50 protein-coding genes and 5 pseudogenes (1 of these 55 running past the window's edge) are annotated in these 57,671 nt (G+C 33.2%); 18 read left to right on the forward strand and 37 right to left on the reverse strand.

Annotated elements, in window-relative coordinates; all coding sequences use genetic code 11:
• Positions 1–32: 32 nt before the first annotated feature.
• From AC0L0O_RS21315 to AC0L0O_RS21445, 27 genes and pseudogenes are all read right to left on the reverse strand, one after another.
• Positions 33–216 (reverse strand): annotated as a pseudogene (locus AC0L0O_RS21315) (hypothetical protein).
• A gap of 165 nt (positions 217–381) precedes the next feature.
• Positions 382–1,317 (reverse strand): Rpn family recombination-promoting nuclease/putative transposase, encoded by a 936-nt coding sequence (locus AC0L0O_RS21320; protein ID WP_473786087.1) that lies wholly within the window; start codon positions 1,315–1,317, stop codon positions 382–384.
• Positions 1,318–1,447: 130 nt separating this feature from the next.
• A complete protein-coding gene (locus AC0L0O_RS21325; protein ID WP_473786088.1) occupies positions 1,448–2,761 on the reverse strand; it encodes a DUF3854 domain-containing protein in 1,314 nt (437 codons plus the stop codon).
• A 192-nt stretch (positions 2,762–2,953) separates the two neighbouring features.
• Positions 2,954–3,505 (reverse strand): hypothetical protein, encoded by a 552-nt coding sequence (locus tag AC0L0O_RS21330; RefSeq protein WP_000784220.1) that lies wholly within the window; start codon positions 3,503–3,505, stop codon positions 2,954–2,956.
• Positions 3,506–3,532: 27 nt separating this feature from the next.
• Positions 3,533–4,264 carry a hypothetical protein gene (locus tag AC0L0O_RS21335; RefSeq protein WP_088120196.1) on the reverse strand — a complete coding sequence of 244 codons (732 nt, stop codon included), beginning with the start codon at positions 4,262–4,264 and terminating at the stop codon, positions 3,533–3,535.
• A 524-nt stretch (positions 4,265–4,788) separates the two neighbouring features.
• Positions 4,789–4,950 carry a hypothetical protein gene (locus AC0L0O_RS21340; protein WP_473786131.1) on the reverse strand — a complete coding sequence of 54 codons (162 nt, stop codon included), beginning with the start codon at positions 4,948–4,950 and terminating at the stop codon, positions 4,789–4,791.
• Between the two features lie 114 nt (positions 4,951–5,064).
• Complete coding sequence (locus tag AC0L0O_RS21345; RefSeq protein WP_088120195.1) at positions 5,065–5,688, reverse strand: hypothetical protein; 624 nt, start codon at positions 5,686–5,688, stop codon at positions 5,065–5,067.
• A complete protein-coding gene (locus AC0L0O_RS21350; RefSeq protein ID WP_088120194.1) occupies positions 5,685–6,230 on the reverse strand; it encodes a hypothetical protein in 546 nt (181 codons plus the stop codon). Before AC0L0O_RS21350 ends, AC0L0O_RS21345 begins: the two co-directional genes overlap by 4 nt.
• 38 nt (positions 6,231–6,268) lie before the next feature.
• Positions 6,269–8,194: a WxL domain-containing protein gene (locus AC0L0O_RS21355; protein WP_176268563.1), complete on the reverse strand. Its 1,926-nt coding sequence runs from the start codon at positions 8,192–8,194 to the stop codon at positions 6,269–6,271.
• Between the two features lie 31 nt (positions 8,195–8,225).
• Positions 8,226–9,311, reverse strand: a complete 1,086-nt coding sequence (locus tag AC0L0O_RS21360; protein WP_473786089.1) for a DUF916 domain-containing protein — start codon at positions 9,309–9,311, stop codon at positions 8,226–8,228.
• 76 nt (positions 9,312–9,387) lie between these two features.
• Positions 9,388–9,993: a WxL domain-containing protein gene (locus AC0L0O_RS21365; protein ID WP_473786090.1), complete on the reverse strand. Its 606-nt coding sequence runs from the start codon at positions 9,991–9,993 to the stop codon at positions 9,388–9,390.
• 71 nt (positions 9,994–10,064) lie between these two features.
• A complete protein-coding gene (locus AC0L0O_RS21370) occupies positions 10,065–10,271 on the reverse strand; it encodes a hypothetical protein (RefSeq protein WP_000879954.1) in 207 nt (68 codons plus the stop codon).
• Between the two features lie 72 nt (positions 10,272–10,343).
• A complete protein-coding gene (locus AC0L0O_RS21375; protein ID WP_000879955.1) occupies positions 10,344–10,547 on the reverse strand; it encodes a hypothetical protein in 204 nt (67 codons plus the stop codon).
• Positions 10,548–10,613: 66 nt separating this feature from the next.
• Positions 10,614–10,817 carry a hypothetical protein gene (locus tag AC0L0O_RS21380; protein ID WP_000956355.1) on the reverse strand — a complete coding sequence of 68 codons (204 nt, stop codon included), beginning with the start codon at positions 10,815–10,817 and terminating at the stop codon, positions 10,614–10,616.
• Positions 10,818–10,859: 42 nt separating this feature from the next.
• A complete protein-coding gene (locus AC0L0O_RS21385; protein WP_016089795.1) occupies positions 10,860–11,726 on the reverse strand; it encodes a hypothetical protein in 867 nt (288 codons plus the stop codon).
• Position 11,727: 1 nt separating this feature from the next.
• On the reverse strand, positions 11,728–12,660 hold the full coding sequence (locus AC0L0O_RS21390; RefSeq protein WP_086415214.1) for a type II secretion system F family protein: 933 nt from the start codon (positions 12,658–12,660) through the stop codon (positions 11,728–11,730).
• Positions 12,653–14,086: a CpaF family protein gene (locus tag AC0L0O_RS21395; RefSeq protein WP_473786091.1), complete on the reverse strand. Its 1,434-nt coding sequence runs from the start codon at positions 14,084–14,086 to the stop codon at positions 12,653–12,655. The genes AC0L0O_RS21390 and AC0L0O_RS21395 overlap by 8 nt, the downstream gene beginning before the upstream one ends.
• Before the next feature lie 16 nt (positions 14,087–14,102).
• Positions 14,103–14,924 (reverse strand): CpaE/TadZ family protein, encoded by an 822-nt coding sequence (locus AC0L0O_RS21400; RefSeq protein ID WP_000375881.1) that lies wholly within the window; start codon positions 14,922–14,924, stop codon positions 14,103–14,105.
• A gap of 16 nt (positions 14,925–14,940) precedes the next feature.
• Positions 14,941–15,801, reverse strand: coding sequence for a Flp pilus assembly protein CpaB (gene cpaB, locus AC0L0O_RS21405; protein WP_000842543.1), 861 nt, complete (start codon positions 15,799–15,801; stop codon positions 14,941–14,943).
• A 579-nt stretch (positions 15,802–16,380) separates the two neighbouring features.
• Positions 16,381–17,841 (reverse strand): nuclease/transposase family protein, encoded by a 1,461-nt coding sequence (locus AC0L0O_RS21410; protein WP_473786092.1) that lies wholly within the window; start codon positions 17,839–17,841, stop codon positions 16,381–16,383.
• A 142-nt stretch (positions 17,842–17,983) separates the two neighbouring features.
• A complete protein-coding gene (locus tag AC0L0O_RS21415; RefSeq protein WP_000358415.1) occupies positions 17,984–18,145 on the reverse strand; it encodes a hypothetical protein in 162 nt (53 codons plus the stop codon).
• A gap of 133 nt (positions 18,146–18,278) precedes the next feature.
• On the reverse strand, positions 18,279–20,630 hold the full coding sequence (locus AC0L0O_RS21420) for a hypothetical protein (RefSeq protein WP_283730817.1): 2,352 nt from the start codon (positions 20,628–20,630) through the stop codon (positions 18,279–18,281).
• Between the two features lie 117 nt (positions 20,631–20,747).
• On the reverse strand, positions 20,748–21,980 hold the full coding sequence (locus AC0L0O_RS21425; protein ID WP_283730818.1) for an S-layer homology domain-containing protein: 1,233 nt from the start codon (positions 21,978–21,980) through the stop codon (positions 20,748–20,750).
• Positions 21,981–22,234: 254 nt separating this feature from the next.
• Positions 22,235–22,630 (reverse strand): DUF4320 family protein, encoded by a 396-nt coding sequence (locus AC0L0O_RS21430; protein WP_001181742.1) that lies wholly within the window; start codon positions 22,628–22,630, stop codon positions 22,235–22,237.
• 25 nt (positions 22,631–22,655) lie between these two features.
• The gene (locus tag AC0L0O_RS21435; protein ID WP_171856696.1) at positions 22,656–23,105 is read right to left on the reverse strand and encodes a hypothetical protein; all 450 of its coding nucleotides are present in this window, start codon (positions 23,103–23,105) and stop codon (positions 22,656–22,658) included.
• A 16-nt stretch (positions 23,106–23,121) separates the two neighbouring features.
• A complete protein-coding gene (locus tag AC0L0O_RS21440; protein WP_000239328.1) occupies positions 23,122–24,624 on the reverse strand; it encodes a hypothetical protein in 1,503 nt (500 codons plus the stop codon).
• A gap of 19 nt (positions 24,625–24,643) precedes the next feature.
• Positions 24,644–25,597, reverse strand: a complete 954-nt coding sequence (locus AC0L0O_RS21445) for a hypothetical protein (RefSeq protein WP_001002926.1) — start codon at positions 25,595–25,597, stop codon at positions 24,644–24,646.
• 3,326 nt (positions 25,598–28,923) lie between these two features.
• On the opposite strand from AC0L0O_RS21445, the gene AC0L0O_RS21450 reads away from it, so the two are divergent.
• Positions 28,924–29,664, forward strand: a complete 741-nt coding sequence (locus AC0L0O_RS21450; protein WP_283730821.1) for a MerR family transcriptional regulator — start codon at positions 28,924–28,926, stop codon at positions 29,662–29,664.
• A gap of 35 nt (positions 29,665–29,699) precedes the next feature.
• On the opposite strand, the gene AC0L0O_RS21455 is transcribed toward AC0L0O_RS21450, so the two are convergent.
• Together AC0L0O_RS21455 and AC0L0O_RS21460 are read right to left on the reverse strand one after the other, a co-directional pair.
• Positions 29,700–31,151, reverse strand: a complete 1,452-nt coding sequence (locus tag AC0L0O_RS21455) for an FtsZ/tubulin family protein (RefSeq protein ID WP_001097033.1) — start codon at positions 31,149–31,151, stop codon at positions 29,700–29,702.
• Positions 31,152–31,155: 4 nt separating this feature from the next.
• Positions 31,156–31,578, reverse strand: coding sequence for a hypothetical protein (locus AC0L0O_RS21460; protein WP_001006727.1), 423 nt, complete (start codon positions 31,576–31,578; stop codon positions 31,156–31,158).
• Positions 31,579–33,248: 1,670 nt separating this feature from the next.
• Here AC0L0O_RS21460 and AC0L0O_RS21465 point away from each other — a divergent pair.
• The 4 genes and pseudogenes from AC0L0O_RS21465 to AC0L0O_RS21480 all read left to right on the forward strand — a co-directional run bounded on the left by AC0L0O_RS21465 (position 33,249) and on the right by AC0L0O_RS21480 (position 39,805).
• Positions 33,249–34,532 (forward strand): replication-relaxation family protein, encoded by a 1,284-nt coding sequence (locus AC0L0O_RS21465; protein ID WP_000085845.1) that lies wholly within the window; start codon positions 33,249–33,251, stop codon positions 34,530–34,532.
• Between the two features lie 105 nt (positions 34,533–34,637).
• Positions 34,638–35,108: a hypothetical protein gene (locus AC0L0O_RS21470; RefSeq protein WP_003290860.1), complete on the forward strand. Its 471-nt coding sequence runs from the start codon at positions 34,638–34,640 to the stop codon at positions 35,106–35,108.
• Positions 35,109–35,125: 17 nt separating this feature from the next.
• Entirely contained in the window at positions 35,126–38,302 is a 3,177-nt protein-coding gene (locus AC0L0O_RS21475; protein ID WP_473786093.1) for a DNA translocase FtsK, read from the forward strand.
• A 136-nt stretch (positions 38,303–38,438) separates the two neighbouring features.
• Positions 38,439–39,805 (forward strand): annotated as a pseudogene (locus AC0L0O_RS21480) (IS3 family transposase).
• 44 nt (positions 39,806–39,849) lie between these two features.
• Here the strand turns inward: AC0L0O_RS21480 and AC0L0O_RS21485 are convergent.
• Entirely contained in the window at positions 39,850–40,191 is a 342-nt protein-coding gene (locus AC0L0O_RS21485; RefSeq protein WP_001057800.1) for a YolD-like family protein, read from the reverse strand.
• Positions 40,188–41,453 carry a Y-family DNA polymerase gene (locus tag AC0L0O_RS21490; RefSeq protein ID WP_473786094.1) on the reverse strand — a complete coding sequence of 422 codons (1,266 nt, stop codon included), beginning with the start codon at positions 41,451–41,453 and terminating at the stop codon, positions 40,188–40,190. The genes AC0L0O_RS21485 and AC0L0O_RS21490 overlap by 4 nt, the downstream gene beginning before the upstream one ends.
• An 86-nt stretch (positions 41,454–41,539) precedes the next feature.
• Between AC0L0O_RS21490 and AC0L0O_RS21495 the strand changes: the two are divergent.
• From AC0L0O_RS21495 to AC0L0O_RS21520, 6 genes and pseudogenes are all read left to right on the forward strand, one after another.
• Positions 41,540–41,800, forward strand: a pseudogene (locus AC0L0O_RS21495) (hypothetical protein); the annotation flags it as partial.
• 66 nt (positions 41,801–41,866) lie between these two features.
• On the forward strand, positions 41,867–42,547 hold the full coding sequence (locus AC0L0O_RS21500) for an S-layer homology domain-containing protein (RefSeq protein WP_000720261.1): 681 nt from the start codon (positions 41,867–41,869) through the stop codon (positions 42,545–42,547).
• Between the two features lie 102 nt (positions 42,548–42,649).
• Positions 42,650–42,772: a hypothetical protein gene (locus AC0L0O_RS21505; RefSeq protein WP_000989380.1), complete on the forward strand. Its 123-nt coding sequence runs from the start codon at positions 42,650–42,652 to the stop codon at positions 42,770–42,772.
• Positions 42,773–42,932: 160 nt separating this feature from the next.
• Complete coding sequence (locus AC0L0O_RS21510; RefSeq protein WP_033704364.1) at positions 42,933–43,196, forward strand: DUF3937 family protein; 264 nt, start codon at positions 42,933–42,935, stop codon at positions 43,194–43,196.
• 128 nt (positions 43,197–43,324) lie between these two features.
• Positions 43,325–43,891, forward strand: coding sequence for a MerR family transcriptional regulator (locus AC0L0O_RS21515; protein WP_000128649.1), 567 nt, complete (start codon positions 43,325–43,327; stop codon positions 43,889–43,891).
• A gap of 74 nt (positions 43,892–43,965) precedes the next feature.
• Positions 43,966–44,409, forward strand: coding sequence for a GNAT family N-acetyltransferase (locus tag AC0L0O_RS21520; protein ID WP_000517096.1), 444 nt, complete (start codon positions 43,966–43,968; stop codon positions 44,407–44,409).
• A gap of 403 nt (positions 44,410–44,812) precedes the next feature.
• On the opposite strand, the gene AC0L0O_RS21525 is transcribed toward AC0L0O_RS21520, so the two are convergent.
• Entirely contained in the window at positions 44,813–45,322 is a 510-nt protein-coding gene (locus tag AC0L0O_RS21525) for a DinB family protein (RefSeq protein ID WP_001076292.1), read from the reverse strand.
• Positions 45,323–46,177: 855 nt separating this feature from the next.
• Between AC0L0O_RS21525 and AC0L0O_RS21530 the strand changes: the two genes are divergently transcribed.
• The 7 genes and pseudogenes from AC0L0O_RS21530 to AC0L0O_RS21560 all read left to right on the forward strand — a co-directional run bounded on the left by AC0L0O_RS21530 (position 46,178) and on the right by AC0L0O_RS21560 (position 52,580).
• The gene (locus tag AC0L0O_RS21530; RefSeq protein WP_326042857.1) at positions 46,178–47,161 is read left to right on the forward strand and encodes an RNA-binding protein; all 984 of its coding nucleotides are present in this window, start codon (positions 46,178–46,180) and stop codon (positions 47,159–47,161) included.
• Positions 47,162–47,170: 9 nt separating this feature from the next.
• Entirely contained in the window at positions 47,171–48,097 is a 927-nt protein-coding gene (locus AC0L0O_RS21535; protein WP_473786095.1) for a hypothetical protein, read from the forward strand.
• Between the two features lie 223 nt (positions 48,098–48,320).
• Positions 48,321–48,608 (forward strand): hypothetical protein, encoded by a 288-nt coding sequence (locus AC0L0O_RS21540; RefSeq protein ID WP_071758069.1) that lies wholly within the window; start codon positions 48,321–48,323, stop codon positions 48,606–48,608.
• 1,345 nt (positions 48,609–49,953) lie between these two features.
• Positions 49,954–50,238 (forward strand): hypothetical protein, encoded by a 285-nt coding sequence (locus tag AC0L0O_RS21545; RefSeq protein WP_048530089.1) that lies wholly within the window; start codon positions 49,954–49,956, stop codon positions 50,236–50,238.
• A 229-nt stretch (positions 50,239–50,467) separates the two neighbouring features.
• Positions 50,468–51,589 carry an IS200/IS605 family element RNA-guided endonuclease TnpB gene (gene tnpB, locus AC0L0O_RS21550; protein ID WP_473786096.1) on the forward strand — a complete coding sequence of 374 codons (1,122 nt, stop codon included), beginning with the start codon at positions 50,468–50,470 and terminating at the stop codon, positions 51,587–51,589.
• A 259-nt stretch (positions 51,590–51,848) separates the two neighbouring features.
• Positions 51,849–51,980: pseudogene (locus AC0L0O_RS21555) on the forward strand (phosphoadenosine phosphosulfate reductase family protein); the annotation flags it as partial.
• A gap of 162 nt (positions 51,981–52,142) precedes the next feature.
• Positions 52,143–52,580 carry a GNAT family N-acetyltransferase gene (locus tag AC0L0O_RS21560; RefSeq protein ID WP_000407072.1) on the forward strand — a complete coding sequence of 146 codons (438 nt, stop codon included), beginning with the start codon at positions 52,143–52,145 and terminating at the stop codon, positions 52,578–52,580.
• Positions 52,581–52,846: 266 nt separating this feature from the next.
• Here AC0L0O_RS21560 and AC0L0O_RS21565 read toward each other — a convergent pair whose 3' ends face one another.
• The 5 genes and pseudogenes from AC0L0O_RS21565 to AC0L0O_RS21585 all read right to left on the reverse strand — a co-directional run.
• The gene (locus AC0L0O_RS21565; protein WP_000834561.1) at positions 52,847–54,070 is read right to left on the reverse strand and encodes an MFS transporter; all 1,224 of its coding nucleotides are present in this window, start codon (positions 54,068–54,070) and stop codon (positions 52,847–52,849) included.
• Positions 54,067–55,182 carry a SagB/ThcOx family dehydrogenase gene (locus AC0L0O_RS21570; RefSeq protein ID WP_001176155.1) on the reverse strand — a complete coding sequence of 372 codons (1,116 nt, stop codon included), beginning with the start codon at positions 55,180–55,182 and terminating at the stop codon, positions 54,067–54,069. Before AC0L0O_RS21570 ends, AC0L0O_RS21565 begins: the two co-directional genes overlap by 4 nt.
• A 535-nt stretch (positions 55,183–55,717) precedes the next feature.
• Positions 55,718–55,864: pseudogene (locus tag AC0L0O_RS21575) on the reverse strand (integrase); the annotation flags it as partial.
• 163 nt (positions 55,865–56,027) lie between these two features.
• On the reverse strand, positions 56,028–56,171 hold the full coding sequence (locus tag AC0L0O_RS21580; protein WP_000279673.1) for a hypothetical protein: 144 nt from the start codon (positions 56,169–56,171) through the stop codon (positions 56,028–56,030).
• Positions 56,172–57,114: 943 nt separating this feature from the next.
• Positions 57,115–57,671 carry the end of a hypothetical protein gene (locus AC0L0O_RS21585; protein WP_000520246.1) on the reverse strand. It continues 1,153 nt past the right edge of the window, so the window shows 557 of its 1,710 coding nt (coding positions 1,154–1,710); its start codon lies off the right edge, out of view — the gene reads right to left on this strand; it ends in the stop codon at positions 57,115–57,117.

Consider the following 57,671-nt stretch of genomic DNA (forward strand, 5'->3'; position numbering starts at 1 on the left):
GATTTTAAAAATACAACCCCTTATTTACACCTTTATTTCTTTTTTTCCTCTTTGTTTGGATCATACCATTTGAATTTGAAAAATATCACTGTCCTTCAGACCTAAAACATTCATTTCTTCTTTCAATGATCGCCATGGTTCTATTTTTATCGATTTTGTACTTTTGTCTCTAAGCGTATACACATGCACATAATAGGCTTCTTTTTTCTTTTGCATAATACAAATCACCCTCCCCTACATTCTTTATATTTTTTAATAACAGAATAAATAAGTATGTAAAAATTACACACTTCATATAGCTTTCCCTCTTGTCACTTTCATTAAATCAAAAAAACAGGTAATCGTCTGTAATCAAAATTACCTGTTTTATATCGTTTATATCTACTCTTTATTTTTTAAAATTTCATTAACCTCTTCCACACTTAATTCAGTGGCTTCCGCTATCTTCTCTATAGGTACACCTACTTTAATTAAATTGTGAATCATCTCTATCTTAGTTGCTATTCTAGCTTCTTTTGCTGCTTCTTTTGCTGCTTCTTTTGCTGCTTTTTCCGCGGCCTTTTCTTCTGCCGTCTCTATTTCTGATATTCTATCTTTGATTGCCTTCTCTCTCGCTTCATATAAGCGTAAAAAGTCCTTATCGCTACTTAAACGCTCCCAATCCTCTATTGCCTTTTTCAAAACTGGATCTTTTTCCATCGCGATTCCCTCCAGGATTGTAGTTAATTTCTCATCTTCATATGCAGGAAATAATAATAGCCAGCGTGCTAATATATCCTCCCATGGATCCATTCGATCTTCTTGCCATTCTCGAATTACTTTTGGAATCTCAAGAAAGTGCAATTGCATATTCTCTGAAATTATGTGCTCCGATTTTTTGTTCATGACTACACCGACATTATGAAAGTCTTCTTCTTCTGGAAACAGAATGAAATCCACTATATTAATGCATATAGTTGGTCTTAATTCTGTATACTTCATCCCCTGAGTCATTTGGGAATAATACATGCCAGCCCAGTAGAACAAAGATCGCTCAATCATGTCTTTTTTGTCGCGAATCTGTATCTCTATATTTAATTTTATACCATTATTCAGAGTAGCTCGCAAATCTAAAATAGACAATTTATCATCCTTTTGTTCCCTTGGAAGATGCGGATCATCTAAATGCAAAGAAATGATTTCCTCATCTAAAGAGGATTGTAATACCGCATTAAGAAAACCAATGAGTATCTCCTCGTTTCCTTCTACTCCAAACAAGCGCTTGAAAGCAAAATCAACTCGTAAATTTACTAGATTTTTTTTCATAGATGTATTCATATTCTCTTCTACCTCTCTTTTAGTGAATTTAAATCCTCTGTAGTAATTGGATATAAGAAAAAGATAGAATTACAAACTCTATCTTTTTAAACCTATCTATTTATTAAAATATCAACTTACTTTATGACTTTCACAATCTCTGAAATACAGGTTTAAATCCCGCTTGCATTGTATCATCCAGCCCCTTACCTTGCGTTGGGTTCCATGCAGCTATGATTACGTTATAGCCCACTCGCTTTAACTCTGTCGCAAAGTCTATAAGAGCTTTCCTTACTTTTTGATTCTCTACTAAATCCGCATCAAACGCCAAATAGACTTTTTCTACACCCATATCCTTTAATACAGGCATAGCAATACGCCAAGCATTTACACCTGGAATCGCAAGAACCGTTGTTCCTATTTCAGAAATCTCCTCTTGATTAAATCGCTCTGGAAGCAAATCAGCAATTAAATCCGCTTTCATGGGGCCTTCTGTGATCATTACTGATTTCGTTTGATGAAGTGTACCAGAATTCCAATGTTTCAAATGAGAACTCGGTACTGCTACATGTACAGGAAGTGGATTTTCACTACCGCCTGCCCCAGTCCCTTGATTTTTGTTTGCTGATGAGATCCACAGATATTTTTGTCCTTTATGAATCTTTACAACAATTTGTCCCTCTTGAAATGGAATTTCTACCTTTTTGCTCACTTCTAGTTGTCCTTCAAAGATACAATCACCATTTTTAGTTATCTTTACAACATTAGGTTGTTCGATTAATTCCGCTTGAACCCCAGTGGGTGCCGATTTCACATGAACGGAGTTTTTCACTTCATCCACACGAACCTGCCATCCAACAATTTGATTGTATTGATTTCGAAAAGGAATCAATATACCAGGAGATCCTGACATCAAACGAAGAGAAAGTTGGCCTTTCTTCATCTCATAAAATCCCGGAACGCCCTGCCAGCAATCTTTATTTCCAATCTGTTTAAATAGCTGCTCCCAAACAGTCGTATACGTATTATCCTCTTCTAATACAATTTGTTGTTTTAAGAAGGAACGATATTGACGTACTTGTATTTGTTCTTCAGTCATTTTTCTATCTCGTAATAAATGTGCATGATGATGCTCCTGTAATGGTATGAAATCCATTAACTTCCGATTAAAAACATCTAATTCTTCATTGCTTTTCTTATCATGAATCTGAACTTCATCCACCTCAGGCAATTGATACTTATCTTTTCCATTTATGTAGTGAATGTAGCTTGGATTGCCCGTGTTTTTTCCATAAATCCATTTACTTTCTACACGCGTACACGCTACTTTCTCTTGCGAAACATGCAGCATGCAATTACCTGTATCATGACAAATCGGACACGTAACACGGTAAAATTCCCACCAGCTACCTCTTGGATAAGCACTCGTTAAACGAAATTGACCTTTTTGAATGTTATAATTCATTATTCCCCACTCCTTGTATACTGTTTATTATATATGGAACAGATACTTCCATTAAACTTTTTATACTTCTATTTAGATATTCTTTTTGTTCATCAATAAAATAAAAAGACAGAAATTCATAGTCATTTTTCACTACGGATTTCTGTCATTCCCTCTGTCTGTAGACTTCCATATAATTATGTAAATCACTCATTATGATACACTCACACCCGTTAAAGAGAATAGATCTTCTTTTGACGGATTAAGTGCCTGTAACCAGCTATCTACATTTAGAAAGTTTACTTTTTTTAATTGCTCGCCTTTCTCCGCACGCTTAGCTACCTCTAAAGCTCCATGGTGATGTACAATCATTGTAAGATCATTTTTCTTGAAAATACAATCTACATCAGTAGAGTTTATATGATGACTACGTAAAATTGGCTTCCATTTCTTTAGGGAATACCCTTCTATTTCTAGGAAACCACGGATTGCAGTAAAGCGATAACTTGTCCCTCTAAAGCATCGCTCCAATAAAAAAAGGAAATCTCGTATACATCCATTGAAATAGACATGATACAAATAGATTTCCCCTGCTTGTTTGGCTGCTCGCTGTGACAAGTTTGATGGTTTAATGGAAAACTGATAACAATCTCGTTCCCAAAATGCTCCTTCCTTTGTAACCCTCATTCGTAATGCACGCAAATTTGGCATAAAATCATCTGGATGTGCAGAACAAAATATAGATACTTCATAACTCATTTTCATTTGAATTTCCCCCTGGTTATATATTTATTATTTTTCTACTTCACAACAATTAATTACACTTGGAATAGATAACTCAAAAATATGAAGAAAAAGTAATACTCGATAAAGCCACGGTAAATGTTTTTCTCCATAATACATGTAAAGTTCTTTCGTTTCCCTTCTATAAGCAAATTGAACACCTAAGTGTGTAGGAAGTTTTGATAAGTCCTCCATTTCAATGTTTTGAATGATCTCAATAACGGTATGGGTGGACTCCTTTAATAATTTCTTCAATGATTCAAGAGAAATATTAAATAATCTACTACACTCCTTAGTACGCTCTTTGTTATATTTAATAATTCTGGCCAATTCTTCTACAGTCGGATCAAATAAAGGATTTGTAACCTCTACATACTCAGACATTACTGTTTCTAATGTACAATCCATTTTATTAATAATATAAAAGCCCCATTCCTTAAACGCATCTTCTAACGTACATGGATAGCCATACACCTCTAAACAGTAATTCCTTTCAAATGGAAAATAACAATCTTCTTTACAATCATGGTTTAAAATTGGTAAAAAAATCGTATTGTAATACTCATCAGAGTTGATGTGTAAGGCTGTCATTTTATCTGCAATATAATCTTCTGTATCATAGCTAATGCTAGAATCACGCTTTCGAATTGGTTGAGTAACTTCATTCCTCTGAAAGATTTTTATTATCTCGTCTAATGATAGTAATGGTTTATCTAGTGTAATTGCATGTTCGTATTTCATTATAATGATCCCCTCCCAAAGCAAAAAAACACAAATCTTGTGTTTTTCTCACAGTGTTTTTTATTTGTATACCTAAATCTAAATACCTTTTTACAAGTGATTCCTAACTTGAAGACAACACAAAAAGGCCCCTTCAAGTCGATTAATAATGTGCATAGCAAAATAAGCTATATATACACTAATCGGCTCAAAGAAGCCCTTTCACAATTGAAACAAGACGCAACTTGCTTCTACAACTCAACCACAACACAATAAGGTGTGGGAATAAACGGAATCAATTAAACAATAAATATACATTTATATTAATCAATTTCCATCAAAATTTCAATAATGTTATGTTACTAAACTAGAATATACTTATTTATTTTTTCAGAAAATAATGTATAATAAAATTGTCCTACATGAGATATTGAGTCATATCTCATCGTCATTTTAAAAGGATCTCCATTTTTATATGGAGATCCTTTTTAACGAAATGAAACTACTAATTTAACATAATAGAAAATGAACTTAATCTCCCTCTATTAATATCCTCCCACCTTAATTAATAACATAGTCATAAACATACTAAAAAAGAAACTTTTTAAATACTTATTTTCATCGTTTGCTACAAAAAGAGCTAAACAGCAGAATAAAGCCCATCCTAAACAAAATAGCATTCCTAAAATTATTGGTAAATTTGTCAATCAAATCTCCTCCTTCAAATATTGTAGAAATTACCCATACAATATACACATCTTCCTAAAAAAACTTTAATAGGTAAATAAAAAAAGACAGAAGTTTTTTATTCTGCCTTTTTATTACCTTAAAGTAACCCATTCATAACTTGCCCACTCTTTTGGTTTTTTATCATACTTGATACGACCAGTCGTACAGAATGAAGCAATCATCCATTGTATAAGATTCATCTTGGCATATGGATCAATACAATCCTCTATTTTTTTTAACTGATAGCCTGTGCTATTTTTCTGCCAAATTGTGTATAAACGAAAATGAGTTGTCGTAACAAGTCTAGCTTTTGTTGTAACTTGCCATTTTGCAATTTTTGTTAAATCTTCTTTTACTTTTCTTTCATACTCTTGTTTTACTACCTTATAACTCTTCTCCTTATTAATTAGCCCATTTGAAAATTCAAAAGGCATTTGATGCACCTCATAGACTGTTCCTTCTTCATCTCCCAAAATATTTGACTCTACTAGAAATATATTTTTTAGTTTTAACTGTTCCGTTAATTCTTTTCCGTTCCGATAAAATGGCTTTTTTATCTTCTGCAGCAGAACAACCTGTACAATTAATCCGATAAGTATAGGATATGCTAATACAAACACCATATTAATAAACAGATTTAGAATAAGAACTCCTATAAGCGCAAAAATTGTAAAGTAAATATATGTTTCTCTTTGATGAATGATTCTACTATTCAAGCTAATATACCTCCGTTTTGATAAATAGTGAAAGCAATATACACAATTGCTCCTAATAAAATAGAACAAGCCCCTGGGAAGCTCTGTATCAGCTGTATTTCTTTCTTTGGTAGTTTTGCCCCAAATATAGACGCAGCATGCTCCAATTGGTCTTTAATCGCTCCTACAAACCCTAAAATTTTGATTAATCGATACACACTAGCAACCCAAAAGAATAGTAAATGGAACGCTGTTAGTGTAATTGCGGTAAGGATAGCTGTTTCTTCTACTACATTACTAATATATAAAGCTACAACAATAAGCATTTTTGTATCACCGGGTGAAGAAAATTTAAATGTCTCTAACAACAAACCACATGCTAAGGCCATGGCTATTACAATCACAATCTCTTTCCCTGTTCTTATTCCAGCAAAATACGTGATTCCTATACCTACAATTAAGAATAGCAAATGCCATATATTTTTCGTTTTTCTATATTTCAAATCAGTAAATACATTCAGGATCATATATCCTAGTAGTATTCCTATTACATATACACTCATAATTTTTTCTCCTTATTTTTTCCTGTTGTAATGAATTATTACGGTCCACTCACTAGAGACCAAGTAACCGTAGAAGTATAAGTAGCTTGCCGATTCTTCCCTACATAAGTTGTCCCTGGATCTAACTGCAGTTGCAATCCATTTTGACCAAAATCGAGTTGATATTCTCCAATTGCTACATCTTTTGAAGCTCGGATAATAGTGTGTGCTGCCCCATTATCAATAGGTGTATTTGGAATCTGTACAATAGGTTTCCCTGTCTCTGGGCCCTTTACTTTTGTTACACTCACTTGGTTTTTTAAGGATAGAGAACCCTTTGGCAATTGTTTTGCTATATTTGTATCTGTAAATGGTGAAATAGTCACATTCAATCTCCAGCCATCCGTTTGATTTCGACTATCATGTATCATGAGTTTCCCTAATGTGCCAAATGAATTTTGTTTTTCTCCATTCAATTGAATCGGGCTGAACTTCACACTTTTGGGTACAGTGAGCATGTCTACCTGTCCTTTTTGTGTGGTAGAAATATGCTTTGTCGTACTTTTATTCCCTGCTTTATCTACCGTTCGGATATGTACATATTGTGGTTTCACATAATCAGTCGGAAACTGAATGCTAGTCTGATTTGTAAACTGAACACCGCTTACTTTATCAAGTGATGTTTCGGATTTATCATTCACTACATATTCATATCCCTTTACGCCACTTGTTACAGTTGCAGGAACTTCCTTAGAAAAATCCGAAACGCCATTCCTGCCAACTCCACGAATTTTATAATGATAGGTACTCCCTTCATCTTTAGCAGGGGCAAACATTACTTTAGTTTCTTTCAGTTCTCTATTTTCAACTTGGAAGCTTTCAGGTGTTGTTGGCACTGCCTGATCTTTTGCTTCTTTATCTACATAGTCAGAGAGCCTGCCCTTATATATTTGCTGATTCCCTCTGTATACTTCCGCTTCCGATGCATATCCCACTTTTAACTCATCCACATAGGTAATTCCTTCTGAATACGCAAGCATATAAAAAGTTACGCCTCGTTGCTCGGTAATATAAAACGGATTATTTGCAACTTGAGTATTCATACTAAACGTAGACCATCCATTTATATCTTTATTAGAATCATTCTTTGTGACCGTACGATTATTTGGTAATTGGATAGGTGCTGCCCATTTTCTTGTTTTTAGGCGATCACCTTGTTTCATAGGAGTCACAATAGGACTATTTAATATTATCTTTCCCTTTCCAGAACCATCCTGATCCGGTATTACCTTTTCAATCATTGGGGAATCTTGATACACATCTTTGTTTATATCCGAAGTTATATGTCTTCTATCCCTTGGTATGTTGGTACCGGGTTCCCTCTCTGGAAACAAGGAGATATTACTAATTTCTAATTCTTTTGAACCGCCTGGAACATCCTTTAAAACAGTAGCGTTATAATAATCAAATTCTCTCCCTGTTTCCCAGCTTCCATCACCATAGAAACTAATTCTCCCTAATCCTTGTGACTTCGCTTTAAATGTTGCTGAAATATAAGCATTATTAGGTACATTTAATCGCTTAAAAACAGCAATGGAACTCTCTCTTACTGTATAAGGATATAAAACCCGATTCCCTCCTGATTTTGTATCAAATACTTTGTATCCGCTAGAATCTGTACCATTTGGATAAAAGACTTCAGATTGTAAACTTTGATTCCCGTTTCCGTAAAACTCTCCCCAACCACTCATTAAATTAACATCTTTTGGATTATTAAAATCAATTTTCCATAAGACGTCCTGCTCTAAGATATCAATCGCCCATTCTAGCTTCACTTCATTTTCTTTTCCATTCGCAGTGAGTGTTGGAATACCATTTTGCTGTTTTCCTATTTGATCAGCTAATACAGAGTTATCTTTTGATTCAATAATTAAGCACGATACACCTAAAAGTATGATTGAAGTAAGAACCTTCCCCCATTTCACTGTTTCCTCCCCCATTCCATTTTTATGCTATCTAAGCTGCCTTATTTTGCTCCTTCTGACTTGCATGTTTTTTTCTCCACCATACAAATACAAACATTGAAATAATTAATATAAAAACAACAGCGGCTATTATATATATTTGATTAGAATATCCAGGCAACACTTTTATTGCACCTGTTTGTTCCGCATACTCTGTCACATTAGAAGCAGTTATGCGTATCTGTTCTGTAAATGTTTTTGGTATACCATTCTCTTTTATAGTGACTTTCAGTGTATACTCTCCATCTTTGTATTCTTTCGCTTTCCATGGAATCGCTAAACCTACCTTGGATTTTGGCGCTACATTGAATGCTGGAATATTACCATGAAATAGAACGTTATCCTGGGATAAAACTTCATAGTAAACTGCTACATCCCTTACAATATTTGCATTTGTATTTTGAATAAGTGCATGGACTTGTGGCTGTGTTGGATAAGATTCAACAGCTGTGCCATTTAGTTTAAGAGGCGTTCTGTTGATTGAATTTTCAGTCTCTTCGTTATTCAATTGTATTGCTACCGCATATTCAATGCGATTATGTACAGAGAAGCTCAATCCGTCTTTTTCAAGATTCTGCGCTTTTGTATCGTGCGCTAACTCAAATAATAATCCGCCCAAAAATATTCCATTTTGATTTGGTGTCGTTAAATGTACCTCTATCGTTTTCGTTTGATTCTCCTCTAAGGTAACAGCTTCAGGAGCTTGTACATACTGATCCATATAAAAATCTGTATCTATTAATAAACTTTGTGAGACTTCACGAGTTGGTACATACATAATACCACCGTTTGTAGAGGTGAGAGCATTGGCAACTTTTACATTGACTTTGATTGGAGTATTAGCTTTATTGTGCACATCCATTTTTACTGTTTGATTCTGTTTCTTTTTCACCTGTAAATTAAAATAATTTTTTATATCACCTAGTTGATTATCCGGGACATGAATGCTTACATCAAATGGTAAACTTTCTTGTTTTTCTTCTGCATAAACTACTTTAAAAGGTTTTAAGCTTATACTTAAAATGAATATAATCACAACCAAAATACTAATTAAAATTTTATATACATAGCTTTTCATTCTGCCCCTGCCCCTTCTTTCTATGTACAGAAGAGAATCATACATACGTGATTCCCTTCTATATAATAAGTTTCTTTTAAGGTCCTGTTACAATGGAATACGTAAGTTTCGACTCATACGACGTAGCACCAGCCTTATTCTCGACATACGTACTATGCGGATTTAACGTTAAAGCTAGAGACTTATCATTGAAACTAACATTATATTTCCCCATACCCTCATCTTTTTTGGCACTTAAAATCGTAACTTGATTATCTGTATCAATTATAAAGTTAGTCGTTTTAAACTCCGGATTTGGTGAACTTGTCCCTCCTACTTTTGTAATAGTAGCACCACCACTATTCAAAACTAAGGAACCCTTTGGAAGTGTCCGATTTGACTTTGTATCTCCACTTACTTTAAATTGATCTGCTTTTACATTGATTCTCCAGCCATTCCCTGAACCAGTTGCATCTGTCACTGTTAGCACACCAGGATTTGCATTCGTAACTTGTGTCTCTCCACTTAGTTTAACGGCATTAAAGTTACTAATTGGTGTAACGGCAATATTATGTTCGCCACCTGTTATACTTTGATTTAGTTTTGTCTCAGCTGTTGTTGCTGCACTTGCAGGTGTACTCATTAGTGACATGCCGAGGGCTAATGTTGCTAATGCGGGAATCATCACTTTACTAAATCTCATCATAGTACCTCCTTATGTTTTAAAAGAAGGGAGCTATATAAAACACGCCCCCTCTTATTTTCAATCAAAATTTATTTTTTGTTCCAAGAATCTACATCCGCATTACTTGATGCTTTTGTGAATCGAGCTAGAATTGTATCATATCCACCTTGGATTGCTTTCCATACAAATGGCCCAATTACTAGCACAATAATTACCGCTAAAGCGATTAACATTCCGTTTTCTGATGACAACTGTGAATCCTCATTTTTTAACCAATTCTTCATTTTTGCTAACATTTTATTTTATCTCCTTTATATATCAATTTTAAGAATCTACTAAAATTAGAACTTATCTATTTAAACCTTAAATTACTTATTCCAAGAATTCACGTCTGCATTGCTTGATGCTTTTGTGAATCTTGCCAGGATCGTATCATAACCACCTTGGATTGCTTTCCATACAAACGGGCCAATGACTAATACGATAATGACCGCCAAGGCAATTAACATACCGTTTTCTGATGATAGTTGTGAATCCTCATTTTTTAACCAATTTTTCATTTTTGCTAACATGATTGAATCTCCCTTATCCATTTATTTGAGCTATACGTAATAAACATCATTATTTTAAAACTTCTATTATTTGTTCCAAGTATTCACATCTGCATTGCTTGATGCTTTTGTAAATCGAGCTAGAATTGTGTCATACCCGCCTTGAATTGCTTTCCATACAAACGGGCCAATCACTAATACAATAATTACTGCCAAGGCAATTAACATACCGTTTTCTGATGATAATTGTGAGTCTTCATTTTTTAACCAATTCTTCATTTTTGTTAACATGTGTATTGCTCCTCTTCTTATTCAATTTGGGATACTAGCTTCTTATATACTTGCAAATCCTTGCATTAAGGATTGAATAACAATAACCATTGGATAAATCACAATACATCCAATAACAGCTACGTTAAATTTATTCATTTCCATTGGCTTATTTTGAATGAGACGGTTATAGTTCTCATGTTTTAACTCACGCATCATTTTAATCTGTGCATCCATAATACGAAGACTCTGTACCTTGTCCGTTTTTTGTGCTTGTTGCAATGCAATCGTAAAGGTATTGACTTCTGGACTATTTAAAGCTGCTGCAAAGTTTCGAAACGGTTGATCCGAACCCGCATACATTTCTAATTCCGCTGTAAGTGTAGATACATACGGTCGAAGATGTCTCCCCGCATATATCTGCGCCTTTTTTACTGCTTCTAATGTTGTATGTGTTTTTAACAACTGCAGCATCGGAATTAGATACTCTGGTAATTCGAACTTCCTTGCTTCTATCGCCTGCTTGATTCTTTTCTTTAATAGATAATCAGGATAGAAATAAAGCAGTGGTGAAATCAAAACGCCTACTTTAAATAAGTAGTAATCATGAAACACCGTACATATCAAGAAAACGGACGTGAAAATGACGGGATACGCAACTTTCATTTTCAAATATTCTTCTGGTTTCGTATCCAAACCAGCTTCTTCTAATTTTTTCTGAATCTGCTCTTTCTTTTCTTCTGTCAGGTACTTATGTGATAACGACTGGAAGGGCGCGAGCATCATTTGATTTAAATTCTTTTTTTCAATTCGCTTTGCATTTTCTACATAGTTTGTAAGTAGGCTACCACTATCTTTTTTACTTTGTAGAAAGGTAGAGAATACCCAATACATGACAACGAATACCACTACAGCTAAAATCGCAGCCACTTTATTCCCCTCTTTCTGTTGGATTATAATTTGCAATCTTTTCTACACGGGTTGCTAAGAAAAAAACAATGAACATATTTACCGCTAATGCGATTTTCCCCATCATAGAACCTGCTAAAAATCCATATGCTTCTTTTGACATCAACATAATCACAATCGGCATAGCAATGACTATTAAGCAGTTCTGTACAAAGGCACGTTGTGCTTGCGATAAACTAGAACGTAATCTTGCAAGATATAGTTTTTGTTTTTCAAAATCTTCTGCAATATCTAGTAAGACTTGCACTGAATTTGCTCCGCCTTCTCGGCTACACACTTCCAACATTTCATGGAAAAATACCAATTCTCTAAAGTTAAAAGTTTCATTGAATCCTCTAAATGCACGGTGCATTGTGGTTCCACCTTCTAATAAGAGAGAAACTTTTTCTATTTCTTCTTGAATGCTTTCATGCATCATTGGTTTCACCTGAACTAACACCCGTTTTGCGTTATTACTAATTTGAAGTGCATTCGCTACAGCCTTCATATAGATAGAAAGACGATCAATGACAACCAAGTAGTAACGTTTTTTTCTTCGATAGAGAAGAAATCTCGGAACTAAAAATCCACATAAAACGGAAATCAGTGTAAAGGGATCTCTTCCAAAAGAAAAATAGAATACTGCTGCTATACTCATTCCGGAAAGAATGGTATATACCCAGTACATGCTTTTCGTCAATTTCCACTCGTACTTTTGGGCTTCTTGGATAACAGATTGTGGCAGATACATTCGTATGCCTTTAATATTTCTTAATTCCAAGCGCCTTTCTTCTTTCTCATTTTCTTGTACAAATTGCGAGAGAGCAGAACCTTTAGATTTCGCAAAAAGTAAAACAAGCAATACTATACTAATAAAGATTAATAATATACATCCATAAGCGAATAAACTATGCATACTGCACCTCCTGTTGTGAAAGGAATGGCGCATAAAGAGCTGGATTTACAGTAGAAGAACGGAATTTCTTCTCCATTTCGGCTGACATTTTCCCTGTAATAATGTGCTGTCCATGAATTTTCCCTATGCTTTGATTTATCTCATCCTGCTCCTCATATGTCGGGATAAACTGAGAAAGTTCATTAAACTGTATATCATCTCGATAATCTAATAATTCAATCATCTCTGTAATATAACGATTCCCATCATCTTTCTTTTCTAAAAAGACAATCACATCAAATGTCTGTGAAATTAATTCATATAAATACTGGGCATCAATATTCGCACCACTTTGCAGACACATGAGCATTAAGCGTCTAACTGCTTCTTTTGCACTTCTTGCATGGACAGAGGTAAAGCCAGGATGTCCTGTTTGGAAGAAGTTAATCATTTTTAATGCTTCTTTCCCCCTCGATTCCCCTACGATTAATCGTTTTGGTCCTTGACGTAGTGCATTTGTTAACAGCCTATCAAAATCGATTGCATTCTCTTCTACTTCCGATGCCCTACATTGCATCGGAACAAAATGATGTTCTGGAAAAATGCGATGCAAATATAATTCAGGGTTATCTTCTACTACCAGAGTACGTTCTTTTTTCTTTCCTTTCGGAATATGAGAGGCAAGATATTTCATAAACTCTGATTTCCCTGTACCCGTAGCTCCAGCAACTAGAATATTCATTTTAGATTTCACGGCTGCAGCCAAAAAGTCCAACATCACTTTTGACGCTTGATTAGTAGATAGCATACGCTCTTCAGAAGCACGGAGGTGATCCGCATTCTTACGAATCGTTATTGTTGTTCCGAGTCCCCCAAGTTCATCTAGCGCAATATTGATACGTATATACGGAAACACGCAGTCCACATATGGCTTTGCCGTATTTAATGACTCTGATGTACTGTTTACCATCTTATAGGCTAAAGCTTTCACTTCTTCTTCTGTCTCAAATCGGTAAGGGAAGGTACATTCTCCCTCTCCAATTTTTTCGTAAATAATTTCTTTTGTCCCATTGATATAAATATCGGTTACATCCTTATCTTCTTTTAAAGGTTCTATAATCCCAAATCCCACAATATCGTCACACACCATATTCAGTAACTGTTCAGAAGGTACATCTGAAATGACGACTTGATTGCTTAATAGAAAGCTTTTAATAATTTGTTCTACAGCTGCTCTCTTCTCTTTATTCATAAAGGATTCACTTAAAATATCACGATGGTCTTTTACTAAAAATGCACGAATTTCATCAGTTATATCTTTAATTTGTTGAGCTGTAGTTGTTCCTAACTTTCGAGCCGATTTGGAACGAATCATATAACCAAAGTGATATAAATCAACTCGATTTCGCTTCAAGGCGACTTGTTTTTCCTGTAAATAGCCCCACATACTACTTGCCTCCCTTTTAATTTCGTAAACCAAAGAGACCCTTTTTCATAGAGGATGTATGCTGGGATGGAATATCAAGACCAGCTGCTTCCATAATTTGATGGACCTTTGTATTAATTTGCGGGGAACCAAATTGCATCCCCCATTCGTAACTCGTACGATCTCGGTCATACGGAATTGTCACCGCAATTTTTTGAGAAGAAAGCTTTTCAATATCTGCTACATAATCCTCATCCCCCATATTCAAAACATGAATCATACGAGGCAATGTTAGTTTTGCTTCTTCTATTAGTTGTAATTCTCTTTTAATTGCTATTGCACCACGGGGGTTACCATTTAGCACATGAACAACAAGGTCTGCTTGGTATAGGATTGGGTAACTCAGCACCTCGGATAATTCAGTTGGTACCGATAGAATGATATAATCGTATTCTGTATCTACAAGTGATTCTATAAATGTCGTCACAAACAATTCTTTGTTTTGAATCTCTGGGAATTGAGCTAAGCTATAACCTGATGGAAATACCAGAAAATCCATCTTAGCGTGCAATTTTTGCATCAGCCTTGGATTCACTTTTTTCTCTAGCAAATCTTGCTTGGTACAAATATACTGCGAAAGATTGTATTCATTTTCTTTTCTTACAAGCTCTAATATGTTTTTACTATCGTGGCTAAGACCAGTTCCAACTGCAAAGCTTGGTCTTACTTGGTCTGCTTCTACATAAAGCACCTTTTTCCCCAAATGAGCTAACTCATTTGCCATCGCAATACTTAACGTACTTTTTCCAACGTTTTCGTTTGTCGCATAAAAGGCAATTACTCTTACTTGCCGATCCATCTTAATACCCCCTCTCTTACTTGGATTCGTTTAGATACTGCGCTACATACTCTTTTACGTTTTTAGAAATTGGATTCGTCGAATGCTTCTCTACATAGTCTAAAATGTTTTTCTGATCAGATATTTGCGAGAATCCTTCTGCTGGTTCTAATTCTTTCCCTGTTTGTTCCATCTTTTGTCCGACTGCAACAGGGATTACATCTCCAAGTGTTTTTGCACGATTTAAGTATTGAAGTTGTTCAGGTGAAACAGCCAGTGTATATAATCGCGTTACTTTGGGCTTCTGTTTTCCTTCTTGTTCCTCTTTTGATTCTTTCTTTTCTAGTACAAATGCATCTTCTGTATTGCTATCTTTTGCAGCAGTCACACGTACACGTTGGAAAAGACCACCGAATACAACCTTCTCATTGTCCCCTTCTTTCACAACCTGTTTGAAATACAAGTCCACATACGTGTTCGGGATAATACTATTCCCTGAACTAGTTTCCAAATCAACAAGTAACGGGAAGGCAACCTCTCCATCTTTCAAATTTAAAATAGCAGAGTCCGGTAACTCTTCTTTTTTTACTACTTTATTTTTGAAGAGATAACTATTTTCGGTAATGGGTTGTCCATCATTTGTCCATTTTCCTACAACATCTCTTTTGCTTACACGTAATGCATTGGGAGGAATTGCATCACCAGGTAATGTTCTTTCCACTAGCATGTCTTCTTTAATCTCTGTATGCGCAGGTATATCCTTTGCGGCTACAACAATCTTTGTTGGTTTTACTGCATTTTCTACTGCGAAATGATTGTATCCATAGATACCCGCTACTGTTGCAGCAGCTAAACCTACTGCAGCAATCTGCTTCTTTTGAAACTTAGATGACTTCAATGTTTTTATTCCTCCTTATGTAGCCTTTAAACGCAAAAAAGGACACACCTATGGCATAATGCGCCTTAGGTGTGTCCTTTTAGCTAATCTAAAGTCTATATGAAAATGTTGGATTCAGTTTCTTTAATATTACAATTTTAATATTATGATATATGGAGTTTTATGTCAATCATTTCTAAAAAAAATATTATTTTTACCATTTCAAACCTCTGATTTCAAGACTCAAAAACCCTTAAAAACATTGTCATATCAAGGTTTTTAAGCTATTAACCCACCTTCAAATATGGTATAATTAATATAACGTAACTGAATATTTCAGGGTGGTTGGTTGCTATTCTTTCTCTTTCATTTTATGGAGAAAGGAGCTGACTACTCCCACAGCTAAAGCGGTGGGGTTCTTATGTACTTGAAAGAAGCGTTACAAAGCTCTCCACAGATGGTATTGCTATGTTCTGTGTACAACATCTTTGATTTATCTTCTGTTCCATAAGACTTTCTTATCTACACAACTGATGTTGTGTTCACAATAAGTTTTAACGAAGGTAGGTAGCTCTACCTACGAAGGAATGATTCCTTATTTTATAGAATACCCATGCTGAGTGGGTATTTTTTCTTTGTTTGTTGCAAGGATTCTATATGTTGATGGTGTAGCTTTAAAAAGATATCAAACGTTTGTATACAACGGTTTTGATTGGTTTGTTTTAAATTTACATCACTATTCATTAATAAAAAGGCACTATATAAATCTCGTTGTACGAGATGATTTCCGATTTGACTCCATCGTTGATGGAGTTTTTTCTTTTCATAACTATTTGTAACATGATTATATTGACTGGCTCTAAAAGTTATGGTATTTACTTTTTGTATCTCTTGTTTCCCATACTTTAATTTTTGATTGATAATTTCCACTAACATGGCAGGCGCATGATTCCCAATGCTTTTACCAAAACGCTTTTTGGATTGGAACTTGCCTTGTTGATTTGTTTTTGTCTCTTTTGTACGTTTTGCTAATCCATTAAAGTGCATCGTTTCAATATACACTTCATCACCTAAGGATAAGATGCTATTTGCCAATGCACCATGTTTTTCTTTGATATAAGAAGCTTTTTTTCGATACAACTCATTTAATAGACTTTTTGTTTTTTGATAGTTTTGACTACATGTCCAATGAAGCTTGATGCCACGTTTTACAGTACCATCTTTGTTGAAGTTGTTTTGATTTGTACTTCTACGACTTCTATCCAACTTGCGTAATATACGTCTTTTTTCCCTCTCAAATAAAGGAACATCAGGAGCAAGTTGTTGGATAGAAACGGTTTCTTCTGAAACGATGGCAATCGTAGAAGGACCGATATCTATGCCTACTCGCTTTTTCTTTTGGTAGGAATGTCGAAAGGCTCCTGTTTTATTGATTCTCTTTGCAGGAGGAATGCCACGAATCATTTTTTTGACAAGACGACAATATTTTATCGTATGAAGAGCGAGTGATTCTTCTATAAATAAATCATTCTTACGAAAACGAACAGGAAGGAGTAATCCATTCCAATAGACCCTGTTTTCTTTGAATCGAATACCCGTTTTATTGGATTTTCCTTCTACAGAACGAAGCATTCCGTATGGTTTAAAATGTGCTTTCGTTCCTTTAAATATTACGTCTTGCATAGATTTCCAAACCGTAGAAGCAATTTTTTGGGAGGTATTGCTATCTATATGTTTTTTGTAATTGTGTTGGTGTTTTTTGATATAAGCATGAAGTTGATATTCACTTAATCCAAAGGATTGACGAATGCTATCTAATTCTTTTGCGATTTCTTTCGATTCTTTTGGATGATTTGCTTTTTTTGCCTTCTGATAGCAACGTAATTGTTTTCTATAGGATTTAGCTTCTTTCATAAGTGTATATTGCTTCGTTGCGTAAGATAACGTAGTGTTATAGAGTTTACGAGCAATTTCAAAACGTTTGAGTAAAATATCCTTTTGCCATGTATCCACAATTAATTTCAGTTCTATAATAAAACAATCTTTCTTTGGTTTTGTCATTGCCCGTCACTCCTTCCTTTTTTATTATTTATATTATAAAATATAAACGTATGTTCTATAAAGAAAAAAACACTTCATTCCTCCCACCTCTAAAGAAGTGGGCTTCCTGAAGCTTAGTTCTGTGAAATAACACAAAGTATTTTTAATACGAAATCAATTTCGTTCCTGTTTCAAAATACTTTGCAGGGGCATAGCTTTTCCCGTTCCGATCCTGAAATTCACTTCCAATATATAGCGAGATAATCATTGCGATAACTCCAATAAAAATCGTTCGTTTCATACGCTGTTTTTTCTTTTTATCCATTCGAAAATTCCCCTTTCTACGTAAAAAAGGCACACCCCATTAAGGGATGTGCCTTTGGTTTATCCATTCAGCTACTAGTTTAAGAAGGATTATATACTTTTATCGATTCAACTAATTATATAATACTATTTAACTAATTTTTATTCTTCATGTAGTACCAGTTTGATAAGTCTGTAATTATGTGTTCTTTTCCAACCCAGTTCCATCCAGGCGTTTGTACAGGGAATGGGAGGTCTGCAAGCACCCTTCTCTTCTTAAAATCATCATACGCGACACCTTTAATTTCTACGTCATTAGTCAAGCACAAGCTCATTTCATTCACACCGGCAGGATTTGTCTCAACATTGAAAGAATACTTTCCATCTTTCGTCTTTAATGGTGCATACCATTTTTGTCCACCATCAATAATTTTCTCTTGTCCATCCCAATATAAAGACTTAGTTGGTCTTTTACTATCAAAGACATGTCCCGTTATTTCAGACAAATACATATTTTTAGGTAAGAATTTTGATGTTAAACCATTATTAGAAACAATGTCTAATTCTTGTGTAGGTTTTAATTCTTCATCAGCAAAAGGATATTGTGCCGTTGCTTTTGTAAATACACCTGGATAATTAGCATTCCAATCATTTTTGTATTTTCCGTTTACTTCATAAGAAAAACCATACCCAGCATGGAGCTTAGATGGTACTAAACTATCAATACTTCCACTTAATGTTTCATAGAACATTTCTCCCACTGTATCCTCTTTTGACACACGTTCACTTACTGTTTCTACCACACCTTTTACACTCGTTACTCCGCACATCCCTTTTTCATGAGATGGTGCATAGATAGCTGTTTTAATAGGATTATTTTTGTATGTGGTTTCTTCTATATCTAGACGATTACCAGTAGGGTTAATTTCTGCCTGAATTGTTCCTTTCCCCTTATGTTGCCAGCCAAGGTTCAAGGTTTTCTTTTCTCCCTCAGTTAACCTTACCTGTTGTGACGCTACTTGTTGTCCGTTATGCTTGAGCACGACTACTGTTTCAGGATTTGCATATTTTGCTTCTAATGAATCTAACTTTTTAATTTTATTTTTCTCTTTTTCTAGTTTCTGCCTTGCTGTATCTAGCCTACTTGCTGCACTATCCAGTCTATTTTCTTCCCAAGAGCAGTCTCTATCGTAATAGTAATGGTTCCCTTCTGCATCTACCTCATGAATTGGATTACGACGGCAATAACTTAGACTAGACTGCGCACTATCTCTATCGGATTCGGAACTATTTACTTCTTGCTGGGACTTATTAATATTATTGTTTACCTTTGCTCTATATTGGTCACGTTCCGGTTTAAAATTATCACGTGATACATCTATTCTTGTTTTTATATTCTTTCCTTCTCTTGCTGTTTCCCCTTCAATTCGATCAGCAGAGAAATCAATTTTATATTTAAAATCATCTTCATCACCTGGATCTGGGTTAGGTGTTACTTCAGTACCACAGTTACCATCTATGGTAAAATCAACAGTTTTCTCATTTGATTCCCTCTGAACAGCATCAAGGACTTTAATTCTCGCAGTATATCGGCCACACATTTGTGGTTGCCACTTTAGTTCTTCTGACTTAAATTGCCCTGCATCACCTTCATTTGGTTTTTGATTATCTTTTTGCGGAGCTGAACGCAGATAATTTTCTTGATGATACACGGTTTCGCCATCTTTTGTAATATCTAACATCCATTTAACTCGGTTCCGTTCTCCAGCAGCTTTTTGATAAGGGTTTACTGTTGTTCCATTGGGATCTCGATCATTGTACCCCTTATTTTTACTTACATACTCAAAACCGTTAAATGTTAATTTAACAGGCACATCTTTTTTACTACTAGACGCTTTAAATTCTTTTATTTCAGGTTTACTAGTCCTTACATACCATAGGTTATATTTATTTACTCCATTAACACTGCCTGCTCCAGCATATCCTCCTGATAGATAAGCAACATCACGAATCCAATAAAATTTACCGTATGGTGCTTTCGTTTTAAAATTATCTATTAAATGTTGATTAATATTTTCTAGTACAAACTCTGGATTTCCCCAATATTTATCGGCAATAACAGTATTATTCATTCTTTCTACTTCTGTAACCATACGATCTCCAACAGTAACAGCGCTATTCCAATACCCTTCATTTGCAATTCGAATATAAGGTTCAGATAAGTCTTCGTCCTTAACCAAATTTTCATATGGATTACTAAAATTGAAAGAGCCATTATAAACAGCTGGATAGTGAAGATCTCCTTTGTATAATAAATCACTACCAGGTGGTGAAAAACCACTCCCTGGCCGAATGAACTTACCAGTCATTTGTAAGTCATCCGATGTTACAAAAGTATTATCATCCCCATTATAAAATGGTACATCAGCATTTTTCGCCTCAGCTACTGTAGGCAATGCTATCAAAACTGAAGTGCAAACAAACAATATTTTACTTTTTAGTTTCACTATTTCCCCTCCTAAAACATAAAAAAGGACAAACCTGTACCATTGGTTAGGTACGTAAGGTTTGTCCTTCACGTATTTCATTATGAAATCATATTATATTTATAAATTATTATATCGTTATTTTGGTTGAACGTCTATATACATTGTATGTTCAGTCATAGATTGTCCTATACGAATTTTATAGTTTCCTTTTTGGTAATTATTTATTGTTTTTGCATCAACCGTTTCTTGAATCTCTTTATCTAAATTCAAACCATTTAGTAAAGTAGTCCACTTTTTAGCCAATTCAACTGTTGCTTTATTGTTATCTAAAAATAAAATTTTAAAATCATCTGGGCTCCCTGCTACAGAAAATTGAGCTCCGATTGATCCTTCTGGAAGATACATGTTTTTATCTACAATATGTACAGGATCTTTATACTGAAGCTTTGTATTATATTTACTATTAATTCCCTTCAAAATGCCCTGTGCTTCTTGAGATAATTGTTTCTGTACTACCGGTGTATTTAACGATTCAGGATAATAAGAGAAATCCTCTGCCACAAGACTTGCATCTAATCCCTTTGGTAATTCAGGTTTCGTTTCAGGTTTTGGATCTGGCTTTACTTCTGGTTTTTCCTCTGGTTTTGTTTCAGGTTTTGGATCTGGCTTTACTTCTGGTTTTTCCTCTGGCTTTGTTTCAGGTTTTGGGTCTGGCTTTACTTCTGGTTTTGTTTCTTTTTCAACTGCATTAATAGAGTTATATAAGAACTGACTATATTGTTCACGTGTTACATGTGCATATGGTGAATACATTTTACCTCCTGTACCAATAGTAACGCCACTTTCTTCTAATGCACTAATTGCTTTTAATGCCCATGAGTTTTTATCAACGTCAGTAAAGGATGTTGTATTAGTGGCTTTGAACTTGAAAGCATTTGTAAGTACTTGCGCCATTTGTTCACGAGTTAAGACATCATCTGGACCAAATTTCCCTTCACCGTAACCATTTACAAGCCCTACTTTAGCAAGTGCTAAGATTTCTTTTTCAAACATATGTCCTTTAATATCAGTAAATGGATTTTTGAAACTAGTATCTGCATCTGCTGGTTTTACGTACATATAAATCATACGAGCAACTTGCCCACGAGTTACATTGTCACCAAAACCAAAGATATTATTTCCGTACCCTTGTACTATTTTACGATTTGTTAAATCATAAATTGCTTTTGTAGACCAGTGATTTGCTGGAACATCATTGAATTTTAAGGAGTCTGTGTTATCAGCCTTTGCAGTAAATGCTCCTGCTCCTAGTAATGATGTACCCATAATTGTTAATGCTGTTGCTGTTTTTAAAAATTTGTTAGCCATTGTTTGTCCCTCCAAGTATATTAGTTTTTTATAGATTCCTTTATTGTACCGAATTTAAATATAAAATCCAGATAATTTAACATATAAATTTATAAATTAATGTTTTTTATAACCGCTTTCCTACATGGAAAATATCACCATACAGAAATAGGCTTGTAAAGGATTTTTATATATTTACTTAAAAATATTTATTTCTAGTAAAAAACTACACTTTTCAGTATAGTTTTTACCTCTTTTTCTACATATTGATATTTTTAACGGAAATAGATTTGTCCCATTCCATCTTTGTTAGCCCATATTGGTGCTTTCACACTATCAATCCCTATCATTTTAAAAATAAAGAAGTGATGTTCAGCTTTTATCTTAAAATTTAATGGCTGATTATGGTCTACGCGCCCTTTAGTAAATTCATATTTCCATCCATCCATATTCTGCTCTTTCATTTTTTTCTCTATATCAGGAATTAGATTTACGTTTTTCCCCTCATATGTGTATTGAAAACCACCTGTTTGTTCAGCTATTTCTACTGTATTAGAAGCAAAATCATGTGCCTTTACTAACTGCATACCATACAGTACACCTTCTGGTATGAGAGTTATCAACAACAAAGAAAGCGTTAGAAAAAGCGCTGTTGTTACTGTATTTTGCATTGCTTACACACCTACTTATTCTTATTTATTTCACGTTTCCTCCAGCTTTTTTGTTATCAGAATCTGCTTCGTAAATATATATGTGTCTTGCGTTACTCTTAATATTGCCTTTTTTTTCATCAAATTGTTTAGTATAACTAGCAGCTTCTGCTTCACCTTCAATTGCAATCATTGCAGGTTGCTCTTGTACAGAATATACAGAAAAATTCCGTTTTGATGCCGAGTCCTTAAACGTTGAATTTTGTTTATAAGATTTCTCAAATTCATTCTTTGCAATTTCTGGATCAATAACAATTTCTTCTTGGGACCGTAAAACACCAACTTTTACGGCTTTGTCCATTGCTGTACTTCCCGCTCGTGCTAATGCAGACTTATTATCTGAGTGTGTTATATCTCCAATGCTTATATCTGTCATTAAGAATAAACAGCCAACAAATAATAATAATGAGGCGGCACCTAAAATCAATTTTTGCACCTTATTTCATCTCCTCTTAACTTTCAGTCTTCCGGAATCGAAATCCACTTAATATTGAGCTTTTCTTTTGTTTCAATAATTCATTTGGTAACAGTAACTCAGCTATTTCCTTCAATATGCCTTCTAACTCTTTATAATAGTTCCGACTAGATAGTAACGTACTGCTATTCAATTGAGATTCAAACACATCTTCAATTGAATATGGTGGCAGAGCGGTTAGTAACTTATCTCCAAAACATTCTTCTACTACTTCATGCTTTAAAAGTGCAGGAGAAAACTTATTTCCAATGATTCTTGTTTTCTCTAAAGCTAAGTAAGAAACGAGCTTTCTCTCTTTTTGTGTAAGAGGGTGTGCTATCTTTAGCAATTGATGCAAATCTGGTTCCGCTACAAAGAAGATATAATCTGCCATCTCACATATTTCATGGTATAAATCTTTATCCCAATTATACCCCGCATCAATAATAGATATAGGTGCTTCTTGGTTACCCAATAAAACCTTAATAAAATGGTCAAAGTCCTGTTCCGTTTCATTTTTTAACTCTTGATCTACAATAGGATTCTTTACGATATAATTTATCCTTCCTTGCTTCCATTTTGGAATTGATAATATATCAGATTCCTTCTGTAACATCTCTTTATACCGCTGCAACATAAATTCACTACGATAGTTTTCTGGTGCTTCTGTATATCCCTTTAATAACGGATACGTATAACCATCATCATATAGATTTTCTATATAATTCACATCAATCTGTATTTCATTTAAGTAAGCAGCTAAAAGATGTGAAACAAAAGTAGCACCACTTCTCCTGTTCATGCTGGCCACAACAATTATTCTTCTTGGAATAGCAATACCGATTTGTTTTTCATATACCGACTCAAAAGCAAATTTATACTGTTTTTTTATAATAGGTGCTTTTGGTATCTTCTCTGAAACAGACTTACGTTTTTGTTTGTTTTTTAATAGTTGGCTGGAATTAGAGGCAGGTTCACTGTTGCCGCCTTCCTCTAATTCACTTGATGCTTCCTCTTCTTCTTCATCATCAACAGGAACCTCGGGTAACTTTGTTTGTTGCGGTGCCTGACTTGCTCCTACAATTTCTGCTACATTTTTAATATCCGATTCCTGCAGCAGTTGCGGGATAACTTTATTATCAATATCAATTTTACGAGAGTTAAAAATGTCATAGATACCTAGATAAATCAGTTTCGCCAAAAACTCATCATCATTTTCACGCTCTGTAAATACCACAATACGAATATCTCGATTAAAGCGAATATCTCTTAATTTCTGTAAGATAATCAATTCACGATTCTCTTCATGTCCCGCATCAATATTTAATCGTTTGTCATTAATACATAGAATATTGGGCTGTTCTGTATCTAGAATTTCATCTAGATACTTGATATGCATCACATCACTATCAGCTACTTCAAATCCCGCACCAATAAAATCCTCACGTAAATATGCCGTATATACAGTATCGCTAATAGCTAAAACGATTTTTTTCACCATAGTTAACCTCCTACAAACTCTAACGTTGGATTAAAATCATGTTTTCAATTGGAATTTGTGCCTCAAGATGAATCTTCCCAATAATCTCATTCAGAATATACTCCATTTCAACTTGTTCCATTGGACGTGGAGCACCAAAATCAGAATTTAATTTTACTCGTATTTCTAATCGATCTTGTATCTCATGTAAAGGTGTATCAAGATAAAGAATACTGTAGTATAAAACACCATCATCAATATTTTTTTGAATCATATCCTTTGTTTGATGAATAAATGTAACCTCTGCAACCTCAATAAAAGAATCATCAATTGTAACTTTACTATTCCAATTTAGATTCCAGATCTCACAATGTTCTTCTGCGTGCACAACAACTCCATTTATTGAAGGCGTAATAGCAAAAAGACGATCTACAGGAGCTTTGGTTAACAAGGTAATATCACCTTTCTCTAATTCAAAACCTTTTTCCAATCGCTCATGTTCAAAAGCACATTCAGCACCAGCAAATGCAATTTCACAAAATACTTGTTCTAGTAATGGACGAATTCCCTCATATGTTCGTATGGCAAACACACAAAACTCCTGTGTTTCATCTGTTCGAATGATTTCGTATAATTCAAATTCAGATGCATTTGCCAAGGCAAAAGGAATATCTTTTATAAAGTTCGGATCCGTATATAAATTGTCTGGAATTTGTGTTTCAGGATGATGTATAAACTCTAGGCAAAGTTGATACCCTTTTAAAAACGCATTCTTAGCTGCTGCTGGGAATAAAGTTTCAAAACGTTTTACATTGTTTTTAAATTTTTGTTCTTCAACTTCGTTATTAAATTCTCTTTCTTGTAAGATATTCGTTCTATTACCTAACTGTAAAAAATAATGATTAATCATACGATTAATACTTTCCTCAAATGTTGTTTTATCTGCACAATACTTTGTAAATCTCTTTTTACTCAAGTTTACAATTTCATTCATAGTCCTTGATTCTCCCTCTCAAATGTTATATATACAAAAAAAGACACACCAATGGCAGGTTATGTGCCTTCGGTGTGTCCGTTTAGCTAGAAATTAAATCTATTAATTTGTATATTAATCTTGAATAATCACCATTCACACATAAGAATAAAGCTATATTTTTTAAAAGTCAATAGCTTTATTGCATCCTTTTGCATTTGTATTTATTCCCATTCCCCCATTTCCCATGCATTTTCTCTCAAAAATCTAGTTAATTAAACAAACTTCTTTCTCAATCAAATTATTTTCAAAATAATACAACACAAAGAAGATTACATGCGAAAAATTTGCAATTATTATACCTAAAACTTGTAATCTTTATTTACAATAAAATTTTTAAAATTACTTAATATATACTCGCCCACATATTAATATTATGTAAACAAAAATAGCCCATTTTATATAATACACTCAAATTCACATATAGATTGATATTAATATGTAAAGAAAAATTCAAGGGAAATTGTTAATTTTATATCAACAGTTTTATAGAATAAGTATATATTAGATATCATTAACATTTTATAAGATACACTTCTAAATAGAAAAAATTCTAAATAAGTATTCAATAATTACAATATACATTAAGATTTTTGTCACTTTCATTTAGAAAAACTATTAATTTCAATAAATTCTTTTAACCCACTACTATATTGAAGAAATTACTCCCACAGATCTGAAATTTTCGTACAAATAACTATAATCTTTATATACAATTGAACTTTTGAAACTACATTATTTCTATTATTGATGTCATATGAACAAGGAAAACGCACTGTGTATCACATGCTCACATTGACATATCAACTGACATTGATATGTCAATCAAAAACCGAAGATAACTGTTAATTTTATATCAACAGTTTTTACACAATAAATATATATACTCATTAACAATCTAAAAAAAGTTTTAATAGAAATATTATTAATTGCTATTGATTCTGTAATATAAACATATAATAAATAAACTACTTACTAACAAAATATAAAATTTCTAATCAAATACAAATTTCACCTTATTAATAAACTACCGTATTAACATTTTATCTATTTGATTAAAATGAAATTGACAACAGGATATAGTGAAAAATTTAAATTTAATCTTACGATAATGATAACGGTGTAGTTATTCGCAACAGATTAGACTATTAATTGTTTACATATTAATTATACATTTATATTTTGTCACTCTCATTTAAACTACCTTTTACATTTCATTCAAATCTTTTAGTTTACTACTGTATTTAAATGATTACATCAAACGACCTCGAACTTTTATACCAAATACCATAATCTTTATATGCAATTGAAATATTTAAACTACATTATCCCCGTTATTAATGTCATGTGGACAAGAAAAACCCTCTTCTTAATGTATACTCACATTGACATATCAACTGAAATTGACATGTAATCATTAAACCTAAGATAAATATCAATTTCATATCAACACTCTCGACCTATTAAGTATAGCTACTCATAACACCCCTATAGAAAAACACTTTTTAAATAGAAATATTGTTAATTGCTATTAATCATGTGACGTAAACATATGATAAATCACTTATATACTGCAAGATATAAAACTTCTGATCCTGTACAAAGTTCAATTTATCAATAACCTATATGTAACTATCATATTAACATTTTATTCTTTTAGTTAACACGAAGTTGACACTAGTACATAATAAGGTATTTAAATATCAATCTTATGTTAATGATAGTTGTACACACTAAATTAAGCAATTATACATTCATATTCTCGTCACTTTCATGTAAACTGCCTTTTACATGTTGATCATTTTTTTAGCTTACTACTATATTTAAATGGTTACTTTAAAAGACCTAGAGCTTTTAGAAAAAACTATAATCTGTATATACAATTAAACTCTCCGAACTACATTATCTCTGATATTAATGTCATATAAACAAGAAAAATCCTTCACAACATCCACTCAAATTGACATATCAAATGACATTAACATGTAATCACAAAACTTGGGGTAAATGTTAATGTCATATCAATAATACCGAAGAAGTAGGTATAAATAGCTATTAAAAATCTTATATAAAATAGTTTAAAATAGAGATTTTTTAATAGCTATTAATTCTGCAGCATGAACTTATAAATAATTACTTACTACCAAGATATAATGCATCTAATCCTGTACAAAGTTCAATTTATCAATAACCTATATAAAACTACCGTATAATATTTTTTCAGTTAACATGAGATTGACAATAAATGATTGTAATGCGTTTAAATATCAATCTCACGTTAATACCAGGAGTACAGATATTTGTAACGGAATCAGTCAGTAATTAACCGTATGTTAATTTATCCATTAAATTAAGCAATACTACAGAGGTATTAAAATACCTATTAAGTTACTTTGAATGGGTATTTCATATATTTGATCCCGTATAAATAAGACGCTTTAATAAGAACACCATCCATGCAGCGATAACTAATGCTAGTTCAGTTAACAAGACATTGATATTTACTTACCTGAAACTCTTTCTATGTCAATCTCATATCTCATGTTAATGTCAGTAGGGGGTAGAATTCCAACCAATTCGAATAATTTTTACCTTTAGCAAACGCTATCCTGTTGAAAATTAAACAAATGACCTCTTAAGATAGCTTGAAAATTTCAAGTGTTAATGCATTGACATAAATCTATCTCATATATTACATACACTGTTAAAATACTCCTAAATATCCTATTGATCATGATATTGATTGAAAATTAGACCTCAAAGTCGATTCACATTAATCCTATATCCCTAGCTATATTTGCCCTCATAAGAAACTACTAATTTGGTAATATTATTACCTTTTTTCTAGCTATTATACATTACAATTTAAATTCTCTAGCTTACGTCAGCTTATTTTTCCACACTATCATTGATTATCTCCTCATAACTTATTTACAAAATACCTATATTTCCTTATCATTAGTATTAAGTAACGTGTTTTGTTAATCTCATGGCAACTATCATTAGTCTTACTGACATAAAGGATAGAGATATCCATTGATAGAACATTGCCATTTATATAATTTGAGGTGACAATAGCATCAACAAATCAAGCGTAATCATTATCAATAGTTAATGTTCTGTTAACAAACATTCAATTACATGTTAATTTTAGATTTCATGTGAATTACTGAATTCATAGGGATTTGCATACATATTAGCGAAATAATAACTAACATGTTAATCTCAGTTCACATGTTAATTCCAAATTGAGTGTTCATGAGTTGATTTTTAAGGAGGTTGTTACAATGATTGAACAAAAAAACGAATCACAAGACCATCAAATTAACGATGATGACATATTAGATGATAATATTTTTGAAAAAGCATGGCGAATAACTGAATTCTCTAAACTAGTTGGACGTCATCACAATACCGTTTATAATTGGTTCAATATTTTAGAGGAAAAAGGGCTCCACGAAACGTTAAGAACCCAAAATACAAATGAAAAACTCTATAATGCATTAGATCTTGAAATTGCTCTATTTATTAAACAAAAAAGGGATGAGAAATGGTCTTTAGATGCAATTATTGACCTATTACCACATCAATTCGATTTGAGACCTGTATCACCAGAAAATCAATCAAATGAAGTATCTACTGAAATAAACCTTCAGGCTACTGCAGAAATCATTGAAAAAATGGTAACCAAACAGGTAGAAGAAAAAATAAAACACATTGAGTCTCGTTACGAAGAGAGGGTAGACAGTATACTTAAACAGCTACCACAACCAGAAGATGCAGAAACCATAAAATTACGTCAGCGCCAAGATAGACTTGATAATTTCATTATTGAGCATAGGGCACGTCAGGAACTAAGAAAACAGGCAGAAGGCCTGTGGAATAGTAAAGCTGAAGAGGAACGTACCAGAAAGGTAGGATGGTTTAAAAAAGAGGAAGATTTGGGTAAAAAACAACTTTTCATTGAACAGTATGTACAGGATAATATAATTGATTATATAAAATCTCTTATGAATTCTGTGGAATAACAAAAAAAGTCTGGAACTTAGTCCAGACTTTTTTATTATTTTGTAGTACCAAACATCTTATCTGGATCTAGAAAATCTGATAAATCTTCATCTTCATTCGCTCCAGCATTATTTTCTTCGTCACTACCCATATCGATAAAATCTCCAAATGCAAAACCTAAATCCTCTTCCTCATCAATACTCTCGATAGTACTAATTTGAGACTTTGTAAACTGAATCTGGCTTTGTCTTTCTTTAAACTCATTAAATTCTTCAACTAATCCTTTAGATAGTCTCGATGGTAATGCATCAGTTTTATAGAACGTATATACACTTCCTAAGAAATCATTTTTACTCACCAAATATCCGTTAAAAACTGTACCGTTTATAGGTAGATTATTTGAAACTTCTACCTTAGCATCATCCATAAAGGAATCATTAATATTTTTTTGCTCATCTAAGATAGCAAGCATACCAAAATGATGTACTTTTGACGCTTCTACAGAACCGTCGTTATTCTTCTTCATCAAATCAATTGGGGGATGGAAAGAGCTACCTCTTAATGATTCTTGGAACATCTCTATAATTGCATGGCTATTTTCTATCTGGTTCATATTACGTGAAACCTTATTAATTACTAAACAGCCCGTTTTCTCAAGTAAAATACGCTTAAAGTCTTGAGAATCGAGTATTACAGATGTACCCGATCCATTGGCAGCGGTATTTAGCTCATGAATAATTTCACTAATGCGTTGATTTGCATAATCCCGTGAATTGGCGATACCTTTTTTCTCATTTTCATTTAATTCCTTAAATTCATCGTAGAAGTGCTGATTATCAGCAAATACTACAAAGGCTACACCTTTGGATTTATCATTTGCTAATTTCCAAATCTCCTGTGAAAATTTATTTACTTGTCGTAATACATCTGGCCCATCTGCTCGAACGGGAAGTGTTACGACAATCCCCATTTTAATAAAATCTTTGCGCTCAATAGCATTTTCAAAGGCAATTCTCGCAAACTTTGCTTGATTTGCTTTGATTTCAGACATTGGATATTGCTGCGCAACTTTTTGTAATTCTTGTCTGATAACTGGTTTGTTATGAAAAGCCGAAAATTCTTCAATAGCTTTAATGATTGTAGAAGTTCCTGTTCCTCCACCTAAACCCGCAAAGAATAGAACAAGTTCATCAGAAGGTCTTACACGTTCAGTAATAAATTCTTTTAATTTTTCTTTTGCTTCCTCATTTGAATCAAGAACCTTTACCGCACGCTCCGGGTTCTTACCTAAACCACCTAATTTAAGTGAAACTTGATTACTTTTTGGTACATTTTTTAATTCAGCTAGATCTCCATCATTACTATTTAGTGCTAAGCAATTATATACTGCTGTGCCATCTGTATGTGTATATTCTGCAAATTTATCTACCATTCTAGTACCAGCTTGACCAAATCCAACCATTGTCATTTTAACTGCTACTTCATTTTTCAAGAAGTTTTTTGCCATTATTTTATCTCTCCTTATTTACCTTTTTTCTTTTCCCTAACTCAATAAGTACTTGTTGCCCTCTATAAGTTGAGATTAAAAATTTATATGGATGCATAGTCTTTTCAAAGATTAAAGACATTGATGATAGTGTACTCACACTTATTTCGGCTGAACGTCTAGATATATTTGTACGTTCAACTTCTAATGAATAGGATTTACCTTTTTTCTTCTTTACTCTCCTATCAATAACTACATTTTCCACTATTTCATTAATCGATATGCCCCTCATGTACTTTGTCTCTTGAAATTGTTTATTTACTACGTTTCCTATGTATAGAAATACACTGTAGAGTATTTCATCTTGTTCAAGTATATCAGCAAACATGTTTACTACCTCATCTGCAAACTTGATTGTTTGATATTTTTCACTTAAAACCTCGTTCAAGTTGTCCCCCCCTTAAAGCATTGGTTAATTATTCCTAGAAACATAGTACATCATTACACGTTGTATATCAAGTCATTATAAATAAAACTTATATATAGGTCTTATATATAAGACTTATATATATTAAATCGTAAATAATCTATGTTTTATGAGGCTTTTTATATACAGCGTATATATAACGCGTATACATGTTATATCAATCTTAAATTTCATATGATTTACATTTTAATTAATGGTAATAAAACACTATAGAAAAAATTGATAAAAACACATGAAAAATCAATCCTTTTTATTAACATGAAACTCACAAAAATATGTATACGACTTATATATAAATCTTATATATAAGTCGTATACATAAACGCTGTTATAACAACAATAATTTAAATTTTATTTACAACAATTATATAATATTATTTTATATAAGCTGTATAAATAAGTTTTATATATAATCCTTACTTATACAGCTTATATAAATCGCATCTAAAATATTCAATATCCAAGCACCTACTATCATACGCGTGTCTATATTTTACTAAAGAGATTTCATGAAGATCTTATAACAATTCACACTAAGTTTTTTTATTACTTAATTGGTTTGAAGGGATCTATCTCTTATAAGGACGATAATTGTTAATGTTATGTTAATGCGCTGTTCTTTACCTAGTACTTGTTAGTTCACATGAATGGATATGTTAACAGAAACAAATATGCTCTGAGCCTCATTTAAATACAATTCCTTGTCAATTTCAGTCATTCTTAGAAAGCCATTTGGAGAGGCTGTTAATTTCATATGAACACCAGAAATCTTATGAAATTATAATTAACATGTTACAAAGAAAGTCCAAGGTTAAGCTGATTGATGCAATAGTTCTTGAGATTCCTGTAAATAATTTTTTAAACTAAGATATTCTAATAGTATTATATTAAAAAATTGCATCACTGCTATGAAAAAGGAACATTTATGTATATGGAATTATTAACAGTAAGTTCTTATCTTATTAACATCAAAGTGATACTTACATTACACTAAAAGTCTTATTAATTTAGTAGGAATGATGATAGCAATTAGAACTTCACATAAAATTAACAACTAATTAATTTCATGTGAATGGAACCTTTTTGTTAAGCACATGTAGACATACTCATTAATTTTTTGTCTAAATAAATTTATAATTTTATAAGCTAGAACACGTAAAAGAATAAGTTAAATTTTCACACTGAATCTGTAACAAACGTAAGAGAGGGCACTTCAACAAAAAGTTTACTTTCTAAAAAATATAGGAAAAGCTACTTTTTGTTATCAAAAGCCTCTTTATAATTCTTAAGTAATTGTAATCAATCAGAATGTTATTATACCTATCTAATAAATGTTAGGACGTCATAACATTATTTTATTAACGAAATTTCATTATAACTATTGTTAGATGGCTAGTAGTATATCGGCCTAACAACATGAGAGGTTTAATAGATGCATATACCCCCATAATTTTCAACTGATTTATAAGAATAGTTACCATCCCAACTCTGGTGTACAAAATTGGGTATCTCTGAAAAACAAAACCTCTTATTCATGTTTTCTTATTTTACAATCACCATATCAATGTAATAGTATATTAAAAATGATAATTATCTAATTTAAGTCTAATTCAATATAAGAGGTGTATACTTTGTCCAGAGAAGTGTATAAATATAAACGACCAGGTACTAAAAAACATTTTCACTTAAAAGAAGCAGACGTTTTTATGTTAACAGTTTTATATTACAAAAGAGCCCTTACAACACGACAAATCACAATGTTATATAGTGCATTTGAGGGAAGGGAATGTTCTGAAGCTAGCATATTTACAAAGCTTGACCGATATTCACAATACGGGGCTATGCTAACTAAAAAAATAGATAAAAGGGATGACAGCATTACAAAACGCGCCTTATTTTCCTTAAAAGAAAAAACAATTGAATTCTTAATTGAGATAGGGAGAATTCCCCAAAAAAGTTCCAAAAGAAGGTACTCACGAGCAACTTCTTTTCACACAGTATGTTCACGTGAAGTCATTATCCGTACTCTTCTAGCGACTACAAAGAAAATACAAACCAATGAAGTATTATATAAAATGGATATTCGTTCTTTTTACCAGAAACAAAATATGAAAATTGAGGATGGCCAGTTGCCTTTAATTCCTGACGAACATATTTCATATCAAGGTAAAAATATCTATATCGAGATGGATATGTGTAAAGAAACGAATACTACCTTAGTTGAAAAAGTAGGTAAGTACATTGAATTCGCACAAAAAACGAATGAGAATATAACCGTTGTTTTTGTTATGTACGATAAATCTATGTTCCTTGCTGAAGATACTGAACCACCATACGTGCGTATGAAAAATCTATTATTTTCTATACGGAAATATCATGAAATTTTAATTAATCTACCCAATCTACATGTACACGTCTGCTCCCTTAAAAATGCTGGAGATGTAATTTCAGATATCATCCTTGGAAAAGATGATAATCAAAACTTCGAACAAGATATTCTTTTATCTTTATCCCAACGTACAGTAGGAGATGCCGATTGGCGTTACGTATTTGTTGAAAAGGTTCAGACGTTCAAAGAAGCAATAGATGGAGGACTTCGACGAACTTATAGGAGAGATAAAGATGTTATCCAAGATTTCTTCTTTATTTTCGGAAATGAAAATGATTACCGGATGATTGCTAGACTAGACGATGTCGTATTTTCAAGAAAAGAAGGGGACGAAGGCGTTCCACTTGTTGTTATTTATCCTAAACGTGAAAAACCTAGAGATATTCTTTTAATGAACACTTATGACAACGTACTACTACTATCCTTACAAAATGAAAGTGTTACTATAGACGCGGATGAACAGATCATGGTACGTACTGCAAATAACATTCATCCGAAAAGACGTAGGCTTGTAGAATTATATTAATTCATTATTTTTATATATCACTATATGATTTTATTGATTTTTATTATTTAAGGTGTTAGAATAACATTTGAACATATAATGAACATAACAATCAAATCAGAACATATGAAATTAAGGCAAGCGACACACGCTGTTTTTACAGTGGGTGTCGCTTGTCTTTTTTTATATGGAGAAAGGTGGAAAATGAAAATGAATTTACAATTTGCAACAACAACGAATGAGGGAGTGCTCTCTGCAAGAGAAGCGTTTAAGAATCCAGAACTTGTACTTAAACATATTACAGAAGAGGGTGCAACGTTTAATGTTTCTCTACAAGATATCAAAATTCCAGGAAAACCAAATTACTTTTGGTACGATGTCATAATTGAAACAGCAACGAATAAAAAAATAGAGGTGAATATTGCAGTACTTTCTCAAGAAGAATACGATCAACTATGTGAAAGAAGTAGTATTGATTTATATTTAAAACAAACCGAAGATGCGGCAAAGTTCTTTTTAGAAAAATCAAAAGAACAATTTAAACAAGAATTCAATAATCGCTTCACATTCCATCATAAAATTCAAATATATCTGTAAGATGTAGGTGAGTTTCTATGGGGACACTCAAACAACGATTACCGTTATTTACTACGCTCACCTTAATTAGCGGATTTCTTCTTTCATTTGGATTCGGTCTGGTAAACTACATAAAGTTACTCTACTATGCATTTGAACCACCGTCTTATCCTATAGAAATTACATATATACCGCTTATTTTAATGTTCTTCTCTTTGCTATTAGGAGAATTTAGCTTTAGGTTTTACAGCCGTATTCCTACTTTACATGTTAAAAATGGAAATTTATTAATTTTAATTGCCTCTCACATTGCAGTTGATATCCAATTTTTATGGTTTGCAACTGCTCCGATCCATGCAAAGGTTATTCCTTATCTAGCGGATAAATCAAAACATCTTAATTTTGGTGAGTATGAAGCCTTAGGTCATGTCTTAACAGGCAATTTTCACACACTCACTATGATTTTTGTATTTTTACCAACAGTATTTATGATTTTGTTTACACTTTGGTATAGTGGGCATATTGTTCGTTACCGAGAAGAGATATTACAGTGGGTACAAAAATACGAATATAAAAATTACAAATTACAAAAATGGTTTAATAGCCAAGAAGAACAAATATATCCTGATGTAGAAATTGGACCGCATATTGAACATAAAGAAATGGTCCGAATTAAAGGGAAAGATAGAACGTTGAATGGTATCATTATTGGGCCAATTGGTTCTGGTAAAACATCAAGTTTAATTATTCCTATGATAAATCAAGATTTACACTGGATGGTGCGTTTCATAAATAAGTTTGAAACTGCTTATAAAAGGAATGATTATGATACAGAAGTCGTAAAAGGAACATTTTTAAATGGTGTCACTGTTATTGAACCCAGTAATGATTTATGTCAAAAAGTATTTAAATTGGTACAAGCACATAAGATCCCAGCAAGCTCGGTTTATTACATTGATCCAACTAATCCTGATACAAAAAATATAAACATCCTGCGGGGACCAGTTGATAAAGTAGCAGAGGTTTTCGCAATGGTTATTCAAGGTTTGTCTGAATCTAACAATGCATTCTTTGAACAAGCTCAACGTAACCACTTTAAACAACATATCTATTTATTAAAGCTTCACAACCCGCAAAAAGATGTCACCTTCGACGATTTGATTGAGATGTATGACGATGTAGAACGTGTTCACCGTATGCATAAACTATTAAAAGTACAGGTCGAAAAGTTATATGATTTTGTTCAAAGTGGCGCTGCTTCACGTGACCAAAAAAATGAATATAAAATTATAAAAGGTATTGATGAATGGTTTGATAATACCATTCGTGAAAAGATGGATTTTCAAGGTGAACCAGCGGTTTATAAATCAGGAAAATACCGCGGACAACCAATGCATTATGACAGAGAAGAAGAATATGTAAAAGGTTTACGCAACATATTAAAAGATCTAGCTTCAAACGTTTTAATACGACGTGTTTTATTTGGAAAATCTGATTTTGATTTCGATGTCCATTTAGAGCAGGGTGGCATTCTACTTGTTAATACTGCAAAAGGGGAATTAGCAGACCTTTCTAACGTATTAGGAAAATTTGTATTGCTGAGTATGCAGAATGCGGTATTCCGTAGAGAACCAAACGTCTCACCTTACCATCACATAATTGTCGATGAGTTCCCGGATTATGTTGTGCGGCCGTTTAAAGAATTCCCTGCACAATCTCGTAAATATAAAGTAATTTTAACAATCGCTAGCCAAACGCTATCGCAATTAGCTCTTGACTTTACAGAACAATACATGTTTACTTTATTAGGTTCATTCCGTAACAAAATGATATTTGGAGATGTAACACCATATGATGCAAAAATTTTCTCTGACATGTTTGGTGAGAAAGAGGAATTTAAAGAGGCGGAATCCGAACAGGGCATTTCTCCTATGCAAGAGAATCCAGTTAGTCGACTAGGATCAACCTATCAAAAAACGAAAGAAGTTGTTATGTCACCAGGAGATATCATGGCACAAGGTGCATTCATCTGTGCTGTTCGTATCGTACAAGATAATCATGTGCAACCTGTACAACAAATCACAAGTAACTTTGTATCAAAAGAAGAATTCGCCCAAGCAATCATTCAAGTAGATACAAAAACGGGTGAATATTGGGAAAATGAGCGTCTTCGCCTTATTAATGAATCTATCGAAAAAGCAAACCCTATGAAGCATGTAAATGCAGGAAACATGAAGAAAATACAACCATTACCACCTATACGAGAAGGTGAGATTGAACAGAATACCTCCATAGAAACAAACGAGGAGCATCAACACATTGTATCATTGGAGGATTATAAGGGACAAAAGTCTCAAAATGAAACCTTACCTAATGATTCCGCAGCAATAGGCCAGCAGGGAAATGTCAATGATGAAATTGAAAATAAGTTGTATGAAGATATTAAGGAATTTATTATCGAATCACAACAAGTCTCGCCATCTCTTCTGCAAAGAAAATTCAAGATTAGCTATATGAAATCTATGCAATATATTGAGAAGTTAGAAGAAAATCTAGTTGTAAGTTCTTACACAGGGGATGGTCCTCGTAAAGTATTAATTTCAAATAATAGTAGTACACCAGAAGAAACAAGTGTTAATACTACTCATTCATCTGACAATTCTATTTCACCGGAAGTAGCACTTCCAATTGAAGGCGAGGGAATCGAACAAAAGGAAACAAGCTCCTTTAAGGATATTCTATACGACGATGTTTTAAGTTTTGTGAAGGGATCGGGAAGTATCTCTATCTCTGTACTACAAGACACGTTTAAAATTAGTTATACACGTGCATCAAGATTAATAGATGCCCTACAACGAAATGGTGAACTGCCTGTTATAGCAGAAGAAACACATGTAGAAATCAACACGGTTCCAGTTGAAGAAATGCTTAATCATACCGAAGAAAACAAGCTAGATGAAGATGTAGCAAAAGTTTACGAATCTATTAGTATTACGGTTCAAGAAAACTTAGAAAAAAATAGAGAAAATCATTCGAAAAATGATGAGAAGCAACCAGAATATAAACCTATGAGTTACAAAGAACGCCAAGAGCCGTTAAAATCTCAGCAAAAAAATAAGAATAACACTTCACAGTCGCTGCTTAATAAAATTGAGAAACCAAAGCAAAAAACATCGAACGTAATGAGTAAGGAATTGAACAATTTCTTTGATTAATGGTTTGTAAACCTTAAATTAAATCTAGTATTGGTATCGCCAGCATTTCGGAAAAAACCACGCTAAGCAAAAAATACACTAAGCCGCCCATAAAAAATGCACCCCAATTGTTAGACACAATTGGGGTGCATTTTTTATGGGAAAGTTTTCTCCTAAAGAAAAGCTACAGATAGTAAAACAATATTTTAATGGAGTAGATGGTGGGAAAAGGATTGCAAAATCCCTAGGAATTCATTCTAGTGTGATTTATCAGTGGGTTAAACAATATGAAGCATTTTTGGAAAAAGCTTTTGAAAAATACTATACAACTTATTCACTTCAATATAAACTAGGTGTGCTTAATTATATGGATACACAAGGGAAATCTATTAGAGAAACAGCGGCAATTTTTAATATTTCCTCTCACGAAGTACTTCGTAGATGGAAAATAGCTTATGATTCAAATCGTGTGGATGCCCTACGTCCAGGGAGGAAGGGGCGTCCAGCTATGAAAAATAAGAAGGTTAGGGTACAACCGAAAAAATATCCATTGCTAATTGAAAGGTCTATAGAGGCACTACAAGCAGAAAATGAACGTTTACGTATGGAAAATGATTATTTAAAAAAGTTAAATGCCTTAGTTCAGAAAAAGAACAAATCACAGATTAAGACAGTGCGGAAGTAATTTATGAATTAAGGCATAAATACAAGGTCGTTGACCTTGTGAAATTCGCTAATATCGCTCGTAGTACGTACTATTACTGGATGAAACAAGCGAAACGTCCAGATAAATATAAGAAAGTCAAAGAATTAATGAAAGAGATCTTTAGTGAGAATTTTGGGAGATATGATTATCGTCGTATCACATTAGAATTACGTAATCGAGGTTATGTTTTAAATCATAAAACTGTGCGACGTTTAATGAATGTCCTGGGATTAAAATGTCTTGTTCGATTAAAAAAATATCGTTTGTATAAAGGGGCTGTCAGGAAATTGGCTCCTAATATTTTAAAGCGTAATTTTCACGCATCAAAACCAAATGAAAAATGGGTAACAGATGTGACAGAGTTCCACTTACATGGTAAAAAACTATACCTATCACCCATTTTAGACTTATATAATGGAGAAATTATAGCTTACAATATAGAACATAGACCTGCCTATTCCCATGTCTCTAAAATGTTAAATAAGGCATTTCAACGTTTGAATGATAAGGAAACTCCTATTTTACACTCGGATCAAGGTTGGCATTATCAAATGCGACAATATCATCAGTCGTTTAAAAAACATAACGTTCTCCAAAGTATGTCCCGTAAGGGAAATTGCTTAGATAATGCAGTCATGGAAAATTTCTTTGGCTTATTAAAGTCTGAATTACTTTATCTTAAAGAATTTGATAGTATGGAACACTTTAAAATAGAATTAGAAAATTATATTCATTACTACAATAACAAAAGAATTAAAACAAAACTAAAAGGATTGCCTCCTGTGCAATACAGAGTTCAATCCTCATTAGCTGCTTAAGATATTTGTCTAACTTTTTGGGTTCAGTTCATTTGGACGGCCTTTTATTTTGCATCAATAATATCAATAAATTTCAACGTCATATTATTGTAAAATGCATCAGTACAAAGTATTGATTTATTCAGCGGATCAATATCAACGACAGTCATATAGTTAGTGAGTAAAAAACCGCCTTCGTAATATGTAATCAATATTTCTTCTTCAGAAAATAATGAACATAATAGCATATTCTCAATACGTTCTTGTTCATCCTGGGTTAATGTAGGGCGTTCTACTTTTGCCTTATCTTTAATAATCTCACGGATACCCGCGAATTGCTCCGGCATCGCTGCGAATGGAGTCCATTTAACCATTCCTCTTCCCTTTGGCATATTAGCGTTGTTCATGCTTTATGGCCCCCTAACAATGTGTTTCTGTATCTGGCTGTTGCACTATTTGTATACGAAATTCCTCGTAATATGCTGTTCTTTCCAAATTTAGTGCGTATTTCGTCCATTACTTTAGTTAGTTTCATTTCTTTTTCGCGTTGTATTACATTATCGAATAGTGAGATTTGTTCTTCACCTTCATTGATTAAGTTAGTTAAAGAAACATTGATGGTTCTAATGGGTTCCCCAGTATAGAACTCGTGTAAAAAATATGTACAAATCTTATAAATATCCATTGTTAAATTGGTTGGTCGGTTCATAGTGTGAGTTTTTCTGAAACCACCAGCGTAATTTTTGCTGTAACCAATAGAAAAATGGATAGTTTGAGCTAGTTTGTTTTGCCTTCGCATCCGGTAACAAACTTCCTCGATATGCTCCAGTAGAATAATTGAGAATTCCTCTATAGTGTAATCACGCATAAGTATTTGGCTTTTACCAATAGAAGTAGTTGCTGGAACATATTTTTCTGATATACGGCTAAAATCAATGCCGTTGCTATGTAAGTGTAGTTCTTCGCCAATGACCCCAAAGCTTTGTTTTAAATATTTGAGTGGATATTGTGCCAAGTCTCCGATTGAATGAATTCCTTTTCGGTTTAACTTCGCTTCTGTTTTACCCGAAATTCCCCAAAACTTGCTAAGCGGTCGTATTGGCCATAATTTTATGGGTACATCTTCGTACTTCCAGTATGCTATGCAATCTTTCGTTTTCTTCGCTTCCACATCTAAGGCAACCTTGCTCATTAAAGGGTTTGGACCAATTCCTATCGTGCATTCGATTCGAGTCTTCGCGTATATTTCACGCTTGAATTTCAATGCGAATTCATATGGATCGTTTGCAAACAAATGAATACTATCCGTAATATCCATAAAGAACTCATCGATTGAATATTGGTGGAAATCCTCAACTGGCACGTATTGTAGAGCCAACTTAGTGATGAAATTAGAGCATTTTATGTAAGTGCTCATAATTGGATTTACCACAAGGATATCTTTACGATGTGGTATTTCATACAATCTCGCCATTTTCTTAACGCCTAATGCTTTTAATGGTGGAGTTGCAGCCAAAACAATTGAACCACTCCTATTCACATCACCAACTACAGCTAATTTAGTATGAAAAGGGTCTAATCCCATTTTGATGCACGATACGCTGGCATAGAACGAACGAAGATCTACACATAAAACAATTCGATTTGGCAATATTGAATAGTCATACACCGTTATTCCCCCTAAATAACAGAACGTTAGTTCTTATTATATACGAATGTATGTTCTTTTATGAAGAGGTTTTTTCAAAAAAATAAAATCGAATCAATATGGTCGGTTTTGAGTCAGTTATTTTTCTAATCAAATCAGTGCCCTATCCAATTTCATCCGTTGTAGCGTTATGCGGTGGTTTGTTCATTATGGTTGGTAGCTGGGAAGGGGATTCTCATTAATAAATCGTGCAGGGATTGGTTATATAGTGCTTCAATATGCGCTTACTTTTTGAAATTGCTAAAGTTATATGGTTATATCAGTTAATAATTGTAAAAAAATATAAATTCCTTCTTTTTCTAATTTAAAAATAGTTATATAATGATTCTCGGAATAATATTATTGACGTTTAAAATTAAGGGGAGAGAATAGAAATGAAAAAAATAATAATTTCTGGTGTATGTGTAGCAGTATTCGGTACAACTTTTTTTGCGAATAACTCTATGGCTGAGACATCAGGTAGTATCACAAACCAGGAAATACAAGCAGCGAGTACTCAAACTAGTAAATTTATAGATGTGCCCGATTGGAGTTGGGCATATAATGAAATTAACTACATGGTTGACCACAATATAATGTTGGGATACCACAATGGTTATTTTGGAGCTTTAGAAGAAATAACGCGTGAAGAATTAGCGGCATTCTTATATAGAACGGTGAAAATTCCCGATCGTGATATGTCACAACCGCTTCCTTTCAATGATATAAATGATTCAATGTTTAAAAAGGAAATTGCAGCAGGATTAAAAAGTGGTATTTTCTTTCCCGCGTCTGACGGTCGTTTTAACCCAAATAGAACTGTAACCCGAGCAGAACTTGCTCAAACTTTCAAAAACGCTTTTGGGTTAAACAAGAAGTTTGATTATCAATTTAACGATACACAAGGACACTGGGCCAATGAAGCCATAGAAACTTTGTATAGTAACGGTATTACTGGTGGTGTAGGTAACAATAACTTTAATCCAGACGGTACAGTAACGCGTGAACAATTAGCGGTATTCCTATATAGAGCTATTCCAGTGTCTATCAAAGAATTACGAGATAACGCTAAGTAAAAATAATTAAAAGACTGACTCTTATGAGTCGGTTTTTTTCTTTGCAGTTTTTTAACTGCTGGTTCTATCATATTCGTTATGGCGTTATGCGGCGGGCTATTCATGATGGTGGGTAGTCAGGAACGGGGATTCTCGCTAATAAGTCGTGCAGGGATTGGCTATATTGTCGTCCAAATGCTTCCGTTATTTATGAGACTGCTTGTTGAGATTGCTAAAGCTATTTAGTCCTCTTTGTATTGCTTCCTCATTTACAACAATTTCCTAACAATTATGAAATACAATATATAAATATAAAAATATAAAAATTGTATTTATTTAGGTTATTATATGTTAAAATTAAATATAAAGATTTTAATATATAATGAGCCAATATCAGAAATATCCAATGAATTTTGAGAGGTGTTATATGTTTACAAATAAGAAATTAATTCAAACTGGCCTAACGTTATTTGTGTTTTTAAGTATAATTAATTTTACAATCGGTTATTTTCAAGGATATCTTGAATCGGCAGCAGGTATTAAATGGGTAATGCCAGAAATTTGGAAAACTATTTTGATAGATGCTCCTCAAAGTATACTTGTTCTTTTAGGTGCAGTCGCTTTGTATGATTTCACAAAAGAGACATCAAAAAAAGATGCATCAATCTAATCATGTCTTTCTTCAATTAAAAATTTCATGATAGTAATCTTAAAAAAAAGCCCTAATCAGGGCTTTTTTTCTTTGCAGGAATTTCCTAACCATCATGGAATACTGTCACTAGGAGGTGTTGTGACGCTATGACGGACGCAATTGTTTATTCTGCTAGTGAAGTATACAAACGACTAGGAATAAGTGATAGCACCCTTAGAAAGTATATGGAAGTACTGTCGCGCGAGGGATTCGCAGTGAAGAAGGATAATCGTGACAGACGCCAATACACAGACAGTGACATTATGGTGATTGAGAAGTTAATTGAACTGAGTAAGCATGACGGTATGACGCTAGAAAAGGCAGCAAAGATGATTGCACAGCAAATAGAGAAGGTTAATCCGGATCTGATTCAAGAAGAGTCTGAGGAAACGGATTTAGTGCCATTCCACATTAAGCAGCAATTACAGGAACAGTACAGCGTTATGGCGCAAGAAATGAATCAGAGTATGTTAGCGATGGAGAAGCGATTGATTGAGCAGACAAAGCAGAATAACGAGGAAATCAAAGCAAGTGTAGAAGCGCATAATGAACGAGTGGAAAAACGATTGGAAGCAAGGGATGAAACCCTTATGAAGACACTACGTGAGATGCAGGAGTTTCGGTATGAGGTTGCTGCTGCGAAAGAGAAGCAGCCGTGGTGGAAGTTCTTGTGAGTATACTTACACAAACTACGGAGAAGTAGAATTTTATTAATACATGTAAACGAAGAAAAAGAGGGGAACAATTTATGGGGAAATTGTTTGTAGATAAGAATATAAGTATAACTGATGATTATACTGATGAGGATTATGATACTGTAGGTGAAAATTTATATGCATATAACGTAGATGCAACGAAAGGATTACTTACAAAGCCAGAGTCAGATATTCATTTGTTTTTAAAAGATAAATCAGGAAAGGTTGTAGGCGGAATCTGTTGCGAAACATACTCTTATTGTTTATATATTGATATGTTTTGGGTATCAGAAAAATATAGAAACAAAGGCTATGGTAAGTTGTTAATTAATGAAGCGGAGCGTATTGGAAAAAAGGCAGGATGTACTTTTGCACATACTTCAACCTTTAGTTATCAATCTCCTCATTTTTATAAGAATATGGGTTATGAAGTTTTTGGGGTTATTGAAGATTACCCAGAAGACATAAAGCAGTTTTTCCTCAAGAAGAAACTATAGGAAATCAAATTTGCAGTAGCGAAAGAGAAGCAGCCGTGGTGGAAGTTCTTGTGAAGGATTTTGAATAAACTAAGCAAAAGTAGAAAAGTATACATTTCTACTTTGTCGGAAGATGTATTTATTATTGTATTTTTAACATAAAGGGGTATCGCCACATCACCATCAAGCTAAGAAAACAAATACCCCTAAATGAGAAAAATCGATATAACTCTTGTTTTGGTGCATATTCATAAAAAGCACGTTATCCTTTCTCATTAACATAAGAGAATAGTAACATGCTTTTAATTTCAAAAATAGTCTAAATCCTTAAGTTGATGGTTGTGGGGCAGGAACCCAATAAGAACGGTATCTAAGGTTGTATGAGATGTGTTAGTTCCATTCCAAAGGCCGCAGCCGACGATTATTAACTCAAGTACCGGTTTCTGATGACCCCCATGTGATGAAGTTCGTGTCCTGCGATGCCGTACGCTAGGGCGCGCGCCGTAATGCTTAGGTTGTTGGCTGTGCCCTTGCGGGTCCACGCCTCCGCCGGTAGCCCGCGTAGCAATGTGATTGTTGATTGCCTTACGGCCCGGTAGTCTTCGGCCAATTGCGCGGTTGTCCAGCTTCCGAAAGGAGGCATGAACAATTCCTGATTGAAACCGGTCAGAGGCGTCTGGTCCCCTCTTGCGAACCGGAGCAGGCGGTAGGTCATGACGCGTTCCGCGTCTGCAATGTGGCCCACGACTTCTTTCAGCGTCCATTTTCCTTCCGCATACCGATATACGGCCTGGCTTTCGGTCAACGATGCCAGAAACTCGTTCATTTGCTTTTCCTGGGCGAGCAGAATGGCGATGATGTTACCGTCCGGCACCAAACGGATATATACGCCGGAGCCCCCGGCGTATTCTTCTTCTGACGGTCTTTGATTCATGCGTAGTCACCTCTTTATGTAGATATAGAAAATTATAGCATTCGTCTATGTCTAATAAATTCGCGAAATGATAGAACTTCCCTTCTAATAATTGAGGATAAGCAACTATTTAGTTGATCGATCGCCACACTATCCTGATTCGTTAGCACAATAAGCAATGCTAATCAATAATGTATAAAAATTATCTGTTATACAATATTTCGAAGGTATTAATATATAAAGATAATACCTTCTTTTTTAATTTTAAAATGAATTTCCAATTATATTTTGGAATGAACCTGAGTAAAACACACTAGTCTAACTACTTTTTTATACAAGATTTTATGCAAAAAAGAATAGCGAAGATCCCTAGAATCCCCGCTATATCAATGATGTATAAAATCTCGTATAAGAGATAGATAGACATCAGACAATAAATCTAGTAAAAACAAGGATTCTATGAAAAACTTGCTACCAATAACGGTAGCGAAGAAAAAGGTGTCCCCTTACTCTCAGAAGCGATTCGCCTTTTTTTCTATGACTCTATGCACCTTTTTATACATTCCAATTTTAGAGCGATTTTTGGCTTACCTATAGTTCCCTATGTCTCCCTATTTTTTTTCATAAAACTTTGTATACTCTTAGCGTGTTTTTTCCGAAATACTAGCGGTACCCCTAGTAAGGCTGCATTCTAGATATTGATTTAACCTATAGCAAACTTATGATTTTAAAATTATTCTTGCATTTGAGTAGAAATACCATTATATTTGTATTAATAACTATATAAATAAAACATAATTTACGTGAAGGACACACCTTACGTACCATCCCAACGGTACAGGTGTGTCCTTTTTTACGTTCTAGGAGGAAAATATAATGGCAGAAGATAAGACAACCACTCAAACTGTAGAAGAACTTGGAATGACTTTTGAAACAGAGAACCCACAAGGTGACACGATGTTAGAAACAAACTTTAATCAATTTGAGCGAGTACGTGATCATGAACTAGAGGAATTAGCCCGTATGAAACGTGAGCGTACTGTAGGAAAAGGCTTGATTACAGTCGTATCCGAAAAGCTATTCCCGACTAAAAACGGAAAGTCTGAGCGTATACAAGTACTAACAATGCAAATTGGTACTCATACAACAGCATATTGCCCCATTACAGAGGCAGGTATAAATGTTCCTAAAAATCCTCAATGGTTAGTTGGTAGAACAAAGCCTTTAATCATTGAACACTTCCAGAAAACGGAGGAAGGCAACTTTGCTGTTGTATCTATCACAGCAGGGGAATTAGCACTTCAAAAAAGATTATATGAAGAAGTAACAGCGCAAGAAGGAAATAAGGTGTACACAGGAACCGTTTCTGGACATATACCATCTGCACAAACTGTTCTAGTTGAAGTTCAAGGTATAATAGTAGGAGTAAGGTATTCCCAATGGTCACACTCATTTGTACGTCCGGAGGATATTGTGATTGGCGATGTTATAGAACTTATCATTGATAAAGTAGTAGAAAAGAATGGTCGTTATGAATTTAGAGGAAATAAAAAGAAATTAGAAACAGATCCAATGGACAAACTATTAGAACTAAAAAAACGTCATGACCGCTTTGTAGGTAAAATAGTAGGGATAGATGCAATTGCTGGTATTTTCGTAGAAGTTGCGCCAGGTATTCAATTTAAAGGACTAAAGAGTCGTAATCTTACCAACCCAACTGCGGAAGATGCAATAAACCAAACCATTGTTACATGCGAGCTGCTTAATATTGATGCCAAAAATAGAAGAGGAACTGTGCGTATTCTAAATTACCCGCAAGGACAAAGTAAAAAATCTAATTCGTCAATTTACCAATTTTAATGGATGACTATGCGTACAATAGAAAAACAATTGTCTACGTATGTACCATCTATTCCTCATTTATCAAATGAGGATGTACAGGGACTTCAAATATATCGAATACATGACCTGGATAAATCCTTTGTATTCCATTCTTATGAGGAATTAGTTAAGTTTAAGCAGCGTTTGACACAAGAACAGTATGCCATACTCACTTTTATTGGTGTTCATACATCTGTTCGATTCAATCATTTATTATATTTATTCAAGAACAAATATTCACGTAAGAAAATAAATGATGCACTTCAAGGATTACTTTACTATCGTCTAATTGAAAAATGGCAAGTTGAGAGTTTTGATATGGAGATCTTTGAAGAAACATATACGTTATCCGATAATGGTTATAAGCTCTTAAAATACTGGAAAGGCAATATGTTCTTCTTTGCTCCAGAGCGTCTTGATAATCATGGTAAATATGTTCATCTGCGCTATTGGCATGATATAGACCTACTTTGCCATCTGCGTTATGCTCCTTCCTTTATAGGGCATATTATGCATCCATCCATTAGTAAAGGGGTTTTTACCCCTCCTTTAGGTTTTGCTGCGCAGGGCGGAGTAAATCAAGAATTTAATTTTGTTATATACTCCACCTTATTAACAGATAAAAAGGATCATTTAAGACAAATTATCGCTAGATGGAAAGATTTCGTAGAATCAGGTAAGGATGTTATCATGAAAGGTTTAGGGAATAACCCCACAATCCTAGTTATTTATGTTTCTACTGAAAAACAAGCAAAACAAATTAATAATGATCTACTACTCGATTTAATTCCTGGTAAAGTATTGTTATGTATAGGAGAAACATTACATTTAGAAGGATTACAACATGCTTTTTATCAGCCTCTTGCAGAGGGAGAGATTAAGCAATTAAACACAAAGCTATTCACAATAAACTAAGCCACTCTTACAAGCTATTGCTTTCTTTTAAAGGGTGGCTTGTTTGTTATATAAAAAGCACAAAATATTCAAAAACAATTTAAGAAAACTAATTATCCTGTGTCTACCTCTATACAAAGTACGGGTTTTACGAAATAATACTATTTGATGCCGATTTTAATAAAAACGACATATATAAATGTTGTTATTATTGAAATAAAATATACAAGAAAGGAGTAATACATTGCTACGCATACAAAGAGGGTACATGTACGATCCGGATGATAATGAAGTAATTGTAAATGAAATTTTCTACGATGCGGCTTCAGATAAAAAGCTAGGAAGTAAGATGGGGGTATTTTGTGCAGTAAAGCTACCTACTTCTATTTTTCAAAAGGTTAAAAAAAATGAAAGTAAGTCCTATATGGAAAATATTGAAGTTGAAAAAGGAACTATTAGAGAAATACTTTTTTATTTAGACCAAAATCAAAAACCAGAAAAACTATATTTTGAAATGCAGTACATGAATTGACACTCCCACGGCTAAAGCCATATGCTGACTAACGTCAGTGGGATTCTTGCTACCAAAGGCGAAGTCTATTTCTAGTATCGCTGATGTGCAAGATTGCGGTGTGCCATCACCACTCCGTATCCAGTGCATATAGCAGATACGGCACTCGTTCTATTACCAAACGAGTCAGATTGTGAGTTCTCAAATGTGTTTTAGCGTCTTGTGCTTGACCATTCAATACATTTTACGGAGTAGAAGAATTTGTTACTCCAACCTCATATGTATTCTGTTTTTAGAGAACAAGATTGTTTTAGAGACTTTTACTTGCCTATTATGAAAATCATACCATTTCAAATGCTTGATGTACAGAACGTACCTTCGGTATTTTATCTGTACATCGCATTTGACCTCACTCTCATCCCACCCTTAAAAGGGGTAATATCGCACCATAGTAGGATTTCCCGTTCGGAAAATCTGTAATACCAAGAACCGAAAATAAAAGGGGATCTATAGCAGGAGAAACAGGGGCATTATTATTTAATATATATAACAACTGCATATAAAACCGCTGCTTATATTCGTTTAATTAAAACAATTGAATACAATATAAAAATAGTTTAATATAAACGTATATTTATTGTTTAATTGATTCCGTTTATTCCCACGCCTTATGAGTTGTGGTTGAGTTGTAGAAGCAAGTTGTGTTCTTGTTTCAATTGTGAAAGGGCTTCTTTGAGCCGATTAATGTATATAGTTTATTTTGCTATGCACATTTTCAATCGACTTAAAGAAGCCCTTTTTATGTTGTCTTTAAGTTAGGAATCACTTATAAATAGACCTTTTGGGCTAATAATATGCTAAACAAAAAAGCACATATATTGTGCTTTTTTGTTTAATTTAGAGGAGAGATAATATGAAAACGTGAGAGTGATTTGTGCTCATATTTCTTATGAAACAGTAGGTTTTTATTTAAAGAAAACGTACCTGCTTGCGATTGTTTGGAATAATTGAACTATCAAAATTAAATACAATCGAACAAACTAAAGTCATCCATAATGGATAGGAAACATTAAGCTTATTACAGGATATCTGTAATAAGCTTAAAACTACTGGCAGTCCTTACACTCTTCTAAGAATAGTAAAATAAAGAATGTGAAGAATGAATTCGTAGCCTAAATCATTAGTATTGTTAAGACTTTTTGAATTCAAAACTAAAAAAAGATATTAAATACCAATTTATAGTAGACTGGAGAAAGAATGGCATATAAAAATTAGAAACTAGAGAATTTTTATAAAAATAAGGTACTCGTTGCAATGCTAAAAGCACAAAGAATTAGAAAACGAAAAATGAGAGGAGCACTATAATATGATTACAGTTAACCGAGGATATATGTATGATCCAGATGATAATGAGGTCTTAATTACCGAAATTTATTATGAAACTGCTACCAATACAAAGTTAGGAAGTAAGATGAGAAGTTTATCTTACACAGTTATTCCTAATGAAATTAAAGAAAAAATAGAAGCAGCTGCTTCATTATCTTATATGGAAAACATTGAGGTGTCTCAACAATTTGCTGTTGTATATCAAGATGAAATTAACATGTATGGAAAACCGGAAAAATTGTACTTTGAATATACAAATATGTAAGAAGCGAAAAGACATTGAACTAATTGGTTCAATGTCTTTTTTATCATTTTAGCCAAGAAGACTCCTTCCTCAAGGAACGTGAAGTGAGTAGTTGGGAGATGAATTGGCTTCGAACAAGGGATGGCAGGAAGCCATCTTACTTGTTCGACATATAGAAAGTGTTACTTCACCATATACCGAATGTATGTTTGGTGTATAATAGTCATATACCGAAATGGAGGTGAATCAAATGATAATTAATAAATCCTTTAAGTTTCGTATCTATCCAAATCAAGCACAAGCAATTCTAATTAATAAAACAATAGGTTGTTCTCGCTTTGTATTCAATCATTTCCAATCCCTATGGGATTACACATATAAAGAAACTGGAAAAGGTTTAACATATGGTACATGCTCTGCCAAACTTCCTGCCATGAAGAAAGAGTTTGTTTGGCTCAAAGAAGTGGATAGTATTGCGATTCAGTCGTCTGTTCGCAACCTTGCGGATGCGTATACACGATTTTTCAAAAAACAAAATAGTGTCCCGCGTTTCAAATCCAAGAAAAATAACGTACAATCTTATACCACAAAACAAACAAATGAAAACATTGCCGTTGTAGGAAACAAAATAAAATTGCCAAAACTAGGTCTTGTTCGATTTGCCAAAAGTCATGAAATAACGGGACGTATTGTAAATGCTACAGTTAGACGAAACCCTTCTGGTAGATATTTTGTGTCACTATTAGTTGAAACAGAAGTACAAGAACTTCCGAAAACACATTCTTACATTGGGATAGATGTAGGACTCAAAGATTTCGCCATTTTGTTAGATGGAACCCCCTATGAAAATTCGAAGTTTTTCCAATCATTAGAAGATAAGTTGGCGAAAGCACAGCGTGTTCTTTCTAGAAGAATGAAAGGATCTTCTCGTTGGAATAAACAACGAGTAAAAATAGCTAGAATTCATGAATACATATCAAATGCTAGAAAAAATTACTTAGACAAAATCTCAACTGAAATCATCAAAAACCACGATGTTATCGGTATAGAGGATTTGCAAGTATCAAATATGTTAACAAATCGTAAGTTAGCAAAAGCAATTAGTGAGGTATCTTGGTCACAGTTTCGAACCATGTTGGAATATAAAGCAAAATGGTATGGCAAACAAGTCATTGTCGTATCGAAAACATTTGCTTCGAGCCAATTATGTTCTTGTTGTGGATATCAAAACAAAGACGTTAAAAATCTAAACCTACGTAAATGGGACTGTCCTTCTTGTCGTACACACCATGACAGGGATATTAACGCAAGTATCAATATAAAGAATGAAGCCATAAGGCTTCTAACCGCAGGGACTGCGGGGTTAGCCTAATCAATTAGAGTTCGATAGAACTCTTTACTTAGGAATCCCTCACTTCTAAACGAAATGAAAGTGGGGGTAGTTCAAAAAGAGGTTTCTAATAAGCTAAATATATATGAAATCGTAATCGATTAAAAATAGAGGAAATACATAAGAGGGAGTACCTATAGATAGGGACTCTCTTTTTCTATCTCCCAAAGCGAAGGAATGCCCCATAACAAAATAATACTTTGCTATGGAGCTTAATATAAAGACGGACATTTAAAAATAAATTAAAGAGGAAATAAAAAAAGTTTATTTATCACGTGAGTGTTGTTTTGTAGGATACAGTGGCGGAAAGAATAGTTATGCCATATTGACATTGCTTTGGAATATGATTGCTCAGCTGCCGCTAGAAAATCGTTATTAGGCGTTGCATCACCATAAAGTTTTTAATTAATTAAAATTACCAGAAAATTAATATAATATAGTTCCACTGCAAGGCATATTGTTAAGAAGAAGTGGTACAATAGATGTAATAATATGTTCGGAGATTTATACGCTTAGTAACTAATAAGGAGGACGTATGGAAATAGTAAATGCATCTAAATTGGATTTAGAAGAAGTATCACAACTTACCGGTCAAGCTTTAAATGAAGGGTCTGTAAACAGTTATACTGTTGATAATGTAAAAGCAACCAGACTGATGGAAAAAGTATTAGCAAATAACGGTAAGCTCTTAGTAGTAAAAGAGTCGGAACAACTGGCGGGATGGGTGCTATTTGGCTCTCAAAAAGATGGTATCACTGATGAAGAAATTGGATTTATTTATGAGATTTATATTTTGAAGAATTATAGGAAACAGGGCTTCGCTAAAAGATTACTTGAAAAATGTATTACTGACCTAAAAACACAAGGTCTAAAAAATGTTCGTCTTGTTGTATATAAAGGGAATAAAGCAATTCAAATTTATGAGGAATTTGGGTTTATTGAGAATCGAATTGTCATGAATAAGGAAATTTAAGGTGAGTGTCCTTGTTGTACTGACGGAGGGCATTATGGAATAACTCATAGAATTAAATGATCTTATTGTTATATTTTTAAGTTTAGTGAAATATTTTACATCGAAAATTTAACAACTTTTAACCTCATTAACCAAATTTAAAATCCTTGCTACACTTCATAGGCAGCAAGGATTTATTTTTCCACATCAAAATTAAGCAAATTTGTTATTTCTCTATACGACGAGAATATTGTAATTTCATAGTTTTCCCCTAAAAAAGTAATTATTTAAACATCAGAATAATTACTTTTATTTTCGGTTGTATAGCTTTTAGAGTTTACCCTAAAGTCAATGATAATAGCGGAAACTAGAGTAAGGGTACATATACCTAACAAAACCATTAAACTACTATACCCTATTTGATCTAGCAAAAAACCAATTAACACTAAACATAGTTGCATAATTGTTCGATCTAACATTGTTTTAAATGAAAAAAATCTTCCATGAATACTTGAAGGGACTTTTTGTTGCGCATATGTATATAAAAGGGGATTAAACATGCCGTATGCCAAACCAAATAAACTAAAAGAGAAAATAGTTAGATAAAGGTTTGTCAATGATAATAAAATTTGAGCTATCCCCATCAAACAGCAAGCAAATAAAAGAATACGCACTTGTTTTTGATATCGTTTTATTACTCTTTTGATGAGTAGTCCTGCAATTAATATACTTGTCCCTTCCATAAAATAGAGTATCCCCATGATTGAACTAGGTTGTCCCTTTCCAATCTCAATAACAAATAAATTAAAGCCAGAAATAAAGATTAGAGGGATAATGGATAACGTAAGAACTACTTTTATAGGATGATTATTTATAATAATGGGGAAAATATCCTTAAAATTAGTCTTGAGTTTTTTAGGATGCAATTGTATATCGTTTGGAATAACTAATAAAAAATTAATAAAGTATAAAATTACATAAGCGATGAGAGCAATGATAAATAATGTATATAAAGGAGCGACTGTTAATAAAAGGCCAGCTAATACAGCCCCAAAAATTCTTGACAAAGTGATAATATTTATATTAATAGCATTAACCGTAATTAAGTCATCCTTTTTAACTAAAGTTGGCAATATTGTTTGTATCGTAGGGTTAAAAAATGAAGCAGAACAGCCTATTCCTATACTATAGATAACCATCCAATAAATTGACCCCGTATATATAGCAACTAACATTGATAAAACAGATGCAATTCTCATCAATCCAACTAATTGTAATACCTTTAATTTAGAAGTAGAATCTATATAACGCCCTGCATAAGGGCCTATTATAACCCCAAGGACACCACCAATAACAAGAAAAAAAGCTTGAAGAACATGAGATTTTATATGTATTTGTAAAAATTGCAAATTCCCAATTGTGCCAAACCATATACCTAATTGAAAGACTAGTTGACTTCCTAATACAATACATAAATTTTTGTTATGAATGATGGCTTTAAAGGATTTCATTTCAAGTCCTCACCTCTAAACCTAAAATCTCTCCCATAATTTTTAGCTCCATCACTAATATGTCCTATTCCAGATAGTCCGCAAACAATTTCTTTTTCCTTATCTATAAATAGTCTTTCTTCTACTAATTCGTCTTTAAGATGACCAGTGAAAAAGGCACCTAACTTTAACCATGAAGCAACTAAATAGAAAGTCTGACTTAGGTGACCTACATCCATCATAATAATACGATATACCCTTGGACTCTTGTATTTCCACATAGGTCGTTCTAAACATGCTGTATAAAAAAAGAGGACCGATGCATTTTTTACATATTCTTGACCTGCGGCCATATCTATAATATCTGTAATTTTTTCTTTGTTAATCACATTCAATGAATGATTTTGAACATTGTAGTGATATAACCCTTCTTTTATCCCTGTTACATTAGTTATATAAGGGTATACCTCAATAGGATGTCTAGCACCCCCAGAAGGACTTGTTTTAAAAAGATTGGCACCAACTCCAAAATCTCTTTTACAAGACTGTGCCCCCCAAACAAAATAAAGAATTGTAGATAATTCAATTAGGGTAATAGGTTTTTCTGCGAAAGAACGTATAGTTTGTCTTTCTAAGAGAGTCTCTAGGAATTTTCCTTCTTTTTTAAAATCAGGAGTAGGTAATGGTATTTCTTCTACATTGTCATATATTTTATATATAGATGGTGCTTTTATATTTTGTTTCTTATTAACCAATCTTTCATAGTCTTGGTTTACATCTAAATAATTATCTTTATGGAGTAACCTTGTATTAAAATGAAAATATTTAGCTGGAGTTCCCCATTCTCTCCAATTTTCAAGCTTCATATCTTCTAGATTTTCTTTTTCTATTAATATATGAACTTCTCGAAGGCTTTTAATTATTTCCATCATTTCGTTTCTTGTTAAAGATGACGTTTGATTTTTCTGTAGCTGTAGATACGCACTATCAGGATCATTCCATTCTTTAAATAATCCTAAAATAGGGAAAACCGAAAGCTCTAAGCTATATTGTTCGTGTCTAATAAAATCATCTATCATAAGATGACCATTTTTCCAAAAATAAATCATATTTTCGGATATTTTTAACTGCATATCAATGTCTCCTAACTTAAAAATATGTATCTCTTTTTTTAAAGATAAATGACTGCCCCTAGTAGGACAGTCATTTAAGCATTTTCAATTATTTTGATGGAGAAGTCTCACCGTGTTCTAAATCAACGCGATTTGTATACTCATTTTCACAAGGTTTAAAAATTTTCATTTGTCTCAACTCCTTTCTAAAATTAGAAAATTATTACAATGTATATTTTTCCATAAAAGATTGCTTTTGTCAATTAATAGTTTGAAATTATTTTTTCTTCTGAATATTTAAACCAACAAAAAAACAACTAGGTTATTAGAAAAGATGATTTACAAGTCTTGGGGAAAGAGGGACAAATAGCAGAAAGAGATACTTATTCAACTGTTCATTCAATCTATGAAGAATGAACAAATGTTTAAAAAAGAAGAACCAATTTTATCAACGATAGTATGGTTCTTTTATTAAACAAACATACAGTTGCTCACATTTGACAAGTAATCTTAAATTTAATCAACTTTTTTCACAATAGGTGAGTTTTTTCTATTAAGTATTTCTAGCAAACTGTATACGGCTCATATTAAGCGATACAAGCTCTTTCAAGGATAAACCATATTTTACTATTAAATTGATTATACAAGCGTTTCTATACATAATTAGAGGTCGATATTTAGCCTGTCTTTCAGTTAATCTCTTGTCTTCATTTAAAAAAGCAAAAAAGGCTTCTAAGATTTTTTCTAAACTAATTGTCACCTTCATTATAATCACCTAATTTCTTTGGGTGTATTATAACAGGAAGTAGGGTGAAGATCTGTTATCGTCTTTTGCTACGCATAGTTGCTTTTTAATATGTTGATTATTATTTACACAGCCAAATGAATAAGGCTATCATAATACTCCAAAAAGGAACTACAAAGACTAGTCCCCAAAATATCCCTTTGAAAAATCTAATCCCATTATGCATATTTATATCTATGTAACTTGTATTTTTTAGTACAGCCATATTTTATCCTCCTAATAATAATTGTTTACTAAAATGAAAAAAGGACAAACCTCGCCCTGTTAGGGATACGTAGGTTTGTCCTTTTGTATGAGGGTAATGCTATCTTTAATTACCATTATTATAACTAAATTAACAAATATTTTCAATTAGGTCTGACATCTTATTAACAATCATACTAGTAATAATAAAATCTATTATAAATATATATCTTATATATTAAAAAGAAATAAAGATAAAACTATTATAGGTCATCAAAAATAGGGGAAAGATCTACTCCCACAAGGGAAAATTTGATATTAGAACCTAAAAAATCATAAATAGTAAAAAATGTATCCGTAGATTCAATGATTATCAGACTTTCAATTCTACAAAAAAGCAGAAAAAAAATCATATATTTCTACATGAAATCAGAAAGAAATTAATACAAATCACTTTATATTTATCCAACTATGGAAATAGGCTTTATTTTCTTTGGTTTGGTAAATAAGGCAGTATCTAACGTTCAAATATCCACATTTTGTTCAGAACATGTGGATATTTGTTAACATAACTCAGTATTTACACATAAATCACATTATTATTGATGATTTTTATTAGATGAAATAAACGACACTAGTATTATTAAGGATATTGAGAAAATATTATTCACATTTAATCATAATTGTCCTCATATCCACTGTTTTTATAAATATCCTTCTGATTTTTTGTAGGTATAATAGGATAGGTTTTATTACGGAAGAAGAATACGCATTAGTATTATGTGGAGAGTTATGGACAGAAAGAAGAGAACTTGTATAGAAATGCATAAAAAAAGACTCCATTTTACATGAAGTCTTTTTGATTTAGTATGTATAAATAGAGAAGTGGAAAAGGGGTATTAATGAAACAAACACGAATAGCCCTCCACTTTTGATTTTTTCAAAAATAGAGAGCTTGTAGCTTTTTATTTTATTTCCATTGCGGTTAGCACCTGATCCGGATCTGTTATTGTTACACCAGAACGTACTAAACGTTCGAAGGTACGCATAAACTCTAGTAAATTAAACTGCTTTGGTAGCTCAATAACACGAAGTTTTTCTTGTGGTAGCTTATCAATGGCTTCGATAAACCATTCACGTACATCACTTGGAATCGTACGTTCTTTATGACCACGAACTTTTAGTTTTTCACGCATTTCAATTTCTAAAGCAATATATGCATGGAGATTAACTCCCTGATTATATGCATATTTTCTAAATAACGTTTCTTCTTGGTATTTTATATAATTACGGTGATAAGACTCTTCCGTTACTGGTACCGCAAACTTCTGCTTCAGTAGTGCATGCACATTTTTAAACATCTTCTTAATGTTATGGAGAGAGTACATAGAATAATGTAGACCAAAATTAAAGACAGCTTGCTCACGGTCACTATTTCTCTCTTTTGGTATATGTTGCGCAATAAGAGGGTAGATGCCTTCTTTCGCCGCTGTATCAAGAATTTGATATTGAGATGTTTGAT

The sequence above is a fragment of the Bacillus sp. GS3m_15504 genome, assembly GCF_055825275.1.

Coding starts and splice junctions, on each gene's coding strand:
- AC0L0O_RS21320 (WP_473786087.1), bottom strand. CDS start 1,317: ATGAATACATCTATGAAAAAAAATCTAGTAAATTTACGAGTTGATTTT.
- AC0L0O_RS21325 (WP_473786088.1), bottom strand. CDS start 2,761: ATGAATTATAACATTCAAAAAGGTCAATTTCGTTTAACGAGTGCTTAT.
- AC0L0O_RS21330 (WP_000784220.1), bottom strand. CDS start 3,505: ATGAAAATGAGTTATGAAGTATCTATATTTTGTTCTGCACATCCAGAT.
- AC0L0O_RS21335 (WP_088120196.1), bottom strand. CDS start 4,264: ATGAAATACGAACATGCAATTACACTAGATAAACCATTACTATCATTA.
- AC0L0O_RS21350 (WP_088120194.1), bottom strand. CDS start 6,230: ATGAGTGTATATGTAATAGGAATACTACTAGGATATATGATCCTGAAT.
- AC0L0O_RS21360 (WP_473786089.1), bottom strand. CDS start 9,311: ATGAAAAGCTATGTATATAAAATTTTAATTAGTATTTTGGTTGTGATT.
- AC0L0O_RS21365 (WP_473786090.1), bottom strand. CDS start 9,993: ATGAGATTTAGTAAAGTGATGATTCCCGCATTAGCAACATTAGCCCTC.
- AC0L0O_RS21370 (WP_000879954.1), bottom strand. CDS start 10,271: ATGTTAGCAAAAATGAAGAATTGGTTAAAAAATGAGGATTCACAGTTG.
- AC0L0O_RS21375 (WP_000879955.1), bottom strand. CDS start 10,547: ATGTTAGCAAAAATGAAAAATTGGTTAAAAAATGAGGATTCACAACTA.
- AC0L0O_RS21380 (WP_000956355.1), bottom strand. CDS start 10,817: ATGTTAACAAAAATGAAGAATTGGTTAAAAAATGAAGACTCACAATTA.
- AC0L0O_RS21390 (WP_086415214.1), bottom strand. CDS start 12,660: ATGCATAGTTTATTCGCTTATGGATGTATATTATTAATCTTTATTAGT.
- AC0L0O_RS21395 (WP_473786091.1), bottom strand. CDS start 14,086: ATGTGGGGCTATTTACAGGAAAAACAAGTCGCCTTGAAGCGAAATCGA.
- AC0L0O_RS21400 (WP_000375881.1), bottom strand. CDS start 14,924: ATGGATCGGCAAGTAAGAGTAATTGCCTTTTATGCGACAAACGAAAAC.
- AC0L0O_RS21410 (WP_473786092.1), bottom strand. CDS start 17,841: ATGACAAAACCAAAGAAAGATTGTTTTATTATAGAACTGAAATTAATT.
- AC0L0O_RS21415 (WP_000358415.1), bottom strand. CDS start 18,145: ATGGATAAAAAGAAAAAACAGCGTATGAAACGAACGATTTTTATTGGA.
- AC0L0O_RS21425 (WP_283730818.1), bottom strand. CDS start 21,980: ATGGCTAACAAATTTTTAAAAACAGCAACAGCATTAACAATTATGGGT.
- AC0L0O_RS21430 (WP_001181742.1), bottom strand. CDS start 22,630: ATGCAAAATACAGTAACAACAGCGCTTTTTCTAACGCTTTCTTTGTTG.
- AC0L0O_RS21440 (WP_000239328.1), bottom strand. CDS start 24,624: ATGGTGAAAAAAATCGTTTTAGCTATTAGCGATACTGTATATACGGCA.
- AC0L0O_RS21445 (WP_001002926.1), bottom strand. CDS start 25,597: ATGAATGAAATTGTAAACTTGAGTAAAAAGAGATTTACAAAGTATTGT.
- AC0L0O_RS21450 (WP_283730821.1), top strand. CDS start 28,924: ATGATTGAACAAAAAAACGAATCACAAGACCATCAAATTAACGATGAT.
- AC0L0O_RS21455 (WP_001097033.1), bottom strand. CDS start 31,151: ATGGCAAAAAACTTCTTGAAAAATGAAGTAGCAGTTAAAATGACAATG.
- AC0L0O_RS21470 (WP_003290860.1), top strand. CDS start 34,638: ATGAAATTAAGGCAAGCGACACACGCTGTTTTTACAGTGGGTGTCGCT.
- AC0L0O_RS21475 (WP_473786093.1), top strand. CDS start 35,126: ATGGGGACACTCAAACAACGATTACCGTTATTTACTACGCTCACCTTA.
- AC0L0O_RS21485 (WP_001057800.1), bottom strand. CDS start 40,191: ATGAACAACGCTAATATGCCAAAGGGAAGAGGAATGGTTAAATGGACT.
- AC0L0O_RS21500 (WP_000720261.1), top strand. CDS start 41,867: ATGAAAAAAATAATAATTTCTGGTGTATGTGTAGCAGTATTCGGTACA.
- AC0L0O_RS21505 (WP_000989380.1), top strand. CDS start 42,650: ATGATGGTGGGTAGTCAGGAACGGGGATTCTCGCTAATAAGTCGTGCA.
- AC0L0O_RS21510 (WP_033704364.1), top strand. CDS start 42,933: ATGAATTTTGAGAGGTGTTATATGTTTACAAATAAGAAATTAATTCAA.
- AC0L0O_RS21515 (WP_000128649.1), top strand. CDS start 43,325: ATGACGGACGCAATTGTTTATTCTGCTAGTGAAGTATACAAACGACTA.
- AC0L0O_RS21520 (WP_000517096.1), top strand. CDS start 43,966: ATGGGGAAATTGTTTGTAGATAAGAATATAAGTATAACTGATGATTAT.
- AC0L0O_RS21525 (WP_001076292.1), bottom strand. CDS start 45,322: ATGAATCAAAGACCGTCAGAAGAAGAATACGCCGGGGGCTCCGGCGTA.
- AC0L0O_RS21530 (WP_326042857.1), top strand. CDS start 46,178: ATGGCAGAAGATAAGACAACCACTCAAACTGTAGAAGAACTTGGAATG.
- AC0L0O_RS21535 (WP_473786095.1), top strand. CDS start 47,171: ATGCGTACAATAGAAAAACAATTGTCTACGTATGTACCATCTATTCCT.
- AC0L0O_RS21545 (WP_048530089.1), top strand. CDS start 49,954: ATGATTACAGTTAACCGAGGATATATGTATGATCCAGATGATAATGAG.
- tnpB (WP_473786096.1), top strand. CDS start 50,468: ATGATAATTAATAAATCCTTTAAGTTTCGTATCTATCCAAATCAAGCA.
- AC0L0O_RS21560 (WP_000407072.1), top strand. CDS start 52,143: ATGGAAATAGTAAATGCATCTAAATTGGATTTAGAAGAAGTATCACAA.
- AC0L0O_RS21565 (WP_000834561.1), bottom strand. CDS start 54,070: ATGAAATCCTTTAAAGCCATCATTCATAACAAAAATTTATGTATTGTA.
- AC0L0O_RS21570 (WP_001176155.1), bottom strand. CDS start 55,182: ATGCAGTTAAAAATATCCGAAAATATGATTTATTTTTGGAAAAATGGT.
- AC0L0O_RS21580 (WP_000279673.1), bottom strand. CDS start 56,171: ATGGCTGTACTAAAAAATACAAGTTACATAGATATAAATATGCATAAT.